We start from the raw sequence: 54293 nt of genomic DNA on the forward strand, positions 1-54293 counted from the left end.
CCGCGACGACGGCGTTCCTGGGGCACGGGACCCCGAGCGCGCCGAGTCGCGTGCGCATCACCGCCTTGTCCTGGGCGTGCACGAGCGCCTCGGGTCCTGGCCGGACGGCGACGCCACCGTCCTCGAGGGCGTGCAGGTGCTCGGTCGGCACGTGCTCGTGGTCGAAGGTCACCACCGCACAGCCCTCCACGAGCATCTGCAGGGTGGGCAGGTCGCGGTAGTCGCCCACCTGGTGGTCGGGGATCACCTGGGCGGCCGAGACCCCCTCGGCCTCGGCGAGCAGCCGCAGCGGCAGGCCCATCGCGATCGCGGGCTGCGCCATCATGCGGGCCAGCTGGCCGCCCCCCACGATCGCGAGCGTCGGAGCGCGCTCGGAGGCGGCGGCGTACGGCATGCGACGAGGCTAGCCGCGCCCGGACGAGGGCCCGGACCGGGCTGGTGTCAGCCGACCTTCGTGGTCATCGCGGAGGCGTGCTTCTTGGTGTGTCCGGCTCGCGCGCCGTGGGCCGCGCTGTGGCCGTTGGCGTGCGCGGCGGGCGCGGCGGGCGCGGCCGCCGCCAAGGTGGTCGTGGCCGGCGCGGCCGGCGTGCTGGTCTCGAAACGCAGGCCCTTGCCGCGGATCGTGGTGATCAGGCTCGGGCGGCGGCTGTCGTCACCGAGCTTGCGGCGCACCCAGCCCAGGTGGACGTCGATCGTCTTCGACGAGGTCCAGAAGGTGGTGTCCCAGACGTCACGCATCAGCGCGTCGCGCGAGACGATCTCGCCGGCGCGGCTGATGAGCGCATGGAGGAGGTCGAACTCCTTGCGCGAGAACACGATCTCGCTGTCCCCGCGCCACACCTTGCGGGTCAGCGGGTCCAGGCGGACGTCTTGAACGGAATGCACGAGACCAAGGTAGGAATCCCAGCCCTCCCGCGAGGGGGTTTTGGCAGAAGTTTTCCCATTCGTCCAGACAGTTCCTCGACATCGAGACATTGGCGTCATAGTCGGCGTTGTCGCACGTCAGGCGGCATGTGCGCCGCCGGAGGGACCCCTTCGGGGCCTCAGACGCGGCGTACGGCGACGGGCTCGACGAGACCGAAGCCACGCACCGGCCGAGCGGTCAGGCGGCGGGTCTCGAAGCGCTCCGGTGACAGCAGCGCGGCCGTGGCGTCGTCGATGATCACCCGGTTGCGGCGCGCGACGGCCGTCAGCCGTGACGCCAGGTTGACCGGGGGGCCGAACACGTCGCCCAGCCGCATGATCACCGAGCCGCTCGCCAGGCCGACGCGGACGTCCGGCATCCGGGCGTCCCGGCCGACCACGTTGATGATCCCCTCGGCTGTCTCGATCGCCGGCTCGGCACTCTCGTTCACGAACAGCACCGAGTCGCCGATGCTCTTGATCACCCGGCCCCCGAGACCCGAGACCACGTCGTGGCAGCGGGACTCGAAGAGCTCGATCAGGTCGCCGAGCCGGTCCTCGTCGAGCCGGTTGGAGAGCTCGGTGAAGGCGACGATGTCGGCGAACCCGACGGTCACCGCAGTGGTGTGCAGGTCCTCCTCGTTGGCCCCCATGGCCTCCACGCGCGCGACCGCGGCGGCGAGGTGGCGGCGCCAGGCGTAGGTCAGCAGGCCCTCGAACGGGCCGTTGACCTCCTCGACGATCCGCAGCGCCGACCCGAGGCGGCTCCCCGTCGCCTCCGGCGAGGCCTCGAGCTGCTCCACCCGGCTGATCAGCGTGGCGACCTCCCAGTCGGCCAGCCGGGCCATGGTCTGCCCGACGGCCCGGGTGAGGTTGACCGCCATGTCGAAGTCGATCGCGCCGCTGTCCACCACGGCGCCGACCTTGGCCACCGCATCGACATCGGCCGCGGAGTAGCCCATCTCCAAGACCCGCTCCGGGAAACCCAGCGCGCGCCAGAGCCGTCGCGCCTGCTCGAGGGTCAGCCCCGAGCCGGCGGTCACCTCGTCGGTGGTCTCCAGGAAGTCGGCACCGAGGATCGCGTGCTCGAGCTCCTCGCGCGTGTACGCCGCCGGGCCGGTCTTCTCCTCGGCCGGCTGCCCAGCCGGTGGGGGCGCGGCATCTGGGTCAGGAGCCATCATCCCGACGCTCGGACTCCCGCCGGTCGGGAGAGTCGCCACCGGTCAAGTGGTGCAGCTCGTCGGCGACGCGCGTCTGCACCTGCTCGACCTTGGGGATGTCGTTGAGGAGGACCCGGCCGTCCTGGCTGGCGTCGGACACCACCAGCGTGCCGCAGCCGAAGATGCGGTCGATGACCCCGATCTCGAAGTCGACGCCGCTGATCCGGTTGAGCGGGATCACCCGCCCCTCCTTGGCGATGAAGCCGCTGCGCTTGACGAAGCGCCGGTTGGTGAAGGTGTAGGTCGTCGTGATCCACGCGACCAGCGGGCGCACGAAGAACCAGAACAGCACCACGACGGCCAGGATCCACACCACCCACTGGATGATCGCGGTGCCGCTGGCCAGCGAGCTGATCACGATCGCGACCACCACGGTCACGATGGCGATCAGCGTCGGAAAGATCAGTGCCTTGGGGTGGGTGCGCGTCGAGACGATGACGTGCTCGCCCTGGTTGAGCAGCTTCTCCGGAAAGGCCACGCGGGGATTGTGTCACCCGCCGGGCCGGACGTGAACGACATCGCCTGCGCCGACCGTCGTCTCGCCCGTGCCGGTGCGCACGACCAGGCCGCCCCCCGCCGCGATCCGCACCGCCTCGCCGACGAGCACCTCGCCGGTCGGCAGGTCGACGCGCACGTCGCGCCCCAGCGTGCTGCAGAGCCCGGCGTACGCCGCAGCGAGCCCGGAGCGGTCCGCGTCGCCGTCGGCGGCGCGCCACGCGTCGTACTCCTCCCACAGGCGGGAGAGGACGCCGGCCAGCTGGTCGGTGCGGTCGACGGTGGTGCCTTCGTGCCACAGCGACGTCGCCGACTCGACCGGCAGCTCGGCGGCGGTCAGCGAGACGTTGAGACCGATGCCGACCACGGCAGCCGGGCCGCCAGGCGTGTCGACGCGCTCGACCAGCAGACCGGCGGTCTTGCGGGTGCTGAGCAGCACGTCGTTGGGCCACTTCAGCTGCGCCGTCGTCGCGCCCGAGTCACGCAGCGACCTGACCACGGCCACGCCCGTCAGCAGCGGCAGCCACGGCCAGGACTCCGCCGGGACGTCGGGTCGCAGCAGCACCGAGAAGGTCAGGGCCGAGCGGTCGGGCGTCGTCCAGGTGCGGTCCAGGCGGCCACGGCCGGCCGTCTGGTGCTCCGCGACGACCACCAGTCCCTCGGCCGCGCCACCCCGCGCCCGCTCGGCCACCAGCGCGTTGGTGGACGGTGCGGCGTCGACCACCTCCACGTCGTACGACCCTGCGAGCCGGGCGCGGAGTCTCTCGACGTCGAGGGGCGGGCGATCGGGGAGGTCTCTGCTCACGGGACTAGATTGGCGCACTATGACCGCTGAGGCTGCACCCAAGCCAGGTGAAGGAACAGACCTGCCCACCGAAGACTCCGGCATCGACATCCACACCACGGCCGGCAAGCTGGCCGACCTGGAGCGGCGGCTCGACGAGGCCGTGCACGCGGGGTCGGCGAAGGCGATCGAGAAGCAGCACGCCAAGGGCCGCAAGACCGCCCGGGAGCGGATCGCGCTGCTCTTCGACGAGGGCTCCTTCGTCGAGCTGGACGAGCTGGCCCGGCACCGCGCGGTGACCTTCGGGCTCGAGAAGAACCGGCCTTACGGCGACGGCGTGGTGACCGGCTACGGCACCATCGACGGCCGCCAGGTGTGCGTGTTCTCCCAGGACTTCACCGTGTTCGGCGGATCGCTCGGTGAGGTGTACGGCGAGAAGATCACCAAGGTCATGGACCTGGCGATGAAGACCGGCTGCCCGATCATCGGCATCAACGAGGGCGCCGGCGCGCGGATCCAGGAGGGCGTGGTCTCGCTCGGCCTCTACGGCGAGATCTTCCGCCGCAACGTGCACGCCTCGGGGGTCATCCCGCAGATCTCGATGATCATGGGCTCCTGCGCGGGCGGCCACGTCTACTCCCCCGCCGTCACCGACTTCACGATCATGGTCGACAAGACCTCCAACATGTTCATCACCGGTCCCGACGTGATCAAGACCGTCACCGGCGAGGACGTCTCGATGGAGGAGCTCGGCGGCGCCCGCACCCACAACACCAAGTCGGGCAACGCCCACTACCTCGGCACCGACGAGGACGACGCGATCGAGTACGTCAAGGCGCTGCTGTCCTACCTGCCCCAGAACAACCTCGATCCCGCGTCGGTGTACGACGAGGTCGCCGACCCTGACGTCACCGACCTCGACCGGACGCTCGACACGCTGGTCCCCGACAGCCCCAACCAGCCCTACGACATGCACGAGGTCATCCAGGCGGTCGTGGACGACGAAGAGTTCCTCGAGGTCCAGGCGCTCTTCGCGCCCAACATCCTGGTCGGCTTCGGCCGCGTCGAGGGCCATCCGGTCGGCGTCGTGGCCAACCAGCCCTCGCAGCTGGCCGGCACCCTCGACATCGACGCGTCGGAGAAGGCTGCTCGCTTCGTCCGCTTCTGCGACGCCTTCAACATCCCGGTGCTGACCTTCGTGGACGTGCCAGGCTTCCTGCCCGGCACCGACCAGGAGTGGGACGGCATCATCCGCCGCGGCGCCAAGCTGATCTACGCCTACGCCGAGGCCACCGTCCCCCTGGTCACCGTCATCACCCGCAAGGCCTACGGCGGTGCGTACGACGTCATGGGCTCCAAGCACCTCGGCGCCGACATCAACCTCGCCTGGCCGAGCGCGCAGATCGCCGTGATGGGCGCCCAGGGCGCGGTGAACATCCTCTACCGCAAGGAGCTCGCGGCCGCCGAGGACCCGGCCGCCGCCCGCGCCGAGTTCACCGCCTACTACGAGGACACCCTCGCCAACCCCTACATCGCCGCCGAGCGCGGCTACGTCGACGCGGTCATCACCCCCCACGAGACCCGCATCGAGGTCGTCCGCGCGCTGCGGCTGCTGCGCACCAAGCGCGAGACGTTGCCGCCCAAGAAGCACGGGAACATCCCCCTGTGAGCGCGGGCCAGAACGATCCGACCGCGGACCAGCCCGTCCTCAGGATCCTCACGCCCGACGCGACGCCGGAGGAGATCGCCGCGATCGTGGCGGTCTTCGCCGCGCTCGGGTCGGGTTCCACGCCGCTCCCGCCGAAGCCGGCCCCGGCTTGGAACAGGCCCGCCCGCCTGGTCCGGCGTACCCACCGGCCCGGGCCCGAGGGTTGGCGACTCAGCGGCCTCCCCCGCTGACCCGCCGACTCGCGTCACCAGGGCGCCGTCTGCCCCGGCTCGAGCCTGAGCAGGCGGTCGCCGAGACCTCGCTCGGTCAGGGCGCGGGCGAAGCGGGCACCCGGCTCGGCGAGCCACCCCGTCACCAGGCCGAGGTCCTCGGGGGCGTACGTGCCCCAGTGGATCGGCAGCACCCGCTGCGGGTCCACGCGGGCGACCGCCTCGGCAGCGCTCTCCGGGTCGAGGTGACCGGGACCCAGCTTCTTCCACCAACCGAAGATCGGGATGCAGGCGAGGTCGATCGGGCCGAGCGCGGACATCGCCTCGAAGAGGTCGGTGTCGCCGGCGAGGTAGCAGCGCCGGCCGGCCCGCTCGACGACGTACCCGACCGTCTCGGTGCTGCCCCGGTCGCGACGTCCCCGTCCGCCGTGGTGGAGCGCGTCGGTGACGTGCAGCCTGACCCCGGCGACCTCGACGTCGTCACCCGGCGACACCTCGATCACGACGCCGAGGCCGAGTCCGAGCACGTACGCCGCCGCCCCGCGCGGCACCACGACGGGGACGCCCGGCGACGCAGCCGCCACCCGGCGCAGCGAACGGCGGTGCAGGTGGTCGTTGTGCGCGTGCGAGACCACCACCAGGTCGCAGCGGCGTACGCCGGCGTCCGGGAGCGGTCCGCGGCGGCGCAGGTGGCCGATCCGGCGCGTCAGCAGGGGGTCGGCCAGCACGCGCACCCCGTCGATCTCCACCAGCGTGGCGGCGTGCCCGATCCAGGTCACCTCGTCGGTCATGCGCTCGACGTACCCACCCGCCGCTCGGCCCACTGCGACCGCGCCTCACGGAAGGGGTGCGCGGGGGGGTCGACCGGGGGCCGCGTGTCGCGACCGCGGTCGAACATCGTGGCCATCAACGACAGCATCACCACGAGCAGGAACGAGTCCTGCTCGGGCAGTCCAGGCAGACGAGGATCGCGGGCAGCGGGAACCGCAGGATGAACATCGGCGCGACAAAGCGCGTGCCGACCACCAAGGCGACCACGAGAGCGTCGGCTGTCGACACGTGGCCACCTCCCAGGACCTACTTCGGTTTCACCGCCAGCGCAGGACGCGGAGCAGCGAGCAGCACCTGCTGGGCGACGCTACCCAGGATCATCTTGCCGACGGGAGTGCGGTGCCGCATGCCGGTCACCAGCACCTGGGCACCGCCTCCTGCACCCCGGAGGTCGTCGCCCCCACCCGCAGGGTGGCTTGTCCGCGCGCGCGACACGTGGTCGGGTGAGGCATGTGACCGACCTCCTCGCCGACCTCGACCCCGAGCCGGATCAGCGCCTCGTGCTCGGCCCGCTCCTGCGCCACGTCGACGAGACCACCGCGACGATCTGGGTCGAGACCGCCTCGGCGGGCCGGGTCACCGTGGACGCGAGCGGGCACCGCGCCGAGGCGCCCACCTTCTCGGTGCACGGCCACCACTACGCGCTCGTCTGGCTGGAGGGGCTGGCGCCCGGTCAGAAGTACCCCTACACGGTGACGATCGACGGCTTGCAGGTCTGGCCGCTGGAGGACTCGCCCTACCCGCCGTCGCTGATCCCGACCCTCGACCACGGCAAGCCGCTGCGGCTCGCCTTCGGGTCCTGCCGGACGTCGGTCTCGCACGACGAGGCGGGCAACCGCAAGCACGGCGTCGACGCCCTCCGTGCTTATGCGCTGCGCATGGCCGGCATCACCGACGGCAGCCACCCGGACGACCCCGATCCCGGCGGCGAGGTCCGGTGGCCCGACATGGTGCTCTTCCTCGGCGACCAGGTGTACGCCGACGAGACCACCGAGGAGATGCGGCAGTTCATCGAGGCGCGGCGCGACATCGAGGAGCCGCCCGGCGAGGAGCTCAAGGACTACCAGGAGTACGCCGAGCTCTACCGGATCGCCTGGACCGACCCCGCCAACAGGTGGCTGCTGTCGACGGTGCCCAGCGCGATGATCTTCGACGACCACGACATCCGTGACGACTGGAACACCTCGCTGAGCTGGAAGCGCGAGATGGAGGCCACCGAGTGGTGGCACGAGCGCATCGTCACCGGCCTGGCGTCGTACTGGGTCTACCAGCACCTCGGCAACCTCACCCCGGCCGAACGTGAGGAGGACGAGCCGTGGCAGCAGATCCTGGGCCACGCCAAGGAGGTCGGCGACGGCGAGGAGTACGACGCCACCGACCTGCTGCGTGCGCTGGCCGAGAAGGCCGACCAGGAGCCGACGACGTACCGGTGGAGCTATTGCCGGGACTTCGGCGAACAGGCCCGGCTCCTGGTCGTCGACTCGAGGGCCGCGCGGGTGCTCGACCCTGAGCGCCGGGCGATGCTCGACGACGACGAGATGGCGTGGTTCGACGAGCGGATGACGGGTGGCTTCGAGCACGTGCTGGTCGGCTCCTCGCTGCCGTTCCTGCTCTCGCCGGGACTGCACTACGTCGAGGCGTTCAGCGAGGCGCTGGCCAGCGGCGGCTGGGGCAAGGGGCTCGGCGCCAAGGCCGGTGAGGCGCTGCGCCAGCACGTCGACCTCGAGCACTGGGCCGCCTTCCAGAAGGGCTTCCAGCAGGTCTGCGACATCGTCCTCGAGGTGCTGCGCGGCAAGCGCGGGCCCACGCCCCGCACGGTCACCTTCCTCGGCGGCGACGTGCACCACAGCTATGTGTCCGAGGCCCGGCCGAAGGAGGGCGAGCCCATCCACGGCCGCTTCATCCAGGCCGTCTGCTCGCCGATCCGCAACCCGCTGCCGCGTGCGGTGCGGTTCGCGACGGCCGCGCTGTCCTACGGCGTCGCCGGGCCGATCGGGCACGTCGTGGCCGCCTCGGCGAAGGTGCCGAACGCCCCGGTCAGCTGGCGGCTCCTCGAGGGGCCGTGGTTCGACAACAACATCGCCACCCTCGAGGTGCGACCGGGCGAGGGCCTGCGGATGTGGTGGGGCACGGGTGAGGTGGAGAACGGCGACCACGAGCGGCCGCGGTTCGCGCAGGTCGAGGAAGTCCTGGTCACGTGAGCGGGTCGATCACGGACGTCAGCGGCATCCGGGTCGGCCAGGTGCAGCGGGTCGGCGACGGCTGGCTGACCGGCGTCACCGTGGTGCTGCCGCCGCCGGAGGGCGCCGTCGCCGGCGTCGACGTCCGGGGCGGCGGTCCCGGCACCCGCGAGACCGACCTCCTCGACCCGCGCAACCTGGTCGACCGGGTGCACGCCGTCGTGCTCACGGGCGGGTCGGCGCTCGGTCTCGCGGCCGCTGACGGTGTGGCCAGGGCGCTGCTCGCCGACGGCGTCGGCTTCCCTGTCGGGGTGCCGCCACGACCCGGCGAGGTGGTGCCGATCGTGCCGGCCGCGGTCGTCTTCGACCTCGGCCGCGGCGGGGTGTTCGGCCATGCCCCTGACGCCGCCCACGGCGCCGAGGCGTACGCCGCGGCCACCACCGAGGTGGCCGAAGGCAGCGTCGGCGCCGGCACGGGCGCCAAGGCGGGCGGTCTCAAGGGCGGTGTGGGCACGGCCTCGACGGTCCTGGGCGACGGCACGACGGTCGGTGCCATCGTGGTGGTCAACGCGGTCGGCTCACCCTTCGACCCGGCCACCGGTGAGCTGTGGGCGGCGCGGCACTGCGTGCCGGGCGACCTGCCGCCCATGCGGGCCCCGGACCCGGCCGACCTGGCGGCGTACGCCGAGGTCGCGGCCGCATCGGCCCTCCCCCCGCCTGGTCAGGCGACCACCCTGGCCGTCGTCGCCACCGACGCGACGCTCACCAAGGCGCAGTGCGCGAAGGTGGCCGGGCTCGGCCACGACGGGATCGCGCGGGCGATCAACCCGGTGCACACCATGCTCGACGGCGACACCGTCTTCGCGCTGGCGACCGGCACCCGCCCCGAGCCCGACCTGCTGGTCCTCCACGCCCTGCTGGGCGCCGCGGCCGACGTCGTCACGCGGGCGATCGCCCGCGCGATGGTGGCTGCCACGTCGGCCGGTGACCTGCGGTGCTACCGCGACGTGCTCCCGTCGGCGTTCGCCTGAGTCGGCGGTGTCGGTAGCGTCTGGCGCGTGCAGCTCGTCCTCGCGTCCGCCTCCCCCGCCCGCCTCAAGACGCTGCGGCAGGCAGGAGTCGAGCCTGAGGTGATCGTGTCGGGGGTCGACGAGTCGCAGCTCGACGGCTTGCCGCCGGCCGAGCTGGCCCTGCAGCTGGCCGAGCTGAAGTGCGCCGCCGTGGCCGAGGGCCCCCTCCCCGACGGTGCCGCGCTGGTGCTCGGGTGCGACTCGGTGCTCGAGCACGACGGGCGGGCGCTCGGCAAGCCCGGGGACGCCGACGAGGCGACCGTCCGCTGGCGCGAGATGCGGGGCACCAGCGGGGTGCTGCACACCGGGCACTGCCTGCGCGAGGTGACGACCGGCCGCGTCGCCGCCGCGACGGCGTCCACGACCGTGCACTTCGCCGACGTGAGCGACGACGAGATCGCGGCGTACGTCGCCACCGGCGAGCCCCTCCAGGTGGCGGGCGCCTTCACCGTCGACGGACTCGGGGGCGCGTTCGTGGCCCGCATCGAGGGCGACCACCACAACGTCGTCGGCCTGAGCCTGCCGTTGCTGCGCGACCTGCTCGCCGAGCTCGGGCACACGTGGACGGACCTGTGGGAGGCCGGAGCATGAGATTCACCGAACGGGAGCTGACCGCCGCGCTCGAGGGCGCCGCGAAGAGCGTCCTCGCGGCGCAGGACAAGGACGTGCGCAAGGGCCGCCGCACCCCGGACGAGGCGTGGCTGGCGTTGACCCGGTTCCAGCGGTTCCAGCTCCTGGACGGGCTGGGCGACCAGCTGCTGGCCGTCCTCGTCGCGCTCCCTGACGTCGAGGTGCCGATCGGCAGCCGTCCGACGTACACCGACGAGCAGGTGGTGGCCGCGATCGAGCAGACCGGCGCGGACACGAGCGGCCTGCGCGCCAAGGTGCTGCTCAAGGCGCGAGTGGCGCTGGTGCAGCTCGCGCTGTCGCAGGTGCCGCCACGGGCGGACCCGGACGCGCTGATCGTGCCCGATCACCTCTGACGGCGGCCGCCGGGCTAGATCGTCGGGTCTTTCTCGCGGGTGCGGCGCCACGTGACGAGCGGCTCCTCGCCGATCGGCCGCCTGAACACCAGCCCTCGGAACAGGAAGAACCTCGCCGCGTTGGCGAGCCCGAGGCCGATGACGTTGGCCGAGAGGTTGTCGGACACCGGATCGTCGAGACCCATCACGTTGCGGCTGATCCACAGGCAGGTGATCGGGATCAGCATCGTCATCAGGTTGATGCCGACGTACGCCGCCACCCCGCCGTCGGCCATCCGCGTCTCGCGGTGCTGGAAGGCCCACACCTTGGTGTAGTGATAGCTGATCACCATGCCCACGCCGTTGGCGATCAGGTAGGCGAGCTCGGGCTGCCCGTTGAGCGGGGCGAAGCTGCCGGTGTTGAAGCCGTGGACCAGCAGGTTGAAGAGGATCAGGGCGACCACGGTCGCCACGAAGCCGACGGCCAGGAACCGTCCGACCTCCGCGGCGAAGCGGTGCCACCTCTCTCCCACGCGCGCAAGGCTAACCGTCATGGGGAGCAGAACCCCGTCAGCGCGTCGGAACTTCCCGCCAGGTCGTCCCGGGGCGCGCCGAAGGTGGCGGGTGACGCGGCCCTACTCGACCGGCAGGCCGAGCCCGCGGGCGATGAGCATCCGCTGGACCTCGGAGGTGCCCTCGCCGATCTCGAGGACCTTGGCGTCGCGGTAGAAGCGGGTGACGGGGTACTCCTCCATGAAGCCGTAGCCGCCGAAGACCTGGGTGGCGATCCGGGTGGCCGTGACGGCCGACTCCGTGGAGTAGAGCTTGGCGATCGACGCCGCCTGCTTGAACGCCTGGACCGACACCGAGGTCGAGCCGGCCTCCATCGCGTCGCGCATCGCCGCGGCCTTGTAGGTCAGCAGCCGGGCGGCGTCGAGCATCACCTGGAGGTCGGCGACCTGGAAGGCCACGCCCTGCTTGCGGCCGATCGGGCCACCGTAGGTCTGCCGCTCGCCGGCGTACGCCACCGACGCGTCGAGCATCGCCTGGAGGCAGCCGACCGCCAGCGCGGCGATCGCGACCCGGCCGTCGTCGAGGATGGCGAGGAACTGCGCGTAGCCGCGACCCCGCTCGCCCAGCAGGTGGTCCTCGGGCACGCGTGCGTCGACGTAGGTCAGCGGGTGGGTGTCGGAGGCGTGCCAGCCGAGCTTGTCGTACGCCGGCTCGGCGGTGAAGCCGGGCGTGTCGGTCGGCACGATGATCGTCGAGATCTCGGGGCGGCCGTCGTCGCGGGCACCCGTGCGCGCGGTCACCGTGTTGAGCGAGGTGATCTCGGAGCCGGAGTTGGTGATGAACTGCTTGGCGCCGTTGACCACCCAGTGGCCGTCGACGAGGTCGGCCTTGGTGCGCGTGGCCCCGGCGTCGGAGCCCGCGCCCGGCTCGGTCAGACCGAAGCCCGCCAGCGCCTGCCCGGTCACCAGGTCGGGCAGCCAGCGTTCCTTCTGGGCGGCGGTGCCGTAGGTCAGCACGGGGTTGATGCCGAGGCCGACGGCGGCCTCGAGCGTGATCCCCATCGACTGGTCGACCCGGCCGATCTCCTCGATCGCCAGGCACAGGCTGGTGAAGCCGCCGTCCTCGCCGCTGAGCCCGGCGCCGCCGTACTCCTCCGGCGCGGTCAGCCCCATCAGGCCGAGCTTGCCCATCTTCTGCACCACGTCGACCGGGAAGTGGTGGTCGCGGTCCCACTGCGCGGCGTACGGCGCGATCTCGGCCTCCGCGAACTCGCGGACGGACCGGCGAAACTCCTCGTGCTCACGGGACAGCTCGAACGTCATGCCCTGATGGTAACCCGGGAGGTTAATGGTTGTTAACCGTCACGCCGCGCTCACCCACCCCCGAAATGGGAAAAGCCCCGACGCCAAGGTCTCGGGCCCTTGACGTCGGGGCGGCTGTCAAACGTTTGAGCACCCCCTGCGCAGTGGTGACCGCGCGCGACAGCACTCCAGATGATACTTAAGTAGGAGGCGCCAGACAATCGTCTCAGGAGGCCCTGCTCGAGATCAGCGCACGATCTTGAGGTTGAAGTCGAGGGTGCCCAGCGACTGCCAGGTGCGGATCCAGAGCGCGACGTACATCTCGGCCCCGCGGGCGGTCTCGAGGGCGCCCAGGTCCAGGACGTCGGTGTGGCCGAGGGAGGTCAGCAGCTCGCTCACCGTCGCCTTGGCGTCGGTGTCGTCGCCCGACACGAACACGGTGGTCGGCTCGGGGAGGCGACCCGGGTCGGCCATCACCGACGCGTTCATGGTGTTGAGCGTCTTGACCACGCGAGCTCCGGGGTGGGCGCGCTGGATCTGCTCGGCCATCGAGTCGGTGTCGACGACGAGCAACCGGGGCGGGAAGCCCTCGGAGAAGTCGAGCGGGTTGGAGACGTCGACCAGCACCCGGCCGTCGAGCCTGTCGTCGCCGACGGCGGCGAGCGCCTCGAGGCTGCCGGCGCCGTTGGTGGCGTTGAGGAACAGAGCGGACTCGGGCACGTCGCCGAACGCCTCGAGCCCGACGGACGGCACGTCCGCCGACCACGACGCGAAGTCCTCGCCGGCGCGGGTGCGCTCGGGGTCCCTCGTCCCGATCGTGACCTCGTGGCCCAGCTGGTCGAGGCGGCCGGCGAGGGTGCGCCCGACGATGCCGGTGCCGAGGACGGTGATGCGCATGGTCGCTCCCCTGGTGGTCAGCTCAGTCGCAGGTGTCGCAGATGCCCGTCGCCGGCAGTGCCATGAAGCAGCGGGGGCAGGTCGAGACGGGCCGGTCGGACTTGGCCGGCGCGCGCGGCGCCGAGACGCGCGGCGAGGCGGCGCGGCCGCCGCCGGAGGACCGGGTCGCGCGCGGCGGCGGGGGCGGGGCCCCGACCAGACCGCTCAGCGACGGCTCGCCCTCGAGGGTCCGCAGGTGGTCGACCACCACCAGCAGGTCAGGCACCCAGCTGGTCGGCGGGTGGCTGGTGCTGACCCCGCTGCGCGACTGCACCTCGGTCGCCAGGTCTGTCGCGGTGATCTTGCGGCCCTCGCGCTCGAGCAGCACCTCGATCGTCACCGGCGCCCACGTCTGCAGAGCGATCGCCTTGGACGTCGGCAGGGCGTCCGGCTCGTGCCAGAAACCCTTCCGCCTGACCTCACCCCTCATCGCGAGCGCCTAGAGGTAGAGCCCGGTCGCGGAGTCCCCGAGCCGGTCGGCGGCGACGGCGTGCACGTCGCGCTCGCGCATGACGACGTAGACCTCGCCATGGACCTCGACCTCGGCCTTGTCCTCGGGGTCGAACAGCACGGTGTCACCGGTCTCGACGAAGCGGGCGCTCGGCCCGACCGCCACCACGTGCGACCACGCCAGCCGGCGCGCGCCCATCGCCGCGGTCGCCGGGATCACGATGCCACCGGCCGAGCGACGCTCCCCGGCGTCGCGGTCGAGCTCGACGAGGACCCGGTCGTGGAGCATCTCGATCGGCAGCTTGGCTCCGGCCTTCGACCGACCGGGCTGGAGGGACGACTTGTCGGCCATCGGAACCCCGGTCAGCGGGTCAGCCGGCGCACGCCGACCATCACCGCGACCACACCGACGACGACACCGGTGACCTTGAGGATGTTGTCGGTGCGCGGCGTGCCGTCCGGCGCGATGAAGAACGCGCGCACGGAGGCCACCTCGCGGGAGACGATGGTCTTGGGACTCGCCCGGAAGACCAGCTCGTCGATGGTGCCCGCCAGCCGCTCCCTGGTCTCTTCGATCTCACGCTCGAGGGACGACAGCTCGCTCACGTCCGGCAGGCTATCAATGGGGCGTCCGGACGACGGTTCGCGGGTCGAAGCCGAACGGCAGCTCCAGTCGGTGCGCGGCCATCAGGGTGTCGTCGGTGAGGACGTCGTACGTCGCCCCGTCGGCCACCACGACGCCGTCGCTGAGCACCACCGACCTCGGGCACAGCTCGAGCGCGTAGGGCAGGTCGTGGGTGACCATCAGCACCGTCACGTCCAGCGAGCGCAGGATGTCGGCCAGCTCGCGGCGCGAGGCAGGGTCGAGGTTGGACGACGGCTCGTCGAGGACGAGGACCTCGGGCTGCATCGCCAGCACGGTCGCGACCGCGACCCGGCGGCGCTGCCCGAAGGAGAGGTGGTGCGGCGGCCGGTCGGCGTAGTCGGCCATCCCGACCTGGTCGAGGGCGGTCATCACCCGCGCGTCGAGCTCGGCACCGCGCACCCCGAGGTTGGCCGGCCCGAACGCGACGTCCTGGCGGACCGACCCGAGGAAGAGCTGGTCGTCGGGGTCCTGGAAGACGACGCCGACGCGTCGGCGGATCTCGCGGAGGTGCTCCTTGCCCACGGGGAGCCCGCTCACCGAGACCGAGCCGGCGCCCGCGGTGAGGATGCCGTTGAGGTGCAGCACGAGCGTGGTCTTGCCGGCGCCGTTGGGGCCGAGGAGCGCGACCCGCTCCCCCTGGTGCACGTGGAGGTCGACACCGAAGAGCGCCTGGTGGCCGTCGGGGTAGGCGTAGGCGAGACCTTGCACGTCCAACACCGGAGTCACCGCGCGTCCACCTTCGGCATCCGGCCGTCGTACCCGCGCGACAGCATCGCCAGGTGCACCCGTTCACCGCGCTCGTAGGACCTCACGAAGAGGGCGCCGAGCGAGCGCGCCAGCGCAGGCCAGTGCCGGGGCGAGCGGGGATCGCAGCCGCGGGACCTCATGGCGACGAGCATCCGCCCCATCTCGCCGGTCACCACGTCGAGGTAGCGGACCATGAAGCCCATGATCTGCACGATCAGCGCGGGCATCCGCAGCCGCTCGAGCCCGCGCAGCAGCTCCTGCGGCTCGGTGGTGGCCGCCAGGGTCAGCGAGCTCATCACGCCGATCGTGCCCTTGGCCAGCAGGGCGTAGGCGCCCCAGAGGCCGGGCTCCGAGACCGACACGCCCAGCACCTCGACGCGGGGACCGGTGGCCACGAAGGGCATCAGGACGGCGAAGACGACGAACGGCACCTCGACGACCATGCGCTTGGCGACGTAGCCGAACGGCACCCCGGACGTCGCGATCACGCCCAGCACGACGACGGCGTACGCCGCGAACGCCGGCCACCACTCACGCGGGGTCGCGACCACCAGCAGCATGAAACCGACCAGCGCGAGGATCTTGAGGTGCGCCGGCGCGCGATGCACCGCGCTGTGACCGTGGAAGTGGAGCTTGTGACCGTGCCCGGCACCCATCGGGGGCTCAGACCTGGCTGTCGACGGGACGGCTGTCGACCTGGTCTGGGTCGGCGGGCGTACCGCGACGCCGGAGCACCAGGAAGAGCCCTCCGGACACGCCGAGCGTGAGGAGGCAGCCGATCACGCCGGCCAGTCCTCCGGAGATGCGGTCGTCGCCGACGCCCCTCGTCTGGTAGTCCGCGAGGGGGCTGTCGGCTGCCGGGGAGTCGTCGGCGGAGTCGAGGAAGCCGGTCTGCTCGGCGACGTGCTCGAGGCCGTCGGGGTGGCTGCTGGCGTAGAAGCTGGCCACCCCGGCCACGAGGAGGGCAACCAGGAGACCCACGGCGACGAAGCGACGCGTGCTCATCGGGTCGCCTCCTTGCCGGCCAGCGGACTCCGGATCTCGAGGGTCCGCGTGGAGAGGAGGGGGCGCGCCCCGTGGACGAGGTCCGGCCGCACGGCCACGACGCTCCCGACGACGAGGGCAGTGACGATCGCCTCCCCCACGCCGATCAGCGTGTGCCATCCCAGCATCGCCGTGAGCACCTTGCCGGTCTCGACGGGCGCGACCCCGCCGACGGCGAAGAGGAGCGTGAAGGTCGCGGCCGCGGCAGGGACCGACACGAAGGCACCGACCGCGGCGGCGAACGGGACCGACGCCGGACGCTTCGGGAGCACGGCGCGCGCGACCTTGAAGACCAGCCAGCCGACGCCGACGCCGACCAGCGCCATCAGCGTGACGTTGGTGCCGAGCGCGGTGATCCCGCCGTCGGCGATGAAGAGCGCCTGGACCAGGAGCACGACGCTGATGCAAAGCACCGCGGTGTAGGGACCGGCGAGCACCGCTGCGAGCGCACCGCCGAGGAGGTGTCCGCTCGTGCCTGCACCGACCGGGAAGTTCATCATCTGGCCGGCGAAGACGAAGGTCGCCACCAGCCCGGCGACAGGAGCGGTGCGGTCGTCGAGCTCACGGCGTGCTCCGCGCAGGGCGATCGCCACTCCCGCGACCGCCACTGCACCTGTCGCGAGCGAAGTGGGAGCATCTAGGAAGCCGTCGGGAACGTGCACGGTCACCACCTTAGTTAGTTGCAAGTCGTTCGCAACAGCGAGCCGTTCGGATTGGAGCCTTCTTCCGTGAGCCAGACCCCCACCGCGTCCGCACACCAGGGCCGCCTCACCGTCGGTGACGCCGCGCCCGACTTCACCCTCCCCGACGACCAGGGCGGCGAGGTCACGCTGTCCGACTTGCGGGGCAAGAAGGTGATCGTGTACTTCTACCCGGCCGCGATGACGCCAGGCTGCACGACGCAGGCCTGCGACTTCTCCGACTCCCTCGACTCGCTCAAGGCGCGGGGCTACGAGGTGCTGGGCATCTCCCCCGACTCCCCCGCCAAGCTCGCGAAGTTCCGCGAGAAGGACCACCTCACGATCACGCTGCTCTCCGACCCGGACCGGAAGGCCCTCGACGCCTACGGCGCCTGGGGCGAGAAGAAGAACTACGGCAAGACCTACGAGGGAGTGATCCGCTCCACCGTCGTCGTCGGTGAGGACGGCACGGTCACGCACGCGGCGTACAACGTGAAGGCCAGCGGCCACGTCGCCAAGCTCCGCAAGGACCTCGGCCTCGACACCTAGGCTGCCCTGTGGTCTCGACTGGTCGCTCGCCGCGATCGCTGCTCGACCACCGGTGGTCGAGCGAAGTCGAGACCTTGCGCCCGTAGCCCAACAGGCAGAGGCACCAGGTTTAGGTCCTGGCCAGTGCGAGTTCGACTCTCGCCGGGCGCACCCACCGGGGTCGCGATCGTCTACTACGACCGCAGCGACGACGTGTCGATGCCGCTGGTCGAGTGGTCAAGGTCTTGTTCATGTTCCCCCCTCGCGGCCACCTGGGGCGCGTACGCGTCCAGGCGGCTGCGCACGCGTGACCCGGTGCCCGCCTGATCAGCACGGAGCTCGACCTTCAGGAGCCGAACGAAGCCGCCACCAGGGGGGCGATCTCGGCCAGCGCCTTGCCGCGGTGCGAGATCCGGTCCTTGTCGGCCGCGTCCAGCTCGGCGGTGGTGACCTCGCGCCCGTCGACCTCGGCGAGCTCGTCGGCGACGAAGAGCACGTCGTAGCCGAACCCCCCCGACCCCCGGGGCTCACGAGCCACTCGCCCGGGCATGTGGCCGTGCACCACGTGGGTGGTGCCGTCGGGGTGGCAGTACGCCACCGCGCACGTGAAGTGGGCGGTCCGCCGCTCGTCGGGCACGTCGGCCAGCTGGGCGAGGAGCAGCTCGTTGTTGCGGGCGTCGCTCTTGGGTGGTCCTGCCCAACGGGCCGAGAGCACGCCGGGCATGCCGTTGAGCGCGTCGACGCACAGCCCGCTGTCGTCGGCGAGGGTCGGCAACCCGGTGGCGGTCAGGCCGGCCCTGGCCTTGAGCAGCGCGTTGCCCTCGAAGCCGGGCTGGTCCTCGACCGGCTCGTCGTACGCCGCCACCTCGTCCAGCCCGACCACGACGACGCCGGACGCGACCTCGGCCAGGATGCGCTGCATCTCGCCGAGCTTCTTGGCGTTGCGGGAGGCGAGGAAGACGATCCGGTCACTCACCAGCGAGAGCCTCCTGCTGGAGACGGGTCAGGTCCTGGCAGCCCTTCTCGGCGAGCCCGAGCAGGGCGTCGAGCTCGCGGCGGTCGAACGGCGCACCCTCGGCCGTGCCCTGCACCTCGACGAACGAGCCCGCCCCCGTCATCACGACGTTCATGTCGGTCTCGGCGCGCACGTCCTCCTCGTAGGGCAGGTCGAGCCGCGGCACGCCGTCGATGATGCCGACCGACACGGCCGCCACGGACCCGGTGAGCGGCTCGCCCGTCAGCGCGCCGGTGGCCCGCAGGGCTGCCACCGCGTCGGCGAGCGCGACGTAGGCGCCGGTGATCGCCGCGGTGCGGGTGCCACCGTCGGCCTGGAGCACGTCGCAGTCGAGCTGGATGGTGTTCTCCCCCAGCGCGCGGTAGTCGATCACGGCCCGCAGCGACCGCCCGATCAGCCGGGAGATCTCGTGGGTGCGACCGCCGATGCGGCCCTTCACCGACTCGCGGTCGGAGCGGGTGTTGGTGGCAGCCGGGAGCATGGCGTACTCCGCCGTGACCCAGCCGAGGCCCGAGCCCTTGCGCCAGCGCGGCACACCCTCGGACGCCGAGGCAGCACACAGCACACGCGTGCGGCCGAACTCGACGAGCACGGACCCGGCGGCATGGTCGAGCCAGCCACGGGTGAAGCGGACCTGGCGGAGCTCGTCGTCGGCGCGGCCGTCGGCACGCGCGGAAGCCCCAAGGGGATCGTGAGTCATGTCGAGCGATCCTAGGCAAGCCCGGGGACGGCGACCCCGGCGCCTACTTGAACTCGATGCGCAGCAGCCTGAGGATCCCCAGCGTCAGCGGGATGACCAGCCAGATCGTGCCCGTCACCGCGATCTGCGCCCACTCCTCCCCGGTGGGCGTGAAGTCGCCGGTGAAGAGGGGGGTCTGGGCGGTGTTGTAGTCGATCCAGGGCGCCACGTCCCCGAAGCCCTCGCTGAGCTCGCTCAGGATCCCGACGGCGATCGGCAGCACCAGCGAGTACACGAAGTAGACGACGATCGCAGCCGGCGTGTTCATCAGCAGCGTGGCGATGGCGAAGCCGATCAGGACGGCGCTGAGGTTCGTGAGGACGTAGCCGTAGAGCACGAACCGCGCGTCCAGTCCCCAGTCCGGCGAAGCGCCCGTCACCTGCCCGAAGAGCGTCCCGACGACCGCGATCAGGACTCCGAGGACCATCACCGCGATGGCCAGGGTCAGTCCTGCCAGGAGCTTGGCGACGACCACCCGGCTGCGCCGCGGCTCGAGCGTGAAGGTCACCAGGCCGTTGCGCTGGCTCGCCTCGCTGGTGACCAGCATGATGACGAGGATCGGCAGGAAGTAGCCGAGGACGCCTCCCGCGAGCCCGACGTAGTCCTGGAAGTCCTTCGCGTCGTCAGGCGCAGCCAAGGAGTAGATCACCAGGACGGCCAGCACGACACCGAGGATGGAGCCGGCGAACCAGCGGCCCGCGCGGGTGTCGAGGGCCTTGCGCACCTCCACCTTGGCCAGCCGGGCCATCGGCACGTGGCTGGTCCCGGTCAGCTCGAGAGAGGCGGGCGCGGATGCTGCGGTGCTCATGCCGGACCTCCGGTGGTCGTCGTGGGGGTGACGGCGTGGCCGTCGGGTGCGAGCTCGTCGCGCTGGGTGTCCTCGGTGAGCTGGAAGAAGAGGTCCTCGAGGCCCCCGTGCACCTCGCGCAGCTCGGTCAGCACGAGAGCGTTGCGGGCCGCGACCGTGCCGACCGACACCGGCTCGCCCTGCACCTGCAGGCCCTCGCCCATCGGCTGTGGCTCCAGGCCCGCCTCGGCGAGGTGCCGGGTGAGCGCGTCGAGGTCGGTGCCGGCGACATACGTCGACGCGGCGCCCGCTGCGCCGGCGAGCAACGACTTCTTGGTGCCCTGGGCGACGATGCGGCCGCGCCCGATGAGGATCATCTCGTCGGCGATCAGCTCGACCTCGTTGAGCAGGTGGCTGGACAGCAGCACCGTCCCACCGCGGTCGGCGTAACCCTTGAGCAGGTCGCGCATCCAGCGGATGCCGGCCGGGTCGAGGCCGTTGGCCGGCTCGTCGAGGATCAGCACCGACGGGTCCCCGAGCAGCGCGTGGGCGATGCCGAGGCGCTGCTTCATCCCGAGGGAGTAGTTGCGCAGTCGGCGCTTCGCCTCGGTCTCGGAGAGCGACACCAGCGCGAGCATCTCGTCGACGCGGGATCTCGGCAGCCCCATGGTCTCGGCACCGATGGTGAGGATCTCGCGGCCGGTCCGGCCGGCGTGCTGGGCGGACGCGTCCAGCAGGACGCCGACGTGGCGGCCGGGATTGGGGATGTCGGAGTAGGGGTGCCTGCCGATCGTGACGCGTCCGCTGGTGGCCACGGTCAGACCGACCATGACCCGCATGGTGGTCGTCTTGCCGGCGCCGTTGGGACCCAGGAACCCCGTGACAGTGCCCGGCTTGCACTCGAAGCTGACGTCATCGACGGCCCGGAACCCGCCGTAGGACTTGGTGAGGTGGTCGACGGTGATCATCGACGCCGAGTCTGCCCGAGAGGCTGGGGGCACCGCGGGAGGGACCTCCCCGACTTAAGTCCTGTGCTGGGTGGACCCGCGCGGAACTCCGGTGGCCGCCCGCTCCCCGCCACTACAGTCCTGGCGTGGAGCGGCCCAGCCCCGCGGAGTACCAACCGCCGCTGTCGACGCGTGAGCACGCCTGGCGGTACGCCGCCATGCTCGTGATCAGCGGCGTCGTGTCGAGCCTGCTCTTCAGCGACCAGCTCCATCGCGCCTGGCTCCTCGGGGTCGACCTCGGCGTCGGTGCGTTCTGCTACGTCCTGGTCTTCTTCCGGCGTCGTCGACCGGTCGCCGTCGCCGTCGTCACCAACCTCCTCATCGGGGTGTCGGCCGCCGCGACCGGGCCAGCCGTGCTCGCGTCGGTGTCGCTGGCCACCCGCCGCAAACCGCCTGAGATCGCCCTGCTCTTCGTCGTCAACCTGGTCGGCAGCAGCCTGCTCTACACCGTGCAGCCGGTCGACAACGAGATCGTCTGGTGGGAGGTCGGCCTCTACAACCTCGCCCTCGTGAGCATCCTGATCGCCTCGGGGATGTACCTCGGCTCGCGCCGCGAGCTCGTCTGGGAGCTCAGCCACCGGCTCGAGCGGGCCGAGGCCGACCGCGACGAGCGCGAGTCGAGAGCGCGCGACACCGAGCGCCAGCGCATCGCGCAGGAGATGCACGACGTCCTCGGCCACCGCATCTCGCAGATCTCCATGCACGCCGGGGCCCTGTCCTTCCGCCAGGACCTCTCCCCCGACGAGCTGCGCGAAGGTGCGGCGCGCATCCAGGAGACGGCGAACGCCGCGCTGACCGACCTGCGCGGCGTGCTGGGCGTGCTGCGAGACGCCAAGACCGGCCAGCTGATGGACCCGCCGCAGCCGACGTACTCCGACGTGCCGCTCCTCATCGAGTCGGCGCGCGAGGCCGGGATGCGCATCGACTTCCACGACGGCGTGGTCGGGGGCGAGCCGCCCACCCAAGCGGGCCGGACACTGTTCAGGATCCTCCAGGAAGGGCTGACCAACGCCGGCAACCACGCGCCGGGGACGCTGGTGTCCATCTCGGTCACCGGACGTCCGGGCAAGGGGGTCGACGTCTTCGTGCGCAACGCCCTGGGGCTGGTTCCGGCGGCCTCGCGAGGCTCGGGACTCGGTCTCATCGGCCTCTCCGAGCGAGCCGAGCTAGCCGGAGGTCGACTAGGCCACCGAACCGAAGGTGGCATCTTCGAGCTCCACGGATGGATACCGTGGCCTGCGTGACGAACGTGAACGGGGTGACTGGCTTGATGGCTGGGATGGTGACGAGAGATCTCGTGGACCTGAGGAACGGAGCACGTCGATGAGCACGACCACCGGGACGATCTCGATCGTGATCGTGGACGACGACCCCCTGGTGCGGTCGGCGCTGTCGCTGATGCTGGGCGGCCAGCCGGACATCGCGGTCGTCGGCGAGGCCGGAGACGGGCAGGAAGGTCTCCGGCTGTGCGCCGACGTGCACCCGGACATCGTCCTCATGGACATCCGCATGCCGGTGCTCAACGGGCTGGAGGCGACGCGCCGCCTGGTGACCGAGGAGAACGGGCCGCGGGTCATCGTCCTGACGACGTTCGACGCCGACGAGCTCGTGCTCGAGGCGCTGGCAGCGGGCGCGGACGGCTTCCTGCTGAAGGACACCCCGCCCGACGCCATCGTCACCGCGATCCGCACCGTCGCGGACGGCGAGGCCATGTTGTCGCCGTCGGTGACCCGCACCGTGATCGGCCGGGTCCGCACCGTCGGACTGACCGCGCGCACCCAGGACGCCATCGAGCGCCTCGACCTGCTCACCGACCGCGAGAAGGAGGTCGCGCTCGCCGTCGGCCGCGGCCTGACCAACGCCGACATCGCGCGCGAGCTCTACCTCTCGATCCCGACGGTGAAGGCGCACGTCTCGCGGCTCTTCGACAAGCTGGGCGTCACCAACCGCGTGCAGATCGCGATGGTCGTCCACGACGCAGGGCTCGTCTAGACGGTTCGCCGCTCGACCACCGGGGACCCGCTAGACCTCGTACGTCGCCCCTGGCTCGGCCATCTCGAGCGGCCCGTCGTAGGCGCCCTTGGCGTCGGCGAGCACCTGGTCGGTGGAGTACCACGGCGGCACGTGCGTGAGGACGACGCGGCGCGCGCTCGCGCGAGCCGCGGTCTCGGCGGCCTCGCGACCGGTGAGGTGGAGGTCGGGCGGGTTGTCCTCGCCCTCGACGAAGGACGCCTCGACGAGGAAGAGGTCGGCGTCGGCGGCGCTCTCGTCCAGGGCCGCGCACACGCCGGTGTCCCCGGAGTACGTCAGCGTGCGCCCGCCTGCGGTGATCCGCAGCGAGTAGGTCTCCACCGGGTGGGCGACCCGGCGAGGCTCGATCGTGAGGGGGCCGAGCTCGAACGTGCCGTCGTAGACCCGGAAGCCGAACTCCTCCGTCATCCCCGGCTCCGGCGGCAGGTCGTAGGCCCTCGCGAGCCGGTCGTCGGTGCCCGACGGGCCCCAGACCGGCAGCTGGGGCTGCGGGCCGGCGGGGTTGTACCTGCGCACGACGTAGTAGCCCGTGAGGTCGATGCAGTGGTCGGCGTGGAGGTGCGTGAGGCACACCGCGTCGATGGCGAGCGGGTCGGCGTGCCGCTGGAGGGCGCCGAAGGCGCCGTTGCCGAGATCGAGGACGATCCGCCACACCCGCCCGTCGGCGTCGGTCTCCTCCACCAGGTAGCAGCTGGCGGGCGACTCCGGGCCGGGGTAGGACCCCGAGCATCCGACGACGGTGAGCCTCATCGTGGGCACCACGGCAGAGCGGGGTCCGGGGCGGGCACGCGGCCAGGCTAGGCCATCCACGGCACGTGTCTGTCGGCTTCCCGACACAACGCGCCACGGGAACCTAAGGTGGCTCACATGGCACGCACCCCCCGGATGCTCACGGCTGCCCTCACGACCGGCCTCCTCGGCCTGGGCGCGGTGGCCTCCGCTCCGGCGACGGCCCACCTGGACGCCGGGCTGTCGACGCGGCTGGCCGGCCCCGGCGCCGGGCCGTCCTCGCCGGTCAGGCAGGTGGTCGTGATCAGCCTCGACGGGCTCACCCCCCGCGCGCTCACCCGGCTGGGCCGCGCGGGAACGCCGGTGCTGCACCGGATGATGCGCAAGGGCGCATCCACGCTCAACGCCCGCACGGCGTACGAGCTCACGGTGACCCTGCCCAACCACACCAGCATGGTCACCGGCCGCCGGATCGCGGCGGCCGACGGCGGTCACGGCGTGACGTGGAACGACGACCGCCTGAGGCCCGCCACCGTGCAGGAGGCCGCAGGGGGTCCGGTGGAGTCGGTGTTCTCGGCCGTGCACGCGGCCGGGCTCGGCACCGCGCTGCTGTCGAGCAAGACGAAGTTCACCCTCTGGCAGCGCTCGTGGCCCGCTTCCTTCGACTACGTCAAGATCCGCGAGGAGCGGGACAAGGCCATCGCGCGCTCCGCGGTCGCCGACGTGCTCGGCTTCGACCGCGCGCTCACCTTCGTCCACCTCGGGAAGACCGACAAGAAGGGTCACGCGCACGGATGGATGTCGCCGGAGTACCTCGCGGCGGTGCGGGACTCGGACGCTCGCGTCGGCGAGATCCTCGCGGCGATCGAGACCGCAGGCGAGAGCAGCGAGACGCTGGTCGTGGTCACCGCCGACCACGGCGGGGTGAGGCGCGACCACAGCGACGCCTCGCGCCTGGTCAACTACCGCATCCCCTTCCTCGTGGTCGGCCCCGGCGTCCCTGCGCGCACCGACCTCTACGCCCTCAACCCCACCTACCTCGATCCCGGCCGGAGCCGCCCGACGTACGACGCGTCGCCGCAGCCGATCCGCAACGGCGCCGTCGCCAACCTCGTCACGGACGTGCTGGGACTCGCGGCGGTGCCGGGCAGCCAGATCGACGCGGCGCAGGATCTCGAGGTCTTCGCGCCCTGACGCCGGGCTAGACCTTCGGCTACGGTTCGCGGCCTGCCTCTGCCGCTCACCCTTACGGGTGGTCCACCATGTCGTCCGTGGACGAGCACGACCACCCGGTGGGCGTGGAGCTGCAGGAAGAGCCGTCACGACGACGGCCGCTTCTGCTCGCCACGGCCGTCGTGCTCGTGCTCGTGCTCGTCGCGTGGTCGGCGGTGTGGTGGGACCGCACGCCGCCCGTGCTCGGCGGGAGCTTCGAGACCAGGCTGGACCCGACTCCTGTGCCCGGACCGGTGCTCGTGGGGATCACCAGCCCTGCCACCGTGCCCGGTCAGGCCAACGTGTCCCTGGTGGACGTGTCGCCCGAGCTGACGCGCAACGACGCGGACGCCGACGTCTCGTTCCTCGTGTGCGAGCTCAAGGGCGATCCGATCACCGCGGTGGTTGCCGAGCCGATCGAGGACCACTGCCGGCGTACCCGACCGGCCCACGACACGACGATCAGGGTGGCCGGCGAGTACCTCGTCATGGCGATCACCGCCCGCGAGCGGGGCACGGTGCGGGTCGAGTCCGTCGACGTGACCTACCGCAACGGTTGGCAGCTCGTGTGGCTGCCCCGGACTGTCACCGTCGGGATCTCCGCACGCGCGCGGTTCAGCTGAGTCCTCCGCGCGGCTCGGTGCTGCTCAGTCGAAGAGCTTGGGCTGCGGCGGGCCCAGCGCCGGATCGACGCCGTCGAAGAGACTGCTGATCGACTCGCCCGCGTGGATGCGGGTGATCGCCTGCGCGAAGAGGCCGGCCACCGACCGGATCTTCAGGTCGGGCCATCCCTGCGGGGCTGGGACGGTGTCGGTGGTGATCACCTCGGTGATCATCGGGTGCTGACTGAGCCGGTCGACCGCCTTGCCGACGAAGAGACCGTGCGTGCACGCAACGGCTGCGCCGGTGCAACCCTCGTCGGCGAGCCGGTCGAGCAGCTCGACGATCGAGCCGCCGGTCGCGATCTCGTCGTCGAGGACGATCGCCCGCTTTCCGGCCACGTCGCCGACGATGGCGTCGATGATGACCCGGTCGTCGGCGAGCCGACGCTTGGATCCGGCCGCCACCGGCAGCCCCAGGAGCCGGGAGAACTGCGTCGCCGTCTTGGCGTTGCCCAGGTCGGGCGACACGACCACGGCGTCGGTGAGGTCGTCGTCGAGGAAGTGCTCGGCCAGCACGCCGAGCGCGGTCAGGTGGTCCACCGGCACCGAGAAGAACCCGTGCACCTGCGGGGCGTGGAGGGTCATCGTGAGGACCCGGTCGACACCCGCGGTGGTGAGCATGTCGGCGACCAGCCGGCCGCCGATCGAGATGCGCGAGGCGTCCTTCTTGTCCGACCGCGCGTAGGCGTAGTGCGGGATCACCGCGGTGACCTGGGCCGCGCTCGCCCCCCGAGCGGCGTCGATCATCAGCAGCAGCTCCATGAGGTGCTCCTGCGTGGGCGGCACGAGCGGCTGGACGATGTAGACGTCGCGCTGGCGGCAGTTGGCCTGCAGCTGGGCCTGGAGGCAGTCGTTGCTGAACCGGGTCATCTCGACCGACGAGAGCTCCACCCCCAGCTCGGCACAGACGGCCTGGGCGAGTCCACGGTGGGCGCTTCCGCTGAAGACGACGATCTCGCGCAACGGCTACTCCGAGGTCGATGAGGGGCGGTGTCATCACCGTAGCCCGCGTCGCCACGACCGGCCAGGGTCGGGGTCAGCGGTCTAGTCGCAAGCAGCACCTCACCGGCGGTACCAGCGCTCGAACGCCAGCGGCCAGGGATTGAACGAGCAGGCGCCGCGCCCCTTGGACTGCTGCATCATCACCGGCGCCGGGCCGGGTCGCGGGCAGCCGAGGTGGCCGTGCCCGAGCCAGTGGCCGGTCTCGTGGTTGACCACCATGTGGCGGTAGTCGCGCAGCGCCCGGCCCGCGGCGTTCCAGGCCGGTGACGCCCCACGCCAGCGGTCCTGGTTGATCACGACGAAGCGACCGACCCGGCAGCTCCACGTCGAGCTGCAGATCGAGGAGAAGCCCGGCACCGAGCCGGCGCTGGCGAGCACGAGGGTGAAGTCGCCGCCGCGCGGGACCTGACGGAGCTCCACGCCCGCGGCCCGCCACCCTCTCGGGTCGTCGTAGGTCTCCTGCGCCTGCCGACGGAACTCGGCGAGGTCGGCGACGATCGGGCCCCGGGTCTCGACGTGGTACGTCACGGTGCGTCGCACCGGGACGAGATGCCGCCCGGTGCGGGGGCTGCTGAGCAGTCGCTCGGTGGCGTACCCCTCCCGTCGCACGGTCACCTGCAGCCGGAGCCGGTGGTCGACGTCGTCGACGCCGACGCGGTGCGTGCGGCCGCGAGCCCCGGGCAGCGGCGCGTCGTCGCGGAGCCAGCGATAGCGCACCGAGGTGGGCCGCGGCCGGAGCCGGGGCTTCTCGCCGGTCAACAGGCGCGTGAACCGCGACACCCCGGAGAGCTCGGGCTTCGAGACCACCTCGAACGACGCCCTCGCGACCGGTCCCGTCGGCGCGGAGACGGCCGTGGCGGGGGTCCCGGTCGCGTCCGTCGCGGTGACCGTGACGGACAACGTGTGACCGAGGTCGGCGAGGTCGATGCGGTACGCCGCAGCGGTCGCCCCCGCGATGGCGACCCCGTCACGCGCCCATTGGTAGGTGAACGTCAGCCCGGTCGGGGGCGTCCAGCTGCCGGGCGTCGCGGTGAGCCGCTCGCGGTAGGCCGGCTCCCCCGCGATCGTCGGGACCGCCACGTTGACGGGCGGTTCCGCCGCCTGCGCGGGAGTGACGAACAAGACCAGCAACAGGGCCAGCACGATGGCCGAGCCGCGAGCGACGCGGGTGGACAGTCGAGACCACGGGCGTCGGCTCAGGCCCACAGCTGCCCCTCGAGGCGCTCCTCCGCCGCGTCGACGGTGCCCTCGTAGGCACCCGTCGACAGGTACTTCCACCCCGCGTCGCACACCACGAACGCGATCTCGGCGCGCTCGCCCGCCTTGGCGGCCTTGGCACCCTGGCCGAGCGCGGCGTGCAGGATCGCCCCCGTCGAGATGCCGGCGAAGATGCCCTCCAGCTCCAGCAGCTCACGCACCCGACGCACGGCGTCGCGGGGACCCACGGAGAAGCGGGTGTCGATCAGCGCAGCGTCGTACAGCTCGGGGACGAAGCCCTCGTCCAGGTTGCGCAGGCCGTAGACCAGCTCGCCGTAGCGCGGCTCGGCGGCGACGATGCGCACCTCGGACTTGTGCTCTCGGAAGAACCGGCCGACGCCCATCAGGGTCCCGGTCGTGCCGAGACCAGCCACGAAGTGGGTGATCTCGGGGAGGTCCGCCAGCAGCTCGGGACCGGTCGACTCGTAGTGAGCGAGCGAGTTGGCCGGGTTGCCGTACTGGTAGAGCATCACCCAGTCGGGGTGCTCGGCGGCGACGACCTTCGCGACCCGCACCGCCTCGTTGGAGCCGCCCGCGGCCGGGGAGGAGATGATCTCCGCCCCCCACATGCGCAGCAGCTGCCGCCGCTCCTCCGAGGTGTTCTCCGGCATCACGCAGACCAGGCGGTAGCCCTTCAGCTTGGCCGCCATCGCCAGCGAGATGCCGGTGTTGCCGGACGTCGGCTCCAGGATCGTGCAGCCCGGGGTGAGCCTGCCCTCCCCCTCGGCCATCTCGATCATCCGCAGGGCCGGCCGGTCCTTGATGGAGCCGGTGGGGCTGCGGTCCTCGAGCTTGGCCCAGATCCGGACGTCGGGGCTGCCCAGGGCCGCGGACAGGCGGGGCAGACCGACCAGCGGCGTGCCGCCCACCGAAGCGAGCAGGTCGTCGAAGCGCACGGGGCTCAGCCGCCGGCGACCGCCGGCAGCACGACGACCTGGTCGCCGTCGGAGATCGGCGCCTCCAGACCCCCGAGGAAGCGGACGTCCTCGTCGTTGACGTAGATGTTGACGAAGCGGCGCAGGTCGCCGGCCTCGATCAGCCGGCCCTTGATGCCCGGGTGGTTGGCCTCGAGGTCGTCGATCAGCGAGCTCAACGACGAACCCGCGGCGGACACGGCCTTCTCACCCCCGGTGTAGGTGCGCAGGATCGTGGGGATGCGGACCTCGACGGTCATGCGGTGCTGCTCCTCAAGTCGGGGGCGACGACGACGTCCTCTTCTGTCACTTCGCCGTCGATGATTCTGTAAGACCGGAACTCCACCGGGCCCTCGTTATTCCCATGCTCCCGTGTGCTGACCAGCACGTAGTGCGCCCCAGGCTCGCTGGCCAGCTCGATGTCGGTCCGGCTGGGGTAGGCCTCGGTCGCGGTGTGGGAGTGGTAGACGACCACCGGCTCCTCGTCGCGTGCCCACATCTCCTTGTAGAGCGCGAGCAGCTCGGTCGAGTCGAACTCGTAGAACGTCGGGCTGCCGGCCGCGTTGACCATCTCGACCAGCCGCTCGGGCCGGTCGCTGCCCTCGGGGCCGGCCACGATGCCGCAGGCCTCGTCGGGGTGGTCGCGCTTGGCGTGGGCGACGATGGCGTCGTACGTCGCCTGGTAGATCGAGAGCACGCGGCCAGGCTAATCGAGTTGGTGGGTGTCCCCGCCCCGACGTACGTTTCCTGGGCGATGACGGGGCAGACGACGGGGCAGACGACGGGGCAGACGACGGGGCAGACAGACGGGGCCACGGCGCCTGCCGCCGAGCCGCTGACGAGGTACGCCGTCCCGGTCGACCCACAGCTGCGGATCCTCGCCCTCGGGCAGTTCGCCAACCGGTTCGGCACCGGGGCGGTCATGACGACGTCCGCCCTCTACTTCACCCGGCACGTGGGCTTCTCCGCCACCGAGGTCGCCGTGGCGATGTCGGTCGCCGCCGTCGTCGGCCTGGTCGTGCAGGTCCCGGCCGGCCACCTCGGCGACACCCGCGGGCCGCGCGAGGTGCTCGTGCTGCTCATGACCGGCGCCGCCTTCTTCGCAGCGACGCCCGTGCTGGCCAGGAGCCCTTGGCAGCTGGCGGTCCTCCTGGGCGGGCTGGCGCTCTTCGAGCGCGGGGCCGGCGCGGTCAACCAGGGCGTCATCGCCCAGCTGGCGACGGGCGGCCGCGGAGTGCTCTTCAAGGCCTACCTGCGGGCGGTGACCAACACGGCGATCGCGGTCGGCTCGCTGTGCGGCGGCGCCGCCCTGATCGTCGACGAGACCTGGGCCTACGTCGCGGCCTTCGTGCTCAACGCCGTCCTGACCGGCCTCGCTGCATGGAACACGACCCGGCTCCCGCACCTGCCGCCGTACGCCCGCGCGGCCGGCGAGCCACGGCTGGCGGTGCTCCGCGACCTGCCCTACGTCGCCGTCACGGTGCTGACCGGGGTGTTCAGCCTCCACTTCGTGGTCATGGAGCTCGGCATCGCGCTGTTCATCTCCGAGCGGACCGACGCGCCGACGGTGATGGTCGCGGTGCTCCTCCTGCTCAACACGGTCGCGGTGGCGCTCTTCCAGGTTCGGCTGTCCAGGCGCGCGGACTCGGTGACCACCGGCGCGAACGCCCTGGTGCGCGGCGGCGTGCTGATCGCCGCCGGGTTCGTGCTCGTCGGGTTCGCCGACTGGGGCTCGCGAGACGTCGCGATCGCGTTCCTCGTCGCCGGCGCACTCGTGCACGTCGTCGGCGAGATGATCGGTTCAGGTGGCCAATGGGGTCTGCAGATGGGCCTGGCCCCGCACGAGCGCCAGGGTCAGTACCAAGGCTTCGCCGGGCTCGGCTTCGGCGTCTCGTCGGTGCTCGGGCCGCCGCTGGTCACCGTGCTGGCCGTGCACCAGGGCGCGACCGGCTGGTTCGCCCTCGCCGCGCTGATGGTCGTCGCCTCGGTCGCGGCCGTGCCGGTGTCGCGGTGGGCGCTCGCCTCGCGCGCGGCCTACGGCGTCACCACGCACTCAGGCTGAGCCCGCTCACGAGCTGATCCGGACACGAGCTGATCCGGCCTCAGGCCGAGGTGAACCGGGCGCGCTCCTCCCCCGCCAGGGCCTCGTCGATGCGCACGCGGTGCGCCGGGTGCATGTCGGGAAGCCCGACGGCCGGCCACCAGCGGACGTCGACCGACTCGTCGTCGCCCACGTGCGCCTCACCGGAGACATAGGTGCAGGCGAAGGTGAGGTCGAGGTAGACCGCGAGGTCGCCGTTGCTGTGGGTGACCCGGTCGCTCGAGCTGACCGACGCGAGGCGGTCGACCCGCACGACGACCCCGGTCTCCTCGAGGGCCTCCCGGGCCGCGCCCACGGCCGGCTCCTCCCCGGGGTCGAGGATGCCGGTGATCGGCGCCCACTGGTCGTTGTCCGCGCGCCGGACGAGGAGGATCTCGGACCCCCTGGACACGACGGCGGTCACCGCCGGCATCCACAGCTCCTGGGTCCCTACGTGCTTGCGGAGCTCGACGACGAAGTCCGGGATAGGCATCGACGCAGACTACGGTGCGCCCCATGAGCTCCTCTCCCACCCTCGACCAGCTCAGCCACCGCGGACTCGAGATCGCCGGGCTGTACGACGACCTCAACCGTGCCCAGCGCGGACGCGTGTGGACCCGCGCGGAGACGATGATGGGGTTCGTCGGCGACGTCGGTGACCTGGCCAAGCTGGTGATGGCCGCCGAGGGAGCCCGGTCCGACGTTGGCGGCCCGGACGGGGGCGGACCGGCCGAGACACGAGAGCCACTCGAGCACGAGCTCGCCGACTGCCTGTGGGCGGTGCTCGTGCTGGCGCACCGCTACGACGTCGACCTCGCAGCGGCGTACGGGCGGACGATGGACGAGCTCGAGGGACGGCTCCGCGGCTGACGGTCCGGATAGCGGGGATCCGGCGGCGACTTGATCCACCATTTAAAGCAACTGATTGCGCGGGTCCGAATGCCTGGGTGATGATGTCGCACGATCTTCCGAGGCACCGGGGCGTCAGGAGGTCTGTTCACCGCCGCACGTCCACCAACGGCGTCGATCGACCGGGGGCTCGTCCATGTCCATGTTCCTCTTCCGCCTCGGCGGAAAGATCGCCAGGCATCGCGGGCTCGTGGTCGCCTTCTGGATCCTCGTGCTCGCTGCCCTCATCGGCGGCAACCGCACGCTCGGCACCGACTACGACGACACCTTCGTGCTGCCGGGTGCCAGCTCGCAGGCCGGCCAGGACGTGCTGGCCGAGCGGTTCGGCCTGACCGGCACCAACGGGCAGGTCCTCGTCACCGCCACCTCCGGCAAGATCACCGACCAGGCCAACTCCGACGAGGTGGCCAAGCTCGCGAAGAAGATCAGCGACGTCGACGAGGTCGCCGCCGGCAACCCGCTGGAGGGGGACTACGCGCTGGTCTCGGACGACGAGAAGCACACGATCATCCAGGTCCGGTTCGTCTCGCAGAACCCCGACGAGGACACGCTCGACGAGGTCACCCACGCCGCGACGCCCCCGTCGGGGAGCACGGTCGAGACCTCCATCGGCGGCGACGCCTACAAGGGAGGCGGCGAGCCCAGCAAGATCCCCGAGCTGCTCGGCCTGCTGGTGTCGTTCCTGATCCTGGCCGTCACCTTCGGGTCGTTCCTCGCCGCCGGCATGCCGATCCTCACCTCGATGATCGGGGTCGGCATCACCTTGAGCGGTGTCGTGATCGTCACGCACGCCACCACCGTCTCCAGCAGCGCGCCGACCCTGGCGGAGATGCTCGGCCTCGCGGTCGGCATCGACTACGCACTCTTCATCCTGTCCAGACATCGACGCAACCTCGCCGAAGGACATTCGCCGACCGAGTCGATGTCGCGCGCCCTGGCGACGGCCGGCAGCGCGGTCGTCTTCGCAGGCGCGACCGTGGTCATCGCGCTGTGCGGCCTGACGGTCGCCGGCATCCCGGTCCTCACGGTGATGGGTCTGGCAGCTGCGGCGGCGGTCTCCGTCGCCGTGACGCTCGCGCTGACCCTGCTCCCCGCGATAGCGCTGCTGCTCGGCGAGCGGCTGCGCCCGAAGATGAAGGCGCCCAAGGAGGAGAAGCCGCGCAAGAAGAAGGCCGCCGCGCCGCCCAAGGCCAAGGTCGGGTTCGCCGAGCGCTGGGTCAGCGCGGTCACCAAGGTCCCGCTCCTGACGATCGCTGCGGTGCTGGTGATCCTCGGCATCGCCACCATCCCCGCCACGCAGCTCGACCTCGCCCTGCCGGACAACAGCACGGCGCCTGAGGACACCTCCGCGCGCCAGACGTACGACGGCATCACCGAGGCGTTCGGCGCCGGCTACAACTCCCCGCTCTCGGTGACCGCCAACATCATCACGAGCACCGACCCGACCAAGACCGTCGACGACCTGGCCAAGAAGGTGCAGGACGTTCCGGACGTCGTCCACATCATGCAGGCCACGCCGAACCCAGGCGCCGACACCGGACTCGTCGCGCTCGTGCCCAAGGACGGGCAGACCGCCGAGTCGACGGCGACCCTCGTGCAGGCGCTGCGCGACCGGAGTGCGCAGTGGGAGGAGGAGCTCGGCGTCACCGACATCCTCATCGCCGGTACGACGGCGGTGAACATCGACGTGTCGAAGCAGCTCGCCGACGCGCTGCTGCCGTTCGCGGCGATCGTGATGGGCCTGTCCGTGATCCTGCTGATGATCGTCTTCCGCTCGCTGGCCGTGCCGATCAAGGCGACGCTGGGCTACCTGCTCTCGGTCGGCGCCGCGCTCGGATCGGTCGTCGCGGCCTTCCAGTGGGGCTGGCTCGACGCCGTCATGGGTGAGTCCGCCGGCCCGATCGTGAGCTTCCTGCCGATCTTCGTGATGGGCGTGCTGTTCGGGCTCGCCATGGACTACGAGATGTTCCTCGTCTCGGCGATGCGCGAGGAGTTCGTCGTCAGCGGCAACGCCAGCGAGGCCATCCACCACGGCTTCAAGGCGTCGTCCAAGGTGGTCACCGCGGCGGCCATGATCATGACGTCGGTCTTCATCGCGTTCATCCCCGGTGGCTCCGCCACCATCAAGCCCATCGCGCTGGGCCTGGCCATCGGCGTCGCCGTCGACGCGTTCGTCGTGCGGATGACGCTGGTGCCCGCGGTCCTGATGCTCCTCGGCAGGGGAGCCTGGTGGCTGCCCGCCTGGCTCGAGAGGGCGCTTCCGGAGGTCGATGTCGAGGGCGCCGCCCTGCACCGGAAGGTGGCCTACGAGGACTGGGCGGCCGATCGCACCCCGACCGCGGTCTTCGCCAGCGAGCTCGTCGTCGCCAAGGGTGCCCAGCCTCTCGACATCGTCGCGCCGCTCGGTGAGGTCACCCGGGTGGTGGCGCCGAAGGGTGCCGACGAGCGCACGCTGGCCAACGTCCTGGCCGGTCGCACCCGCCCGTCCGGCGGCGAGCTCGTGGTCGACGGCCTGCTGCTGCCCGAGCAGCGCGAGCAGGTCAACCGCGTCGCCTCGGTCGTCGACCTCACCGGCAGCTCCACCGAGGCAGAGCTGGAGCAGCGCATCCGTGCCACCGCCCGGCTGTCCAGCGGTTCACGACGCGCCCGGCGCGAACAGCTCGACCGCACGGTCGCGCTGGTCGGCGAGCTCAAGCGGGCCATCGGCTCCGGCTCCCCGCACACCATGCGGTCCGCGCTCGTCGACGCCGCGCAGGCCGTCGCCAGCGGCGTGCGCACCGTGGTGATCACGGGCCTCGACGCACTGCTGCTGGCGCAGGACCGACACCGCACCGAGCGCCTGGCCGACGCGCTCGCGGGACACGGGCTCGCCGTCGTGCTGCTGCTCACTCATGCCGGCGAGACCGCGGCGCCGACCGATCCGCCTGGGTCGAGAGAGACCGATCCGCGGGAGAAGCAGGAGAAGCAGGAGAAGCAGGAGAAGAGGGCCGTCCATGACTGAGCAGCAGGCCGAGTCGCAGGAGCGGTCGCCCCGTCGGCGCTGGGTCGGCCTGGTGGCCGTCGCCGTCCTCCTGCCACTGCTGGCGGCCCTGGTGCTCGTGTGGTCGACCGACGACCGTCGCGACCGCATCGGCGAGATCCCCGTCGCGATCGTCAACAACGACACGATCATCACCGACCCGCAGCCGATGGCCGCGGGGCGCGCCCTCACCGCCTCGTTGACCAACCCGTCCGACGGCGACCCCAAGCTGGACTGGACGCTCACCGACGCCGACGACGCCAAGGAGGGCCTGCGCACCGGCGCCTACTACGCCGTGCTCACCATCCCTCCGGACTTCTCCAAGGCGATCCTCTCGACCGGCACGGACTCGCCCGAGGCCGGGCAGATCGAGCTGAAGAGCAACGCTGCGGCCAGCCAGACCGTGCCCTACATCAGCGAGCAGGTCGTCGCCGCAGCAGCGCAGGCACTGGGCAACCAGTCGACGCAGGGCTACCTCAAGCAGGTGTACTCCGGCTTCAACCAGATCGCCGAGGGCCAGCAGAACGCCGCGTCCAGTGCGCAGCAGCTGGCCGGCGGCACCGCCGACCTCTCCCAGGGTGCGAGCCAGCTCGACCACGGCGCCGACCAGCTCGCCGGCGCCACTGGTGAGCTCGCCGACGGCGCCTCCGAGCTCAAGTCCGGCACCGCCGGACTGTCCAGCGGTGCCGCCCGGATCGCTCAGGGCAGCCGCGACCTGGCAAGCGGGGCGCAGCGGGTGACCTCGGCCTCGAGCCGACTCGCGGGCAGCGCGGCCCGGCTCGCCGACCGGTCCCGCCAGTACGCCGACCGCGTCCGTCGAGCGTCCCAGGCGGCCGCCCGCGTCTCCAGCGGCGCCGACCGACTCGCCACGGCCGCCGGCAACCTCACCGACGAGGTGGCGTCGTTGAGCGACCAGTGCCTGCAGTCCGGCGGCTCGGTCGCGTTCTGCGCGCAGCTGCGCGCCGCGCAGGTCCGCTCGCGGGCGGTGGCGGGTGGCGCCCACATCGTGGCGCGCGGCACCGGTGGAGCGGCCCGTGTCGCCAAGGTCCTGGCCGGCGGCGCTCGCTCACTGGCGGCCGCCGACCGTGCACTGGCCGGTGGCGCGCGCACCCTCGACGGCGCCACGCGCGCGCTCAGCGGCAGCGCTGACGCGCTGGCCCGAGGTGCCTCCGACGTGGCCTCCGGCGCCGCGAACCTCGACTCGTCGACGGGCCGGCTCGCCGGCGGGGCGCAGGAGACCTCGCAGGCCGCCGGGTCCCTCGCCTCCGGGAGCGACACCCTCAGCTCGAGCTCGTCGCAGGTCAACGACGGTGCGCAGCAGCTGAGCAGCGGCCTCACCAAGGGGGCAGAGCAGAGCCCGACCTACACCGACGACCAGCAGGACGCCCTGGCCACCACGGTGAGCCAGCCCGTGCAGCTCAGCTCGACCACGCAGCACGACGGCCACGCCAACGGGTTCCTCCTCGGCGCGATCGTCGGAGTGCTCCTGTGGCTGACAGCCCTGGCCGGTGCGCTGCGCCTCGACGTGTCGGCCAGCCGGCGCTTCGCCTTCGCGCCGGTGTCGTCGGGCCGCATCGCTCGCACCCAGGCCGTCCCCGTGATCGTGCTCGGAGTCGTGCAAGGCGTGACCGTGGTCGCCGCGATGATGATCGGCGGGGTGGACATGGCCTCGGCGGTGGGCGTCGCGCTGATCGCGCTGCTCGCCGCGGTGGCGTTCTCGCTGGTGGCCTATGCGATGCGGCTGGCCGGTGGCGCGAGCGGGATCGCGATCTTCCTGCTGTTCCTCCTCGTGCAGATCGCCGCCCTCAGCAACGTCGTCCCGTTGGAGACGGCGCCGGCTCCGCTCCAGATGCTCAACGGGCTGCTGCCGCTGACGGCCTTCGTGGACGTGATCAGCCGGATGATCTCCGGCGGCCAGGTCGGGTCGGTGGTCGGCCCGGTGGTCGTGCTGGTCGCGTGGGCACTGATGGCGTTCATCAGCACGTTGACGATCGTGAAACGCAAGCGCATGGTCGCCGCGCCACGGGTGGCGGCGACGCGGCCGGCCGAGACGGTGCCGGCGAGCCTGTGACCCAGCGATGACCCGGCAATGACCCAGCGATGACCCAGCGATGACCCAGCGATGACTCGGGACGGCCGCGCGACGACACGCGTCGTCGGCGCCGTGCTGGTGGCGCTCGTGGTCCTGCAGGGCGCGCTCCTGCTCTGGCACCACCAACGCGGTGGGACCGACCCCCACGACGTGCCGGTCGGCCTGCACGGCCCTCCCGTGCTGACCCAGGGTGCCGCCGACCAGCTCGCCGCCCTCCCGGGTCAGCCCGTCAGGTCCGTGGTCCTCCGGCCGACCACGGACCCGCGGGACCCGGTCCGCTCCGGCGACGTCGTCGCCACGATCTCCCTCGACCTGGACCAGCCCGACAACGTCCTCCTCGTCTCGGCAGTGGCCGACCCTGACCTGGGGCCGGTCCTCGCCGACCTCGCCGAGCGGTTGAGCAGGCACATGGAGCGGGGCGTCGTCACGCGGGAGGTCGACCCGGCCACCGATCCCGACGTCTCGCGCCGGGTGCTGGCTGCCGTGACCGGTGTCTGGGTGGTCTCGGGCTTCGCGCTGGCAGTGGGCTGGTCGCTGCTGCGCCGGCTCCGCGGCTTCGTGCGTCCCGGCGCGGGCTTCCTCGTCGGGCTCGCCGGTGCCAGCGCGGCCGCCGGCCTCGTCGTCGGGGGCGTGACGGCGTCGGCCGCCGGTGGTTCGCTGGTCACGTGGGCCGTGTTGGGCGCGGCCACCACGTTCACCACCGGCGTCGCCGCCACCGCGCTGGAGGCGCTGCTCGGCCGTGTCGGCCTCGCCTTGGCCGGCACGCTGCTGGTCTTCGTCGACGGGCCGCTCTTCGGCGGGCGCGACCCACGACTGCTGCCCTCTCCCTGGGCGGAGCTGGCGCCCTGGACCCTCCGTGGCGCCGCGTCCAGCCTGGCCGCCCGGCTGACCTGGTACGACGGCCGCGACCTCCTCGCACCGGCCTTGATCCTCGGCGGTGTCGCCGTCATGGGCCTGGCCGTGGTCCTGGCCGCCTCGACCGCGACGGTGTACTCAGGGTCCTCAGGGTCCTCAGGGTCCTCAGGGTCCTCAGGGTCCGGGCACTGGCGGCTGCGCGCCCTCGCCGTCGTGCTGCCGGTGGCCATGTCGGTGGTCGCCGCCACCTTCCTCGCGCCTTCGCGCGCGACCGTGGTGTCGGCGTCGCCGGTGCCCGGTGCGGCGCAGACCGAGTGCCTGGCGACCCCGTCCGGGTCGGAGGTGACCTCGATCGACCAGCTCAACCAGTTCGTGACGACCGTGCGCGGCGGGCCGTCCTTCCAGGGCGCCGACGTCGGGGCCGACGTACCGCTCCAGGACGGCCGTCGGCTGTGGGTCTTCGGCGACACGCTGCGCTCGCCCGACTTCCCGGGCAGCAGGTTCGTGCGCAACTCCATGCTGGTCTTCGGCGAGGGCTGCGCCGCCACCGTCCTCCCGGCGAACGGCGGTGCGCTGATCCCCGACCGCGCCGACGGAGTCGGCTACTGGCCCATGTCGATCGCTCGCGACGAGCGCGACGGCTACGACCTCGTGGGGGTCACGGCGCAGCGGGTGCGCACCACCGGCGCCGCGGACGACCCCTTCGCCTTCGAGAACCTCGGGCCGGCCATCGCGGTCTTCCTGGTGCAGGCCGGGGAGACACCCCAGCTCGTCGTCCGTCGCGACCTCGGTCCCGACGACGCCGACACGACCCGGCCGACGTGGGGCGCCGCGACCGCCATCCACGACGACTGGCTCTATCTCTACGGCACCGCCCGTCCCGGCACCGAGGGCATCTTCGGTTTCTCCCTCCACGTGGCGCGGACGCGGGTCGACGACGTCCTGGACGAGACGGCGTGGGAGTTCTGGGACGGGTCGGCGTGGCAGGGGTCCGCGGCGGAGGCGGAGGCCCTGATCGCGGCAGACCAGGGCGTCTCCCAGACGCTCAGCGTCTTCCAGCGCAGCGGCACGTGGTACGCCGTGAGCAAGCGCGACGAGGTCTTCGGCAACGACCTGGTCATCTGGACCGCGCCGTCCCCGACCGGTCCGTTCGACGGCGGCACGGCGGTCGCCGAGCTGCCCTCGGACCTCGCCAAGGGCCAGCTGCGCTACATGCCGCTGGCCCACCCCGACCTGATCCGCGACAAGCACACGGTCGTGGTGTCCTACAGCCGCAACGACACCGACGTCGAGAAGGTCGAGGACAACCCGTTCCTCTACCGTCCGGAGTTCCTGCAGGTCCCGCTGCCCCGTTGACTCAGGGGGTGCGGCTGCCCTGCTCGAGCGCGTCGACGAGCGTCTGCTGGAGGAAGCCGACCCACTCGTAGATGTCGTGCGCCTGGCTCCTCGGGTCGTCGTCGTCGAGGGAGTACCAGTACTCCTCGTCCCCCTCCTCGATCTCCAGCCGGGTGGCCAGGGCCAGGCGCACGTCGGTGAAGGAACGCAGCCACGACGTGGCCTGGGCAGGATCGAGCTCGACGTCGATGACCAGCCCGTCCTCCTGGAGCACCGGCGGCAGCCCGGCCTCCTCGAGGCCGTCGATGATCGCCGCGGCCGCCGCGGCCTTGCCGTCGCGCAGGGTGCCCTCGGTGTAGCGCCGGAACTCCGCGGCCGCCTCCTCGTCGTCGGGGTACGCCGTCGGGAAGAGCCGCCGCAGCACCGGGTCGTCCGGTTCGGTCGTCGGCCCCGAGAAGTCGAACATCGCTTCCAGCGGGTCTCCCTCGGTGGGCGTCGCGCGCTCGTTGCGCAGCAGCTCGACCAGCTGGGAGGTCAGCGAGCGGAGCAGGTCGGCCTCGAAGCCCGCGAACGTCGCGATCACCCGACCGCTGCGCCGGTGCCAGGCGAAGCCGCTCACTGCCGCTCCCTCACTGCTTCTCCATCGTGGCCCAGAGGCCGTACTCGTGCATCGCCTGCACGTCGCGCTCCATCTCCTCGCGCGTCCCGTTGCTGACTGTGGACTTCCCGTCGTTGTGCACCTCGAGCATGAGCTTCTCGGCCTTCGACCGGTCGTAGCCGAAGTAGGTCGTGAAGACGTAGGTGACGTAGGACATGAGGTTGACCGGGTCGTTCCAGACGATCGTCACCCAGGGCTTGTCGACCAGCGTGATCTCGTCAGGAGTGAGGTCCGGCTCCGCCTCGACGGGGCTCGCGGTGCTCACCTCGTCATCGTGGCACACGCGCGCGAGGGGTTCGTTCCCCGCTCCGGATCCCTACGCTGGGTGGGTGCCGTCGACCGCGTTGCTCACCGACCACTACGAGCTCACCATGCTGCAGGCCGCGTTGCGCGGGGGGACCGCGCATCGTCGCTCGGTCTTCGAGCTCTTCGCCAGACGGCTCCCCGAGGGTCGCCGCTACGGAGTCGTCGCCGGGGTCGGGAGGGCCCTCGACGCGATCGAGGACTTCCGCTTCGACGACGAGTCCCTCGCCGTCCTGCGCGACGGGAACGTCGTCGACGAGTCCACGCTGGAGTGGCTGGCGGCCTACCGCTTCACCGGCGACATCTGGGGCTACGCCGAGGGGGACGCCTACTTCCCGTACTCGCCCCTCGTCATCGTCGAGGGGACCTTCGCCGAGGCGGTCCTGCTGGAGACCCTGCTGCTGTCTATCTACAACCACGACTCGGCGATCGCCTCGGCGGCGTCGCGGATGACCCAGGCCGCCGACGGGCGGCCCTGCATCGAGATGGGATCGCGTCGAACCCACGAGGAGGCGGCCGTCGCCAGCGCGCGGGCGGCGTACGTCGCCGGCTTCGCGAGCAGCTCCAACCTCGCCGCCCGCCAGAGGTACGACGTCCCGACGGCCGGCACGTCCGCGCACTCCTTCACCCTGCTGCACGACACCGAGGCCGACGCCTTCCGTGCGCAGGTCGACTCGCTCGGCGTCGGCACGACGCTGCTGGTCGACACCTACGACATCGCCGAGGCGGTGCGCCTCGGCGTCGAGGTGGCGGGCACCGGGCTCGGAGCGGTGCGGATCGACTCGGGCGACCTCGGTGTCCTGGCGCACCAGGTGCGCGCCCAGCTCGACTCACTGGGCGCGACGGCCACGCGGATCATCGTCACCAGCGACCTCGACGAGTACGCCATCGCCGCCCTGGCCTCCGCCCCCGTCGACGGCTACGGCGTCGGCACCCAGCTGGTCACCGGGTCGGGGCACCCGACGAGCGGGATGGTCTACAAGCTGGTCGCGCGCGGGTCGGGGCAGCCGGGGGACGACGGTGAGCTCGTCTCGGTCGCGAAGAAGAGCACCGACAAGATCTCCGTCGGCGGCCGCAAGTTCGCGCTGCGCCGTCGCCGCCCGAACGGCACCGCGGAGGCCGAGATCATCGGCATCGGCACGCCGCCCGTCGACGACGGCGACGACCGCGACCTCCTCGTCCAGCTCGTCCGCGGCGGTGAGGTCGTCGGCCGCGAGCCGCTCTCCGCCGCCCGCGACCGCCATGTGGCGGCCCGCGCCGAGCTGCCCCTCGAGGCCCAGCAGCTGTCGAAGGGGGAGCCGGTCATCGAGACCGTCCATCTCCCCTAGCGGCGCGGGTGCCAGGCTGGACCACATGGCCCTCATCGACTGCGACTTCTTCTCCGAGTCCCTCCAGGTCGGCACCTCGATCACGGTCGTGCTCCCCCAGCAGACCGAGGAGCAGATCGGGGTCGGCTCGGTGCGGATCGGGCCGGAGGGTCCGCCGGTGCTCTACCTGCTCCACGGCCTCTCCGACGACCACACGGCGTGGCTGCGCTACACCTCGATCGAGCGCTACGCCACGGCGCGCGGGCTCGCGGTCGTGATGCCGGCGGTGGGGCGGTCGTTCTACGCCAACGAGGCGCACGGGCACGCCTACTGGGACTACGTCGCCGAGGAGCTGCCGGCGGTCGTCGCGAGCTTCTTCCGGGTCTCGACCACACGGCAGGACACGTTCGTGGCCGGCCTGTCGATGGGCGGGTACGGCGCGCTCAAGCTGGGGTTCACGCACCCCGAGCGGTACGCCGCCGTGGCGGGACTCTCCGGCGTGGCGGACATCCGGGCGCTGACGGGTCGCTTGGAGCGCTCCGAGATCGTCGACCGGGTCTTCGACGGCGGCTTCGCGCCGGGCGACGACCTCTTCGCCCTGCTGGAGGACGTCGATCCGAGGACGGCGCCGGCCTACTACGTCTCCTGCGGAACGGAGGAGGTCGCCCTCCTCGACGACAACGTGCGGCTCGCGGAGGCCGCCGAGGCACACGGGCTCGACGTGACCACGGACTTCCGCCCCGGTGTCCACGAGTGGGGGCTGTGGGACGACGTGATCCAGGACGTCATCAGCTGGCTGCCCCTCGCCGACGAGTGACCGGCAGCCCGTCGTCACGACGCCCTGGATAGCGTGGGCGCATGAAGCGCGCTCTCCTCGTCGTCGACGTCCAGAACGACTTCTGCGAAGGCGGCTCGCTGCCGGTCGAAGGTGGTGCCCGGGTTGCGAGCGACATCGCAGCGTTGCTGCGCGAGTGGCGCGAGGGCGGCCCGGACGCTCCTGACTACGCGCACGTCGTGGCCACCAAGGACCACCACGTCGACCCCGGTGACCACTGGGCCGCCCCGCACACGGAGCCCGACTTCGTCGAGTCCTGGCCGGTGCACTGCAAGGTCGGCACGGATGGTGAGGCGTTCCATCCCAACCTCGACCCGCAACCCTTCGACGCGATCTTCCTCAAGGGTGAGCACGTGGCCGCCTATTCCGGCTTCGAGGGCAAGGAGCTCGGCGGCCAGGGCCTCGCCGACTGGCTGCGCGCCCACGAGGTCGAGGCCGTCGACGTCTGCGGGATCGCCACGGACCACTGCGTGCGGGCGACCGCGCTGGACGCGGTCGAGGCCGGGTTCGACACGACGGTGCTGCAGGAGCTGTGTGCCGGAGTCGCACCGGAGACGACGAAGGCGGCGGTGGCGGCGATGAGCAGTGCCGGCATCAGCTTCCGGTGAACAACCCCCCAACAACTGTTTGACAGTTTTCTCCACCAGGCCTCAGACTGTCCAACATGTGTTGGGGAGTTGGCTCGCCATGAGCGACGACGACCGCGTCACCGAGCTCCGCGCCCTGGCCCACCCGGTCCGGCTGCAGATCCTCTCGCTGCTGACCGGCGCAGAGCTGAGCGCCGCCGAGGTCGCGCGCGAGCTGGGGCTGACCCACGCCAACGCGTCGTACCACCTCCGCACCCTGCTGGCCGCCGGCGAGCTCACCGTGGCCGGTGAGGAGCACATCCGTGGGGGGATCGCCAAGCGCTACCGGCACGAGTGGCGTCGCTCCCCGGCCGCCACGACGACCAAGCGGCGCAAGGACGCCACCGCGTTCGTGCGTGCCGCCGCCGACGAGCTGGTACGCAGGTACGCCGCTCGCGCGACCGGGCGCGGCGCGGGCCGCACGTCGCTCACCGACGCGGAGCTCTGGGTCGCACCCGACGCCTACGAGCAGGCCCGCGTGCTCATCGAGCAGGCCAGCCACCTGCTCCACGACGCGGCGCGACCACCGCGCACCGAGGGCACCATCCGGGTGAACCTCACCGCCGCGGCGTTCCGGATGGCCGACCAGTGACCGCACCCGCTTCTTCCACCACCCCACCCGCGCCGCGTCCCGACACCCGCGCTCCGCTGCGGATCCCGCCCTTCCGGTGGTACTACGCCGCCCGTCTGGTCAACCTGCTCGGCACCACGATGGCCCCGGTGGCGTTGGCCTTCGCCGTCCTCGACATCTCCGACTCCCCCAGTGCCCTGGGTCAGGTGCTGGCGGCGCAGAGCATCCCGCTCGTGGTCTTCCTGCTCGCCGGCGGCGTCATCGCCGACCGCTTCGACCGGGCGATCCTGCTCCGCGTCACCAACGTGGGCGCCGGGCTCAGCCAGGGAGCCATCGCCGCGCTGATCCTCACCGACCGGGCCGAGCTCTGGCACCTGATCGTCCTGGCCGCCTTCAACGGCACGCTCGCCGCCGTCAGCTTCCCCGCGCTCGCCAGCGTGGTGCCGACCCTGGTGCCGCGCGAGCACCTCCAGCCCGCCAACGTCCTGCTGTCGATGCAGCGGGCCGGGCTCGCGATCATCGGGCCGTCGGTCGCGGCGGCCCTCGTGGTCGCCTTCGGGCCGGGCTGGGCGCTCGCGATCGACGCGGCGACCTGGCTGGTGTCGGCCGCGCTGCTGCTCCGCGTGCACATCCCGCCACGCGCACCCCTCGCCGATCGAGGCACGGATCCAGGCAGACCCTCCTTCCTCGCCGAGCTGCGAGAAGGCTGGTCGGTCTTCACCAGCCACACGTGGTTGTGGGTGATCGTCCTGGCGTTCGGTGCCCTCAACGCGATCCACGCCGGCGCGTGGTTCACCCTCGGGCCGAGCGTCGCCAAGGACACGATCGGCGAGCGCGGCTGGGGCTTCGCTCTGTCCGCTGAGGCGATCGGCGTGCTGGTGATGACGCTGGTGCTCTCGCGTCTTCACCTGCGCCGCCCGCTGCTGGCGGGGATGCTCGGCATGACCGTCTTCAGCGTTCCGCTCCTGGTGCTCGGGGTGGACCCCGTGCTGCCCCTGCTCGTGCTGGGCGCCTTCGCCGCGGGCGTCGGGGTCGAGGTCTTCAGCCTGGGCTGGAACCTCGCCATGCAGGAGAACATCGAGGAGCGGCTGCTCTCGCGCGCCTACTCCTACGACGCGCTCGGGTCGTTCGTCGCGATCCCCGTCGGCCAGCTGACCTTCGGCCCGCTCGCCGAGGCGTTCGGCGCCAGCCGCGTCATCACGATCGCCGCAGTGGCCTACGTCGTGATCGCGCTCAGCACGCTGCTCTCACGATCCGTGCGACGCCTCGAACGAGTGGCGGTCATGCCCACTTCTGAGCCAGTGTCCGGATCACGTTGATGTTGCGGGCCGTGCCCTGACCCAGGTCGGCGAAGAGCCGGCTCGACAGGGCCTTCGACTCGTGGAAGCCGCCGAACATCAGGCAGTGCGCGGCTCGGCCGTCGACCACGATGGTGTCGTCGGGGAAGTCTGCGGAGAGCAGCGCCTTGACCGCCGCGGCCTCCGGCGCCGACCGGAAGAGCGTCACGTAGTGCGTCTTCGGCTCGCCGTGCTCGGCCCAGAGCTGGTCGCCGTGCTCCGCGATCGCGACGAGCTCGGCGGGGGTGAAGACGAACGTCGGCACCTCGAACCCGCGGTCGGCCACGAAGGCCTTCTCCAAAGCGGACTCGATCTTGGCCCGCGACCGCATCGACGTCGTGAAGCGCACGTTCCCGGTGTTGATGTAGGTCGCCACGTCCGTCATTCCGGCAGCCTCGACGGCCTCCTTGATGGCGCCCTTGGGGAACTTCCGCGTGGCCCCGAGGTTGATGGCGCGCAGGAACGCGGCGTACGTCGGCATCAGCACATCCTGCCAACCGCGCCCCGTCAGACCCGACCCGCCGGCGCGGTCGAGCCCCGCACGACGAGCTCGGGCTGGTAGAGCACCTCACCGTGGTGCGCGGGTCGCCCGGCGATCTGGTCCACCAGCTCGCGGCAGGCCGCCTCCGCGAGGGCCGCGGCCGGCTGCCGCACCGTGGTCAGCGGTGGCGCGGTGAACTCCACGAGCAGGCTGTCGTCGCTGCCGACGACCGACAGGTCCTCGGGAACGCGCAGCCCAGCCTGCCGGGCGGCTCGGACGACGCCGAGCGCCATCACGTCCGAGCCGCAGAGGATCCCGGTGACCCCGCGGTCGAGGAGCCGCTGCGCCGCGACCACGCCGCCCTCGACGGTGTACGCCGTGCACTCGACGAGCTGGTCGACGGCGAGGTCGTCGGGAACCAGCCCGCGCGCCCGCAGGCCCTGGCGGAAGGCGTCGGCGCGCCGCTGGACCGGCGTGTAGCGCTGCTGGCCGAGGGCGATCCCGATCCTCCGGTGCCCCAGGTGCTCGAGGTGGGTGAGGCCGAGCTCGACGACGGCCGCGTCGTCGGTGGACAGGAAGTGGGCGGGCACGTCCGGGATGGCGCCGTTGACGAGAACGATGGGGAGCCCCATGTCGAGCAGGCGCTGGTAGCGCTCCGGGGAGCTGTCGCCGATCGCGTGGATGCCCGAGACGAAGATGATCCCCGACACCGAGTGCTCGAGGAGCATCCGCACGTAGTCGTCCTCGTGCACGCCGCCGAGGGTCTGGCTGCAGAGCACCGGCGCGAACCCGTGGCGGGACAGGACGTTCTCGACCATGTGGGCGAAGCGCGGGAAGAACGGGTTCTCCAGCTCGGGGATGATCAGCCCGACCAGGCCCACCGAACGCGGCTTGAGACGCGACGGGCGGTCGTAGCCCAGCACGTCGATCGCGGTGAGCACCTGCCGTCGCGTGTGCTGGTTGACACCGGGCTTGTCGTTGAGGACCCGACTGACGGTGCTGACGCTCACGCCCGCCCGAGCGGCGATCTCGTTGAGGCGGATGGTCGTCACGAGGGGTCACACTAGTGACTGCCGCACTGTGACCCAAGCCACATCCTGAAACTTTTTGCAGCGCTCTTTCTATCTTGCAAGTCCGCTGCTAGCGTGTGGCGCGCCTCACACCCGCCCCCTCTGACGAGAGGACTTCGTCCGCATGCTCAAGCTAGCCCGCAAGATCGGTCCCGCCCTCCTGGCGGTGACCCTGATCGGCGCCGCCGCCGGATGTGGCGGCGGTGACTCCGACACCGACGCCGACAGCTCCGGTGGCGACTCGACGCCCAGCGCCTCCGAGGGCGGTGGGGGCGGCGGCGACGCCGACCTGCTCGTCTGGACCGACTCGCTCAAGATCGACGGCGTCACCAAGGTCGCCGAGGCGTTCGGCGAGGCCAACGGCATCACCGTCAAGGTGCAGGCCATCTCCGAGGACCTCCAGGGCAGCTTCGTCACGGCCGACGCGGCCGGCAACGGCCCCGACGTGGTCGTCGGTGCGCACGACTGGATCGGCAACCTGGTCCAGAACGGCGCCATCGAGCCCCTCAACCTGACCGCGGACGAGCTCTCCGGCTACTCCGAGAAGGCCGTCCAGGCGACGACGTACGACGGCAAGCTCTACGGCGTGCCCTACGGCATCGAGGCGCTGGCCCTCTACCGCAACACCGACGTCGTCCCCGACGAGCCGGCCACGCTCGACGACGCGATCGCAGCCGGCCAGAAGGCAGTCGACGAGGGCAAGGTCGACTCGGCGCTGAACCTCCCCGTCGGTGAGCTCGGCGACGCCTACCACATGGAGCCGCTGCTCACCTCGATGGGCGGCTACATCTTCGCCTACGACGACGCCACCGGCTACGACCCGACCGACGTCGGGATCGGCAAGGAGGGCTCACTGGCCGCGGCGGAGAAGATCTCCCAGCTCGCCAAGGACCGGGTGCTGCGCACCTCGATCAGCGGTGACAACTCCATCGCCCTCTTCACCAGTGGCAAGGCGGCGTTCCTCGTCTCCGGTCCGTGGGCCCTCGCCGACGTGCAGAAGGCCGGCTTCGGCTACGCCATCCAGCCCATCCCCGGCTTCCAGGGCCAGGAGCCGGCCGCACCCTTCATGGGCGCCCAAGCGTTCATGGTCGCGGCCAACGGCGCCAACAAGGACATCGCCCAGGAGTTCGTCAACAACGGCGTCAACTCCGAGGAGGCCATGCAGACGCTGTTCGACGAGACCAAGCTGCCGCCGGCCATGACCTCCGTGCAGGAGGCCGTCGAGGACCCGGACATCGCCGTCTTCGCCGAGGCCGCGAACGCAGGCGCCCCGATGCCGGCCATCCCGGCCATGGCCTCGGTCTGGGAGCCGCTCGGCAAGGCGTACTCCGCCATCGTCAGCGGCAAGCCCGCCGACACCACGATGAAGTCGGCCGGCGAGACCATCAACAAGGCCATCGCCGACGCAGGCTGACCTTCTCGCCACACCACCGGGTGCCGGTGGGCGGACCTCATGACCGGATGAGCGTCCGTCCACCGGGCTCCGGCCCCAACATGCCCACTTGCGAAGGGTCTTCGACATGACGGACCTGCTCACTCCCAAGCGACCGGCCACCGACGAGAAGCCGGGGCGGTTCACCAAGCGGGGCCGTGACGGCCTCGCGGCGCTCGGCGTCCGGATCATCGGTCTCGGCCTGGCGATCGCCGTGGCCATCTCGGTGACACCGGCGCTCGTCGGCGACTCGTCGTGGTTCTTCCTGGCCGCCATCTGGGCGATCGTGGCCGTGCTGGTGGCGGTGTACGCCACCGGGCGCGCACTGCCGGCGAAGTACCTGCTGCCCGGCACCTTGATGCTGGTCCTCTTCGTGGTCTACCCGATCCTCCTCACCGCGAAGACGTCGTTCACCAACTACGGCGACGGCACCCGCGGCACCAAGGAGGACACGATCTCGCAGATCACCGGCGCCTCGGTGACCCGGTCGGAGAGCTCCCCCCAGTACAACCTGACCATCGCGACGGACGGCGACCCCGCCTCCGGTCCCTTCACCTTCTTCCTGGTCCCGCAGGACGACCCCGAGTCAGCCTTCGAGGGCACCGCTGAGGGCCTCGAGGAGGCCGGCGACGGCGTCACCATCGACAACGGCCGGGTCTCGGCCGTCGACGGCTACACGATCCTCAACATCAAGCAGATCAGCGCAGCGAGCGAAGCCCTCGACGAGATCGCGATCCCCACCGAGGGCGGCAACTTCATCGTGCGCGACGGCACCAGCGAGGCGTTCGAGGGGGCCCCGACGCTGCAGTACGACGAGGACGCCGACACCATCACCGACACCACGACCGGCACGGTGTACTCAGTGGAGCTGCGCGGCGACCGGGAGTTCTTCGTCGACGAGAACGGAGAGCGCATCTCCGACCAGTCGTGGACGGCCAACGTCGGCACGCTCAACTACAAGGAGATCTTCACCGACAGCCGGATCAGCAGCGACTTCCTGCGCATCTTCGCGTGGACGTTCATCTTCGCGACGGTGTCGGTGGTCTCGACGTTCCTGCTCGGGCTGCTCTTCGCCCTCACCCTCAACGACCCCCGGGTCAGGGGGCAGAAGATCTACCGGGCGCTGCTGATCCTGCCCTACGCCATCCCTGGGTTCATCTCGTTGCTGCTCTGGTCGAGCTTCTACAACCAGGACTTCGGCCTCATCAACGAGATCACGGGGTTGAACATCAACTGGTTCGGCGGCGCGCTCTCCGCGAAGGTCGCGGTGCTGCTCACCAACCTCTGGATGGGCTTCCCCTACATGTTCCTGGTCACCACCGGCGCCCTGCAGGCCATCCCGGAGGACCTGACCGAGGCGGCCAGGATCGACGGGGCGAGTGGTTTCGAGGGGTTCCGCAGGATCACCTTCCCGCTGCTGCTGGTCACCGTGGCGCCGCTCCTCGTCGCGACCTTCGCCTTCAACTTCAACAACTTCGGGGCGATCTACCTCCTGACCGGCGGCGGGCCCTTCACCCCGGACAATCCGACGGCCGGCGGGACGGACATCCTGATCAGCTACACCTACCGCCTGGCCTTCGGCGCCGGCGGCGTGCAGATCGGCTTCGCCGCGGCGGTCTCGGTGATCCTCTTCGTGATCACCGGTGTCATCGCCGCCCTGCAGTTCCGCGCCACCCGCTCGCTCGAGGATGTGAACTGACATGTCTGAATCCCAGCCTTCGCTCACGGACGGCGGCGCCACCCTCACGAAGCCCGCGCCCGACCGCGGCAAGCGCCGCGCAGGGCGCGGTGACCCGGCTCCGAAGGTGAAGCTCGGCGCCGCCCGCTGGTGGCGCGAGGTCGGCTGGCGGCACGTGGTCGGCGTGATCGCCGTGGTCTGGGCGCTGTTCCCGGTGTCCTACCTGGTGTCGGCGTCGCTCAACCCGCTCGGCAACGTCGTCACCTCCACCTTGATCCCGCAGCAGTTCAGCCTCACGAACTTCACCAAGCTCCTCGACGAGCAACCCTTCGGCACCTGGGCGCGCAACAGCCTCATCGTCTGCGTCTGCGTGGTGTTCGTGCAGCTGCTGTTCAGTGCGCTGGCGGCGTACGCGTTCTCGCGGTTCCGCTTCACCGGGCGCCGCGGCGGCCTGCTGGCGCTGCTGCTGATCCAGATGTTCCCGCAGTTCCTGGCGGCGGTCGCGCTCTACCTGCTCTTCACCGACATCGGCGAGGTGATCCCGGCCATCGGCCTGGACACGCTGGCCGGCTACATCATCATGATGTGCGGCGGGTCGCTCGGGCAGGTCTGGCTGATCAAGGGCTTCTTCGACTCGATCCCCAAGTCGCTCGACGAGGCGGCGGTCATCGACGGGGCCAGTCACGTGCAGGTCTTCTTCCGGATCATCCTGCCCCTGGTCCGTCCGATCCTCGCGGTCTGCGGGCTGCTCGTCTTCGTCGGCGTGATCGCGGAGTTCCTGATGGCCTCCATCTTCCTGCGCGACTCGGGCAACAAGACGCTGGCCACGGGTCTCTACGGCCTCATCGACGCCGACCGCTCCAACAACCTGGGCGTCTTCGCGGCCGGCGCGGTGATGACCGCCATCCCGGTCGTGCTGCTCTTCCTCTACCTGCAGAAGTTCATCGTCGGCGGCATCACCGCCGGCGGCGTGAAGGGCTGACCCGCACCCGATGACGGGTCGCCTCCAGCCCCTCGACCCGCACCACGACGGGTCCGTCCGCTACACCGGCGCCGTGGGCAGCGCGCACCCGGAGAACCTCTCGCTGGGCGACACCGTCGACCTGCGGGTGCGCGTGCCGCACCAGGCCGACGGCAGCCCCGGCGCGGCCGAGGTGGTGGTGCGAGCGGTGCGTGACGGCGAGCCGCACGTACGCCGCGCCACCCGCGACAGCGTCGACGAGGCCGGGGCGTGGTGGACGGTCTCGCTGCGCCTGGTCAACGAGCTGACGTCGTACCGCTTCCTGGTGTCGCGGGGCGCCGACGACTACCGCTGGCTGAACGGCACCGGCGTGCACGGGCGCGACGTCACCGACGCCGGCGACTTCCGGATCTCGACGGCGCACCAGGCGCCGCCGTGGGTCGGGGACCAGGTGGGCTACCAGATCTTCCCCGACCGCTTCGCCCGCAACGGGGCCCCCGGCCTCGAGGCGGGTGCCCTGCCCGCGTGGGCGCAGCCGGCGGAGTGGGACGACCCGGTCGTGCACAAGGGTCCCGACGTGCCGTACCAGCTCTTCGGCGGCACCCTCGACGGCATCACCGCGCGGCTGGACCACGTCGAGAAGCTCGGCGCCACGATGGTCTACCTCACCCCGGTCTTCGAGGCCCGCTCCAACCACCGCTACGACGCGGTGTCCTTCGACCGCGTCGACCCGCTCCTGGGGGGCGACGCCGCGCTGGCGCGGCTCATCGACGCCGCGCACGCCCGAGGACTGCGGATCATGGGCGACCTGACCACCAACCACACCGGCGACCACCACGACTGGTTCCTCGCGGCCCAGCAGGACCCGGCGGCGCCGGAGCGCGCGTTCTACCGCTTCGGCGAGGGCCTCAGCGACGGTGCGCTGGCCCTGGGGTACGCCGCCTGGCTCGACGTGCCCTCCCTGCCCAAGCTCGACCACTCCTCCGCCGAGCTCGCCCGCCGCCTCTACGCCGGCCCGGAGTCCACGGTCGCCCGCTGGCTCGAGCGCGGCCTCGACGGTTGGCGGATCGACGTGGCCAACATGACCGGACGTCTCGGCGCCGACGACCTGGCCCACCAGGTGGCCCGCCAGGTACGCGAGACGATGCGGTCGGCGCGACCGGACTCCTGGCTGCTGGCCGAGCACGGGCACGACGCGACCCACGACCTGATGGGTCCCGGCTGGCACGGGACGATGGACTACGCCGGGTTCACCCGCCCGGTGTGGTGCTGGCTCAACGGCGGCTCCCCCGCCGGGCCCGGCGTCCGCCACGGGCTCGACTACCTCGGGCTGCCCGTCGACATCCCCGTGCTGCCCGCCGAGGCCGCCGTCGCCACGATGCGCGACAGCCACGGCGCGGTGCCCTGGGCGGCCTGGCTCAGCTCGACGATGCACCTCGACTCCCACGACACGCCCCGCTTCCGCACCGTCACGGGTGGCGGCACCGACGGTCGCATCGACCAGTCGGGGCTCGGCCGCGGCCTGCACCTCGTCGGACTCGGCTTGCAGATGACGATGCCGGGGGTCCCGGTGGTCTTCATGGGCGACGAGCTGGGCCTGACCGGCGTCGACGGCGAGCACGCGCGCACGCCGTACCCCTGGGAGCGGCGCGACACGTGGGACCTGGCGACGTACGACGCCTACCGCGACTGGATCGCGCTGCGCCGCGAGCACGTCGCGCTGCGCCACGGCGGGCTGCGCTGGCTGCATGCTGCGGGCGACTCGATGACCTACCTGCGCGAGCACCCCGACCAGACGCTGCTGGTGCACGCGACGCGCCGCGAGACCGGGCCGGTGTCGCTGCCGCTCCTCGCGCTCGGCGCCGCCGTCTCGGCCCTGGAACCGCTCGTCGGAGCTCCCGCGACAGTGGACGCCGGCGTCGTGACCCTGCCGGGGGACGGACCGGTAGTCTCGGTCTATGCCGTCGACGGCCGTTGAGCTCGGCGGGAGACCCGGCCGCCGCGCTCGCGGCGATGCGGGCCGCCGGCTTCGCGGTGACCGAGACGCTCAGCCCGTGGCCGTGAGCCTGGCGCGGTCCCAGCGGTACGCCGCGAAGTTGAGCGCCGCCCACCCGACCGTGATCGCGGCGGCCTTGCCGCGGATCTTGCCGTCGTCGGCCTTGGTCAACAACGTCGCGCAGTCCGCCAGGTCGCTGGCGATCCGCGACCGCATCGCCCACTGGACGCCGCGCGCCGGACCGAGGATGCCGAGCAGGCTCACCGTCACGTCGCGCACGCCGTAGACGCGGGCGAGGTTGTCGTACCCCTCCTGCTCCCCCGGGTCGGCCTCCATCGCGCGCGCCAGGTGCTCAGGACGCACCAGCGCGTAGACGCCGTACGCCGCCGAGGCCAACGAGATCGCCCGGCTGGCCGGGAAGGTGATCGCCATGCTGCGACGGTACCCATGGCCGCAACGTCGTACGGACGGAGCCGTCTACGGCTCCGTTCGTACGACGTCCTGGATCACAGGTTGCCGCGGGCGTCCTGCTCGCGCTCGATCGCCTCGAAGAGCGCCTTGAAGTTGCCCTTGCCGAAGCCGAGCGACCCGTGCCGCTCGATCAGCTCGAAGAACACCGTGGGCCGGTCGCCCAGCGGCTTGGTGAAGATCTGCAGGAGGTAGCCGTCCTCGTCGCGGTCGACCAGGATGCCGCGCGACTTGAGCTCCTCGATGGGCACCCGCACCTCGCCGATGCGGGCGCGCAGCTCGGGGTCCTCGTAGTAGGAGTCGGGGGTGTTGAGGAACTCGACGCCGTTGGCGCGCAGGGCGTCGACGGTGGCGAGGATGTCGCCGGTGGCGAGCGCGAGGTGCTGGGCGCCGGGGCCGCGGTAGAACTCGAGGTACTCGTCGATCTGCGACTTCTTCTTCGCGATCGCCGGCTCGTTGAGCGGGAACTTCACCCGGTGGTTGCCGTTGGCGACGACCTTCGACATCAGCGCGGAGTAGTCGGTGGCGATGTCGTCACCGATGAACTCCGCCATGTTCACGAAGCCCATGACCCGGTTGTAGAACGACACCCACTCGTCCATCTTGCCGAGCTCGACGTTGCCGACGATGTGGTCGAGGGCCTGGAACAACCGCTTGGGCTGGCCGTCCCGCTTCTGCCAGCGCGGGGCGGCCTCGACGTAGCCCGGTAGGTAGGGACCGGCGTACGTCACGCCGTCGACCGTCCGCTGCACCAGGCTGTGCCGGGTCTCGCCGTACGTCGCGATCGCACCGATCCGCACCGAGCCGTGCTCGTCGGTGAGGGTCTCGGGCTCGCGCACCACCGTCGCACCGGCGCGACGGGCCTGCTCGATGCACTGGTCGACGTCGGGCACCTCGAGGGCGATGTCGACGACCCCGTCCCCGTGAGCGGCGTGGTGCTGCACCAGCGGGCTGTCGGGCGAGACGGCGCCGCTGAGCACGAACTTGATCGACCCGGACTTCAGCACGAAGGACTTGTGGTCGCGGTTGCCGCTCTCGGGACCGGAGTAGGCGACCAGCTCCATCCCCCACGCGCTGGCGAAGTAGTGCGCGGCCTGGGTGGCGTTGCCGACCACGAAGCAGATGGCGTCCCAGCCGGTGACGGGGAACGGGTCGTTGTCGGCGTCGTACTCCACCAGTCCGACCAGCTGGCGCAGCTGCTCGAGGGAGAGATCGGCCTTCATCTCGTCGGTGGTGAGGGCGCCGCCCGTGCTCGCCCGATCGAGTGCCTGGTCGACTGCCTGGTCGATTGCCTGGTCGACTGCCTGGTCGAGTGCCTGGTCGTGGGAGGAGGTCTGGGTCATGGCGCGACCATCCCAGGGTCGGGCAGAGTGTGCAACAGTACGACGAAACGTTGGACAAGTTGCGCAGGTAGGGACCGCACATGGACGCACTGGACGTCACTCTGATCGATCTCTTCGCACAGGAGCCGCGCATCGGGGTCCTCGAGGCGTCCCGGCGGCTGGGCGTGGCCCGGGGCACGGTGCAGGCCCGCCTCGACAAGCTCGTGGCGTCCGGCGTCGTCACGGGCTGGGGGCCCGAGCTCAGCGCCACGGCCCTCGGCTTCCCGGTGACGGCCTTCCTCACCCTCGAGATCCGGCAGGGCGCCGGCCACGACGCCGTGGCGGCCCACCTGTCCGGCATCCCCGAGGTGCTCGAGGCCTACACGATCACCGGCGTCGGCGACATGTGGGCCCGCGTGGTCGCGCGGAGCAACG

The 54293-nt window shown here is 71.4% G+C and carries 62 protein-coding genes and 1 tRNA gene (2 of these 63 only partly in view); 28 read left to right on the plus strand and 35 right to left on the minus strand.

Features of this window, described 5'->3' with window-relative positions:
* The 5 genes from ABD295_RS12010 to ABD295_RS12030 form a co-directional block, all read right to left on the minus strand.
* Positions 1-394, minus strand: the 5' end (the start) of a protein-coding gene (locus ABD295_RS12010) for a 5-(carboxyamino)imidazole ribonucleotide synthase (protein ID WP_344303958.1). The gene continues 788 nt to the left of window position 1, outside the view; the window shows 394 of its 1182 coding nt (coding positions 1-394); its start codon is at positions 392-394; the stop codon falls past the left edge of the window.
* A gap of 47 nt (positions 395-441) precedes the next feature.
* Positions 442-885 carry a winged helix-turn-helix domain-containing protein gene (locus ABD295_RS12015; protein ID WP_344303959.1) on the minus strand — a complete coding sequence of 148 codons (444 nt, stop codon included), beginning with the start codon at positions 883-885 and terminating at the stop codon, positions 442-444.
* Positions 886-1043: 158 nt separating this feature from the next.
* Complete coding sequence (locus ABD295_RS12020; protein ID WP_344303960.1) at positions 1044-2081, minus strand: adenylate/guanylate cyclase domain-containing protein; 1038 nt, start codon at positions 2079-2081, stop codon at positions 1044-1046.
* Complete coding sequence (locus ABD295_RS12025) at positions 2071-2601, minus strand: PH domain-containing protein (protein ID WP_344303961.1); 531 nt, start codon at positions 2599-2601, stop codon at positions 2071-2073. The genes ABD295_RS12020 and ABD295_RS12025 overlap by 11 nt, the downstream gene beginning before the upstream one ends.
* Before the next feature lie 12 nt (positions 2602-2613).
* The gene (locus ABD295_RS12030; protein WP_344303962.1) at positions 2614-3423 is read right to left on the minus strand and encodes a biotin--[acetyl-CoA-carboxylase] ligase; all 810 of its coding nucleotides are present in this window, start codon (positions 3421-3423) and stop codon (positions 2614-2616) included.
* A 19-nt stretch (positions 3424-3442) separates the two neighbouring features.
* Here ABD295_RS12030 and ABD295_RS12035 point away from each other — a divergent pair, with 19 nt between their 5' ends.
* Together ABD295_RS12035 and ABD295_RS12040 are read left to right on the plus strand one after the other, a co-directional pair.
* The gene (locus ABD295_RS12035; RefSeq protein ID WP_344303963.1) at positions 3443-5071 is read left to right on the plus strand and encodes an acyl-CoA carboxylase subunit beta; all 1629 of its coding nucleotides are present in this window, start codon (positions 3443-3445) and stop codon (positions 5069-5071) included.
* The gene (locus ABD295_RS12040; RefSeq protein WP_344303964.1) at positions 5068-5301 is read left to right on the plus strand and encodes an acyl-CoA carboxylase epsilon subunit; all 234 of its coding nucleotides are present in this window, start codon (positions 5068-5070) and stop codon (positions 5299-5301) included. The genes ABD295_RS12035 and ABD295_RS12040 overlap by 4 nt, the downstream gene beginning before the upstream one ends.
* Before the next feature lie 14 nt (positions 5302-5315).
* Here ABD295_RS12040 and ABD295_RS12045 read toward each other — a convergent pair whose 3' ends face one another.
* The 3 genes from ABD295_RS12045 to ABD295_RS12055 all read right to left on the minus strand — a co-directional run bounded on the left by ABD295_RS12045 (position 5316) and on the right by ABD295_RS12055 (position 6474).
* Positions 5316-6071: an MBL fold metallo-hydrolase gene (locus ABD295_RS12045; protein ID WP_344303965.1), complete on the minus strand. Its 756-nt coding sequence runs from the start codon at positions 6069-6071 to the stop codon at positions 5316-5318.
* A 127-nt stretch (positions 6072-6198) separates the two neighbouring features.
* Positions 6199-6339 carry a hypothetical protein gene (locus ABD295_RS12050; protein WP_344303966.1) on the minus strand — a complete coding sequence of 47 codons (141 nt, stop codon included), beginning with the start codon at positions 6337-6339 and terminating at the stop codon, positions 6199-6201.
* Between the two features lie 18 nt (positions 6340-6357).
* Positions 6358-6474, minus strand: a complete 117-nt coding sequence (locus ABD295_RS12055; protein WP_344303967.1) for a universal stress protein — start codon at positions 6472-6474, stop codon at positions 6358-6360.
* A gap of 89 nt (positions 6475-6563) precedes the next feature.
* Between ABD295_RS12055 and ABD295_RS12060 the strand changes: the two genes are divergently transcribed.
* Genes ABD295_RS12060 through ABD295_RS12075 form a run of 4 tightly spaced genes read left to right on the plus strand, consistent with a single transcriptional unit; the run spans position 6564 to position 10344 of the window.
* The gene (locus ABD295_RS12060; protein WP_344303968.1) at positions 6564-8312 is read left to right on the plus strand and encodes an alkaline phosphatase D family protein; all 1749 of its coding nucleotides are present in this window, start codon (positions 6564-6566) and stop codon (positions 8310-8312) included.
* Positions 8309-9322, plus strand: coding sequence for a P1 family peptidase (locus tag ABD295_RS12065; protein ID WP_344303969.1), 1014 nt, complete (start codon positions 8309-8311; stop codon positions 9320-9322). Before ABD295_RS12060 ends, ABD295_RS12065 begins: the two co-directional genes overlap by 4 nt.
* A gap of 27 nt (positions 9323-9349) precedes the next feature.
* Positions 9350-9952, plus strand: coding sequence for a Maf family protein (locus ABD295_RS12070; RefSeq protein ID WP_344303970.1), 603 nt, complete (start codon positions 9350-9352; stop codon positions 9950-9952).
* Positions 9949-10344 (plus strand): hypothetical protein, encoded by a 396-nt coding sequence (locus ABD295_RS12075; RefSeq protein ID WP_344303971.1) that lies wholly within the window; start codon positions 9949-9951, stop codon positions 10342-10344. Before ABD295_RS12070 ends, ABD295_RS12075 begins: the two co-directional genes overlap by 4 nt.
* Positions 10345-10358: 14 nt before the next feature.
* On the opposite strand, the gene ABD295_RS12080 is transcribed toward ABD295_RS12075, so the two are convergent.
* The 10 genes from ABD295_RS12080 to ABD295_RS12125 form a co-directional block, all read right to left on the minus strand.
* Entirely contained in the window at positions 10359-10856 is a 498-nt protein-coding gene (locus ABD295_RS12080) for a GtrA family protein (protein WP_344303972.1), read from the minus strand.
* Positions 10857-10958: 102 nt separating this feature from the next.
* Positions 10959-12158, minus strand: coding sequence for an acyl-CoA dehydrogenase family protein (locus ABD295_RS12085; RefSeq protein WP_344303973.1), 1200 nt, complete (start codon positions 12156-12158; stop codon positions 10959-10961).
* 225 nt (positions 12159-12383) lie between these two features.
* Positions 12384-13034: an NADPH-dependent F420 reductase gene (locus tag ABD295_RS12090; RefSeq protein ID WP_344303974.1), complete on the minus strand. Its 651-nt coding sequence runs from the start codon at positions 13032-13034 to the stop codon at positions 12384-12386.
* A 22-nt stretch (positions 13035-13056) separates the two neighbouring features.
* On the minus strand, positions 13057-13503 hold the full coding sequence (locus ABD295_RS12095) for a hypothetical protein (RefSeq protein WP_344303975.1): 447 nt from the start codon (positions 13501-13503) through the stop codon (positions 13057-13059).
* Between the two features lie 9 nt (positions 13504-13512).
* Complete coding sequence (locus ABD295_RS12100) at positions 13513-13875, minus strand: GroES family chaperonin (protein WP_344303976.1); 363 nt, start codon at positions 13873-13875, stop codon at positions 13513-13515.
* 11 nt (positions 13876-13886) lie between these two features.
* Positions 13887-14129 (minus strand): DUF3618 domain-containing protein, encoded by a 243-nt coding sequence (locus ABD295_RS12105; protein WP_344303977.1) that lies wholly within the window; start codon positions 14127-14129, stop codon positions 13887-13889.
* Positions 14130-14142: 13 nt separating this feature from the next.
* Positions 14143-14895 (minus strand): energy-coupling factor ABC transporter ATP-binding protein, encoded by a 753-nt coding sequence (locus ABD295_RS12110; RefSeq protein WP_344303978.1) that lies wholly within the window; start codon positions 14893-14895, stop codon positions 14143-14145.
* Positions 14892-15572: a cobalt ECF transporter T component CbiQ gene (gene cbiQ / locus ABD295_RS12115; protein ID WP_344303979.1), complete on the minus strand. Its 681-nt coding sequence runs from the start codon at positions 15570-15572 to the stop codon at positions 14892-14894. Before cbiQ ends, ABD295_RS12110 begins: the two co-directional genes overlap by 4 nt.
* Positions 15573-15579: 7 nt before the next feature.
* Positions 15580-15921: a PDGLE domain-containing protein gene (locus tag ABD295_RS12120; RefSeq protein WP_344303980.1), complete on the minus strand. Its 342-nt coding sequence runs from the start codon at positions 15919-15921 to the stop codon at positions 15580-15582.
* A complete protein-coding gene (locus tag ABD295_RS12125; RefSeq protein WP_344303981.1) occupies positions 15918-16622 on the minus strand; it encodes an energy-coupling factor ABC transporter permease in 705 nt (234 codons plus the stop codon). The genes ABD295_RS12120 and ABD295_RS12125 overlap by 4 nt, the downstream gene beginning before the upstream one ends.
* A 66-nt stretch (positions 16623-16688) precedes the next feature.
* On the opposite strand from ABD295_RS12125, the gene bcp reads away from it, so the two are divergent.
* From bcp to ABD295_RS12140, 3 genes are all read left to right on the plus strand, one after another.
* Entirely contained in the window at positions 16689-17189 is a 501-nt protein-coding gene (gene bcp, locus ABD295_RS12130; protein WP_344303982.1) for a thioredoxin-dependent thiol peroxidase, read from the plus strand.
* A 76-nt stretch (positions 17190-17265) separates the two neighbouring features.
* Positions 17266-17339: transfer RNA gene (locus tag ABD295_RS12135), tRNA-Leu, on the plus strand.
* Positions 17313-17495: a hypothetical protein gene (locus ABD295_RS12140; protein WP_344303983.1), complete on the plus strand. Its 183-nt coding sequence runs from the start codon at positions 17313-17315 to the stop codon at positions 17493-17495. Before ABD295_RS12135 ends, ABD295_RS12140 begins: the two co-directional genes overlap by 27 nt.
* Positions 17496-17514: 19 nt before the next feature.
* Here the strand turns inward: ABD295_RS12140 and rdgB are convergent, their stop codons facing one another.
* From rdgB to ABD295_RS12160, 4 genes are read right to left on the minus strand one after another with little or no spacing between them, the layout of a single operon-like run.
* On the minus strand, positions 17515-18144 hold the full coding sequence (gene rdgB, locus ABD295_RS12145; RefSeq protein ID WP_344303984.1) for an RdgB/HAM1 family non-canonical purine NTP pyrophosphatase: 630 nt from the start codon (positions 18142-18144) through the stop codon (positions 17515-17517).
* Positions 18137-18883, minus strand: a complete 747-nt coding sequence (gene rph / locus ABD295_RS12150) for a ribonuclease PH (RefSeq protein ID WP_344303985.1) — start codon at positions 18881-18883, stop codon at positions 18137-18139. The genes rdgB and rph overlap by 8 nt, the downstream gene beginning before the upstream one ends.
* Before the next feature lie 43 nt (positions 18884-18926).
* Positions 18927-19730 (minus strand): ABC transporter permease, encoded by an 804-nt coding sequence (locus ABD295_RS12155; protein ID WP_344303986.1) that lies wholly within the window; start codon positions 19728-19730, stop codon positions 18927-18929.
* Positions 19727-20677 (minus strand): ABC transporter ATP-binding protein, encoded by a 951-nt coding sequence (locus tag ABD295_RS12160; RefSeq protein WP_344303987.1) that lies wholly within the window; start codon positions 20675-20677, stop codon positions 19727-19729. Before ABD295_RS12160 ends, ABD295_RS12155 begins: the two co-directional genes overlap by 4 nt.
* 125 nt (positions 20678-20802) lie before the next feature.
* Between ABD295_RS12160 and ABD295_RS12165 the strand changes: the two genes are divergently transcribed.
* Positions 20803-21960 carry a sensor histidine kinase gene (locus ABD295_RS12165; protein ID WP_344303988.1) on the plus strand — a complete coding sequence of 386 codons (1158 nt, stop codon included), beginning with the start codon at positions 20803-20805 and terminating at the stop codon, positions 21958-21960.
* A 79-nt stretch (positions 21961-22039) separates the two neighbouring features.
* Positions 22040-22708 carry a response regulator gene (locus tag ABD295_RS12170; RefSeq protein WP_344303989.1) on the plus strand — a complete coding sequence of 223 codons (669 nt, stop codon included), beginning with the start codon at positions 22040-22042 and terminating at the stop codon, positions 22706-22708.
* A 30-nt stretch (positions 22709-22738) separates the two neighbouring features.
* Here ABD295_RS12170 and ABD295_RS12175 read toward each other — a convergent pair whose 3' ends face one another.
* On the minus strand, positions 22739-23497 hold the full coding sequence (locus tag ABD295_RS12175) for an MBL fold metallo-hydrolase (protein ID WP_344303990.1): 759 nt from the start codon (positions 23495-23497) through the stop codon (positions 22739-22741).
* Between the two features lie 117 nt (positions 23498-23614).
* On the opposite strand from ABD295_RS12175, the gene ABD295_RS12180 reads away from it, so the two are divergent.
* Together ABD295_RS12180 and ABD295_RS12185 are read left to right on the plus strand one after the other, a co-directional pair.
* On the plus strand, positions 23615-24670 hold the full coding sequence (locus ABD295_RS12180; protein ID WP_344303991.1) for an alkaline phosphatase family protein: 1056 nt from the start codon (positions 23615-23617) through the stop codon (positions 24668-24670).
* 77 nt (positions 24671-24747) lie between these two features.
* Positions 24748-25311 carry a hypothetical protein gene (locus ABD295_RS12185; RefSeq protein WP_344303992.1) on the plus strand — a complete coding sequence of 188 codons (564 nt, stop codon included), beginning with the start codon at positions 24748-24750 and terminating at the stop codon, positions 25309-25311.
* Between the two features lie 24 nt (positions 25312-25335).
* Here the strand turns inward: ABD295_RS12185 and ABD295_RS12190 are convergent, their stop codons facing one another.
* From ABD295_RS12190 to ABD295_RS12210, 5 genes are all read right to left on the minus strand, one after another.
* Positions 25336-26313, minus strand: coding sequence for a ribose-phosphate diphosphokinase (locus ABD295_RS12190; RefSeq protein ID WP_344303993.1), 978 nt, complete (start codon positions 26311-26313; stop codon positions 25336-25338).
* A gap of 99 nt (positions 26314-26412) precedes the next feature.
* Positions 26413-27558 carry a DUF3152 domain-containing protein gene (locus ABD295_RS12195; RefSeq protein WP_344303994.1) on the minus strand — a complete coding sequence of 382 codons (1146 nt, stop codon included), beginning with the start codon at positions 27556-27558 and terminating at the stop codon, positions 26413-26415.
* Entirely contained in the window at positions 27549-28505 is a 957-nt protein-coding gene (locus ABD295_RS12200; RefSeq protein WP_344303995.1) for a PLP-dependent cysteine synthase family protein, read from the minus strand. The genes ABD295_RS12195 and ABD295_RS12200 overlap by 10 nt, the downstream gene beginning before the upstream one ends.
* Positions 28506-28510: 5 nt before the next feature.
* Positions 28511-28783 carry a MoaD/ThiS family protein gene (locus ABD295_RS12205; RefSeq protein WP_344303996.1) on the minus strand — a complete coding sequence of 91 codons (273 nt, stop codon included), beginning with the start codon at positions 28781-28783 and terminating at the stop codon, positions 28511-28513.
* The gene (locus ABD295_RS12210) at positions 28780-29220 is read right to left on the minus strand and encodes a M67 family metallopeptidase (RefSeq protein ID WP_344303997.1); all 441 of its coding nucleotides are present in this window, start codon (positions 29218-29220) and stop codon (positions 28780-28782) included. The genes ABD295_RS12205 and ABD295_RS12210 overlap by 4 nt, the downstream gene beginning before the upstream one ends.
* A 57-nt stretch (positions 29221-29277) precedes the next feature.
* On the opposite strand from ABD295_RS12210, the gene ABD295_RS12215 reads away from it, so the two are divergent.
* The gene (locus ABD295_RS12215) at positions 29278-30585 is read left to right on the plus strand and encodes an MFS transporter (RefSeq protein WP_344303998.1); all 1308 of its coding nucleotides are present in this window, start codon (positions 29278-29280) and stop codon (positions 30583-30585) included.
* 40 nt (positions 30586-30625) lie between these two features.
* Here ABD295_RS12215 and ABD295_RS12220 read toward each other — a convergent pair whose 3' ends face one another.
* Complete coding sequence (locus ABD295_RS12220; RefSeq protein WP_344303999.1) at positions 30626-31096, minus strand: NUDIX hydrolase; 471 nt, start codon at positions 31094-31096, stop codon at positions 30626-30628.
* A 23-nt stretch (positions 31097-31119) separates the two neighbouring features.
* Here ABD295_RS12220 and ABD295_RS12225 point away from each other — a divergent pair, with 23 nt between their 5' ends.
* The 4 genes from ABD295_RS12225 (at position 31120) to ABD295_RS12240 (ending at position 38834) form a co-directional block, all read left to right on the plus strand.
* Positions 31120-31473, plus strand: coding sequence for a nucleoside triphosphate pyrophosphohydrolase family protein (locus ABD295_RS12225; protein WP_344304000.1), 354 nt, complete (start codon positions 31120-31122; stop codon positions 31471-31473).
* A 175-nt stretch (positions 31474-31648) separates the two neighbouring features.
* Positions 31649-34513 carry an MMPL family transporter gene (locus ABD295_RS12230; RefSeq protein ID WP_344304001.1) on the plus strand — a complete coding sequence of 955 codons (2865 nt, stop codon included), beginning with the start codon at positions 31649-31651 and terminating at the stop codon, positions 34511-34513.
* Complete coding sequence (locus ABD295_RS12235) at positions 34506-36602, plus strand: YhgE/Pip family protein (RefSeq protein ID WP_344304002.1); 2097 nt, start codon at positions 34506-34508, stop codon at positions 36600-36602. The genes ABD295_RS12230 and ABD295_RS12235 overlap by 8 nt, the downstream gene beginning before the upstream one ends.
* Positions 36603-36653: 51 nt before the next feature.
* Complete coding sequence (locus ABD295_RS12240; protein ID WP_344304003.1) at positions 36654-38834, plus strand: DUF4185 domain-containing protein; 2181 nt, start codon at positions 36654-36656, stop codon at positions 38832-38834.
* A 1-nt stretch (position 38835) separates the two neighbouring features.
* Here ABD295_RS12240 and ABD295_RS12245 read toward each other — a convergent pair whose 3' ends face one another.
* Positions 38836-39432, minus strand: coding sequence for a DUF2017 domain-containing protein (locus ABD295_RS12245; protein ID WP_344304004.1), 597 nt, complete (start codon positions 39430-39432; stop codon positions 38836-38838).
* Positions 39433-39442: 10 nt separating this feature from the next.
* A complete protein-coding gene (clpS, locus tag ABD295_RS12250; RefSeq protein WP_344304005.1) occupies positions 39443-39736 on the minus strand; it encodes an ATP-dependent Clp protease adapter ClpS in 294 nt (97 codons plus the stop codon).
* 64 nt (positions 39737-39800) lie between these two features.
* Between clpS and ABD295_RS12255 the strand changes: the two genes are divergently transcribed.
* The 5 genes from ABD295_RS12255 (at position 39801) to ABD295_RS12275 (ending at position 44432) form a co-directional block, all read left to right on the plus strand.
* The gene (locus tag ABD295_RS12255) at positions 39801-41102 is read left to right on the plus strand and encodes a nicotinate phosphoribosyltransferase (protein WP_344304006.1); all 1302 of its coding nucleotides are present in this window, start codon (positions 39801-39803) and stop codon (positions 41100-41102) included.
* A 25-nt stretch (positions 41103-41127) separates the two neighbouring features.
* Complete coding sequence (locus ABD295_RS12260) at positions 41128-41898, plus strand: alpha/beta hydrolase (protein ID WP_344304007.1); 771 nt, start codon at positions 41128-41130, stop codon at positions 41896-41898.
* Positions 41899-41939: 41 nt separating this feature from the next.
* Positions 41940-42524, plus strand: coding sequence for an isochorismatase family protein (locus tag ABD295_RS12265; RefSeq protein WP_344304008.1), 585 nt, complete (start codon positions 41940-41942; stop codon positions 42522-42524).
* Positions 42525-42603: 79 nt separating this feature from the next.
* Positions 42604-43134: an ArsR/SmtB family transcription factor gene (locus tag ABD295_RS12270; protein ID WP_344304009.1), complete on the plus strand. Its 531-nt coding sequence runs from the start codon at positions 42604-42606 to the stop codon at positions 43132-43134.
* The gene (locus tag ABD295_RS12275; RefSeq protein ID WP_344304010.1) at positions 43131-44432 is read left to right on the plus strand and encodes an MFS transporter; all 1302 of its coding nucleotides are present in this window, start codon (positions 43131-43133) and stop codon (positions 44430-44432) included. Before ABD295_RS12270 ends, ABD295_RS12275 begins: the two co-directional genes overlap by 4 nt.
* Here ABD295_RS12275 and ABD295_RS12280 read toward each other — a convergent pair.
* Both ABD295_RS12280 and ABD295_RS12285 read right to left on the minus strand, forming a co-directional pair.
* Complete coding sequence (locus ABD295_RS12280) at positions 44395-44931, minus strand: DUF1697 domain-containing protein (RefSeq protein WP_344304011.1); 537 nt, start codon at positions 44929-44931, stop codon at positions 44395-44397. The genes ABD295_RS12275 and ABD295_RS12280 overlap by 38 nt on opposite strands.
* Before the next feature lie 26 nt (positions 44932-44957).
* Complete coding sequence (locus tag ABD295_RS12285) at positions 44958-45983, minus strand: LacI family DNA-binding transcriptional regulator (protein WP_344304012.1); 1026 nt, start codon at positions 45981-45983, stop codon at positions 44958-44960.
* 142 nt (positions 45984-46125) lie between these two features.
* Here ABD295_RS12285 and ABD295_RS12290 point away from each other — a divergent pair, with 142 nt between their 5' ends.
* The 4 genes from ABD295_RS12290 to ABD295_RS12305 all read left to right on the plus strand — a co-directional run bounded on the left by ABD295_RS12290 (position 46126) and on the right by ABD295_RS12305 (position 52050).
* Entirely contained in the window at positions 46126-47415 is a 1290-nt protein-coding gene (locus ABD295_RS12290; protein ID WP_344304013.1) for a sugar ABC transporter substrate-binding protein, read from the plus strand.
* A gap of 106 nt (positions 47416-47521) precedes the next feature.
* Complete coding sequence (locus ABD295_RS12295; RefSeq protein ID WP_344304014.1) at positions 47522-49132, plus strand: ABC transporter permease subunit; 1611 nt, start codon at positions 47522-47524, stop codon at positions 49130-49132.
* 1 nt (position 49133) lies between these two features.
* The gene (locus tag ABD295_RS12300; protein ID WP_344304015.1) at positions 49134-50093 is read left to right on the plus strand and encodes a sugar ABC transporter permease; all 960 of its coding nucleotides are present in this window, start codon (positions 49134-49136) and stop codon (positions 50091-50093) included.
* A 10-nt stretch (positions 50094-50103) separates the two neighbouring features.
* Positions 50104-52050, plus strand: a complete 1947-nt coding sequence (locus ABD295_RS12305) for a glycoside hydrolase family 13 protein (RefSeq protein ID WP_344304016.1) — start codon at positions 50104-50106, stop codon at positions 52048-52050.
* 69 nt (positions 52051-52119) lie between these two features.
* On the opposite strand, the gene ABD295_RS12310 is transcribed toward ABD295_RS12305, so the two are convergent.
* Positions 52120-52500, minus strand: a complete 381-nt coding sequence (locus ABD295_RS12310) for a DUF4267 domain-containing protein (RefSeq protein ID WP_344304017.1) — start codon at positions 52498-52500, stop codon at positions 52120-52122.
* Between the two features lie 74 nt (positions 52501-52574).
* Positions 52575-53879: a 4-hydroxyphenylpyruvate dioxygenase gene (gene hppD / locus ABD295_RS12315; RefSeq protein WP_425574058.1), complete on the minus strand. Its 1305-nt coding sequence runs from the start codon at positions 53877-53879 to the stop codon at positions 52575-52577.
* An 80-nt stretch (positions 53880-53959) separates the two neighbouring features.
* On the opposite strand from hppD, the gene ABD295_RS12320 reads away from it, so the two are divergent.
* Positions 53960-54293, plus strand: partial view of an Lrp/AsnC family transcriptional regulator gene (locus ABD295_RS12320; RefSeq protein WP_344304018.1) — the 5' portion only. 131 nt of this gene lie beyond the right edge of the window; the window shows 334 of its 465 coding nt (coding positions 1-334); the start codon lies at positions 53960-53962; its stop codon lies off the right edge, out of view.

The sequence above is a fragment of the Nocardioides bigeumensis genome, assembly GCF_039531755.1.
GTDB lineage: Bacteria > Actinomycetota > Actinomycetes > Propionibacteriales > Nocardioidaceae > Nocardioides > Nocardioides bigeumensis.

Excerpts from the sequence above, each read along its gene's own strand:
- ABD295_RS12295 (WP_344304014.1), top strand. The coding sequence starts at position 47,522 with ATGACGGACCTGCTCACTCCCAAGCGACCGGCCACCGACGAGAAGCCG.
- ABD295_RS12230 (WP_344304001.1), top strand. The coding sequence starts at position 31,649 with ATGTCCATGTTCCTCTTCCGCCTCGGCGGAAAGATCGCCAGGCATCGC.
- ABD295_RS12290 (WP_344304013.1), top strand. The coding sequence starts at position 46,126 with ATGCTCAAGCTAGCCCGCAAGATCGGTCCCGCCCTCCTGGCGGTGACC.
- ABD295_RS12205 (WP_344303996.1), bottom strand. The coding sequence starts at position 28,783 with ATGACCGTCGAGGTCCGCATCCCCACGATCCTGCGCACCTACACCGGG.
- ABD295_RS12225 (WP_344304000.1), top strand. The coding sequence starts at position 31,120 with ATGAGCTCCTCTCCCACCCTCGACCAGCTCAGCCACCGCGGACTCGAG.
- ABD295_RS12035 (WP_344303963.1), top strand. The coding sequence starts at position 3,443 with ATGACCGCTGAGGCTGCACCCAAGCCAGGTGAAGGAACAGACCTGCCC.
- ABD295_RS12215 (WP_344303998.1), top strand. The coding sequence starts at position 29,278 with ATGACGGGGCAGACGACGGGGCAGACGACGGGGCAGACGACGGGGCAG.
- ABD295_RS12265 (WP_344304008.1), top strand. The coding sequence starts at position 41,940 with ATGAAGCGCGCTCTCCTCGTCGTCGACGTCCAGAACGACTTCTGCGAA.
- cbiQ (WP_344303979.1), bottom strand. The coding sequence starts at position 15,572 with ATGGGTGCCGGGCACGGTCACAAGCTCCACTTCCACGGTCACAGCGCG.
- ABD295_RS12305 (WP_344304016.1), top strand. The coding sequence starts at position 50,104 with ATGACGGGTCGCCTCCAGCCCCTCGACCCGCACCACGACGGGTCCGTC.
- hppD (WP_425574058.1), bottom strand. The coding sequence starts at position 53,879 with ATGACCCAGACCTCCTCCCACGACCAGGCACTCGACCAGGCAGTCGAC.
- ABD295_RS12020 (WP_344303960.1), bottom strand. The coding sequence starts at position 2,081 with ATGGCTCCTGACCCAGATGCCGCGCCCCCACCGGCTGGGCAGCCGGCC.
- ABD295_RS12260 (WP_344304007.1), top strand. The coding sequence starts at position 41,128 with ATGGCCCTCATCGACTGCGACTTCTTCTCCGAGTCCCTCCAGGTCGGC.
- ABD295_RS12180 (WP_344303991.1), top strand. The coding sequence starts at position 23,615 with ATGGCACGCACCCCCCGGATGCTCACGGCTGCCCTCACGACCGGCCTC.
- ABD295_RS12280 (WP_344304011.1), bottom strand. The coding sequence starts at position 44,931 with ATGCCGACGTACGCCGCGTTCCTGCGCGCCATCAACCTCGGGGCCACG.
- ABD295_RS12160 (WP_344303987.1), bottom strand. The coding sequence starts at position 20,677 with ATGATCACCGTCGACCACCTCACCAAGTCCTACGGCGGGTTCCGGGCC.
- ABD295_RS12170 (WP_344303989.1), top strand. The coding sequence starts at position 22,040 with ATGAGCACGACCACCGGGACGATCTCGATCGTGATCGTGGACGACGAC.
- ABD295_RS12090 (WP_344303974.1), bottom strand. The coding sequence starts at position 13,034 with ATGCGCATCACCGTCCTCGGCACCGGCATCGTCGGGCGCACCCTCGCC.
- ABD295_RS12100 (WP_344303976.1), bottom strand. The coding sequence starts at position 13,875 with ATGGCCGACAAGTCGTCCCTCCAGCCCGGTCGGTCGAAGGCCGGAGCC.
- ABD295_RS12310 (WP_344304017.1), bottom strand. The coding sequence starts at position 52,500 with ATGGCGATCACCTTCCCGGCCAGCCGGGCGATCTCGTTGGCCTCGGCG.
- ABD295_RS12155 (WP_344303986.1), bottom strand. The coding sequence starts at position 19,730 with ATGAGCACCGCAGCATCCGCGCCCGCCTCTCTCGAGCTGACCGGGACC.
- ABD295_RS12045 (WP_344303965.1), bottom strand. The coding sequence starts at position 6,071 with ATGACCGACGAGGTGACCTGGATCGGGCACGCCGCCACGCTGGTGGAG.
- ABD295_RS12095 (WP_344303975.1), bottom strand. The coding sequence starts at position 13,503 with ATGAGGGGTGAGGTCAGGCGGAAGGGTTTCTGGCACGAGCCGGACGCC.
- ABD295_RS12300 (WP_344304015.1), top strand. The coding sequence starts at position 49,134 with ATGTCTGAATCCCAGCCTTCGCTCACGGACGGCGGCGCCACCCTCACG.
- ABD295_RS12220 (WP_344303999.1), bottom strand. The coding sequence starts at position 31,096 with ATGCCTATCCCGGACTTCGTCGTCGAGCTCCGCAAGCACGTAGGGACC.
- ABD295_RS12240 (WP_344304003.1), top strand. The coding sequence starts at position 36,654 with ATGACTCGGGACGGCCGCGCGACGACACGCGTCGTCGGCGCCGTGCTG.
- ABD295_RS12235 (WP_344304002.1), top strand. The coding sequence starts at position 34,506 with ATGACTGAGCAGCAGGCCGAGTCGCAGGAGCGGTCGCCCCGTCGGCGC.
- ABD295_RS12270 (WP_344304009.1), top strand. The coding sequence starts at position 42,604 with ATGAGCGACGACGACCGCGTCACCGAGCTCCGCGCCCTGGCCCACCCG.
- ABD295_RS12120 (WP_344303980.1), bottom strand. The coding sequence starts at position 15,921 with ATGAGCACGCGTCGCTTCGTCGCCGTGGGTCTCCTGGTTGCCCTCCTC.
- ABD295_RS12075 (WP_344303971.1), top strand. The coding sequence starts at position 9,949 with ATGAGATTCACCGAACGGGAGCTGACCGCCGCGCTCGAGGGCGCCGCG.
- ABD295_RS12175 (WP_344303990.1), bottom strand. The coding sequence starts at position 23,497 with ATGAGGCTCACCGTCGTCGGATGCTCGGGGTCCTACCCCGGCCCGGAG.
- rph (WP_344303985.1), bottom strand. The coding sequence starts at position 18,883 with ATGACTCACGATCCCCTTGGGGCTTCCGCGCGTGCCGACGGCCGCGCC.
- ABD295_RS12085 (WP_344303973.1), bottom strand. The coding sequence starts at position 12,158 with ATGACGTTCGAGCTGTCCCGTGAGCACGAGGAGTTTCGCCGGTCCGTC.